Source organism: Streptococcus sp. SO4 (assembly GCF_030440055.1).
GTDB classification, from domain to species: domain Bacteria; phylum Bacillota; class Bacilli; order Lactobacillales; family Streptococcaceae; genus Streptococcus; species Streptococcus nidrosiense.
On record NZ_JAQFJI010000001.1, the window covers coordinates 173015 to 230685 of the forward strand.

Consider the following 57671-nt stretch of genomic DNA (forward strand, 5'->3'; position numbering starts at 1 on the left):
GGACAAAAGCAACGGGTAGCAGTAGCCCGCGCTATCATTACAGAACCAGAAATTCTCCTTGCTGATGAGCCAACAGGAGCTCTAGATTCTAAGTCATCTGCAGCCCTCCTTGATATTTTTGATCAGATCAATGAACAAGGACAAACCATTCTCATGGTAACCCATTCAACAGCTGCAGCAAGTCGTGCGAAACGTGTCCTCTTCATCAAGGACGGCATTCTTTACAATCAAATCTACCGTGGTGAAAAGACTGAACGTCAGATGTTCCAAGAAATCTCTGACACCTTGACTGTTATGGCAAGTGAGGTGAACTAGTATGTTTCGATTAACCAATAAGTTGGCCGTATCCAACTTAATCAAAAACCGCAAACTCTATTATCCTTTTGCACTAGCAGTTCTCCTTGCAGTTACTATCAGCTACCTATTTTATTCATTAACTTTTAATCCTAAAATGGTAGAAATGCGGGGTGGATCTTCTATTCAATTTACCCTACAACTAGGTCTCATCGTAGTAACACTTGCATCTGCCATTATCGTCCTTTATGCCAACAGTTTTGTCATGAAAAATCGTTCCAAAGAACTGGGTATATATGGCATGTTGGGACTAGAAAAGCGACATTTGATTGGTATGACCTTCAAGGAACTCCTGATTTTTGGTCTAGTAACAGTCACTGCTGGGATTGGGATTGGTGCCCTCTTTGACAATCTGATTTTCGCTTTATTGCTCAAACTTTCAAAGATGAAGGTGGAGTTAGTCGCAACCTTCCAATGGCCCGTAGTCCTTTCCATCCTTCTGGTATTTGGTCTTATCTTTTTAGTCATTGTCTTCCTAAATGCTATCCGCATTATCCGTATGGATGCTCTTCAACTATCTCGTGAGAAAGCAAAAGGTGAGAAGAAGGGCCGTTTCCTAGTGTTTCAGACAATCTTGGGACTACTCTCTTTAGGTAGTGGCTATTATCTAGCTCAAAGCGTAACAAATGCTCTATTAGCTATTTCTACCTTCTTTTTAGCTGTAATACTGGTCATTTTAGGAACCTATCTCTTGTTCAATGCTGGGATTACAGTTTTCTTGAAAATGCTCAAGAAAAACAAGAAATATTACTACAAACCTAACAATCTCATCTCTGTTTCTAACCTTATTTTCCGTATGAAGAAAAATGCGGTTGGTTTAGCGACTATCGCCATCCTTTCCACCATGGTTTTGGTCACCATGTCGGCAGCAACCAGTATCTACAATGGTTCTGAAAATATTAAAAAACTCCTGTATCCTCACGATATGTCAATTTCAGGACAAAATGTAGAAGTTGAGGATTTAGACCAACTTTTAACTCAGTATGCCAAGGAAAAGAACCTAACAATCAGCACTAAGGATGTTCTTAGCTATGCAAGTTTCGGCCTTTCTAGTCAAGATGGTATCAAATTAACCACCTTTGCAAAAGGTCAAAATAGTGTTATGCCCAAGACAGTTTTCCTAGTTTTTGATCAAAAAGACTATGAAAAAATGACTGGACAAAAGCTGAACCTTACGAATAATGAGGTGGGACTATTCGCTAAGAACGATGGCCTTAAAGGTCAAAAAGCATTCAGTCTGAACAATCAGAACTATACGATCAAGCAAGAAATCCAGCAAGATTTCCTCAGAGACCATGTTGCTAACCAGTATGTACTTTTGATCTCAGATTATAACTACCTTGTTGTCTCAAATTTGCAGGACTTTTTAGATAAATACCAGGATTCTGCTATATACACTCAGCTATATGGTGGAATGGATGTGACAGCAAGTAAAGAGGAACAGTTAAAGCTATCTGATGATTTCGATGCGTATGTGAATAATTTCAGTCACAATCTCAAGAACGAGGATGGTATGGTTTACGGTGCAAACATTGCGAGTGAGTCAACTGTCGAAATGAACGCTCTCTTTGGTGGAGTCCTCTTTATCGGTATTTTTCTCTCTATCATCTTTATGGTTGGTACTGTACTCGTTATCTACTATAAACAAATTTCAGAAGGTTATGAAGACCGTGAACGCTTTGTCATTCTGCAAAAGGTTGGTTTGGATCAAAAACAAATCAAGCAAACCATTAACAAGCAGGTCTTGACTGTTTTCTTCCTACCTCTGGCCTTTGCCTTCCTTCATCTGGCTTTTGCTTATCACATGTTGAGCCTGATTCTCAAGGTCGTTGGTGTTGTTGATTCAGCCATGATGTTAAGTGTAACCCTTTCTATCTGTGGTATCTTTGCTTTAGTCTATGTTCTAATCTTTATGATTACTTCAAGAAGCTATCGCAAGATTGTTCAAATATAAAAATAAAGGATATAATGTAAAGTCTGAAAGTTATTTTGACGGAGGAATCCTAGATTATATTGAATACTCTATCTTAGTAGTCATAATTTGCGGGTTTACCTTGGGGATCACACCACCTTGGGTGGTTTGCATGATACAAAATTGGAAAACCAAACACACTCATCATGTTTAAACATTAAAACGTTATCTTCTTTCAAAGGAGATAACGTTTTTTTCTTCTTTGGATAAGGAAACAAAAATTTCTACCTTTCTCTATCTCTTAAATTGATTGAGTTCTTCAGAGAAAGACCGTAAAATTTTTGATATAATATGTAGGATGGACTGATGGATATTTAAAGGATAATTTTCAAAAGAATGACAGGTGAGAATAAAAAATATGTAAGATTGGACAGAAGTCTCTCTGCCATCGTCTTTGCAGAAACAAGATTATATGAAATAAAAGGAGTAACCAATGACCGGAAACTATTCAACACGTGAATACCGTGAGAAATTATATGATGACCTTCATGTTCGATTAAGAGATACAGTGATTTTGATGTGTGCGATTTTTATTGCCTCTATAGGTCTAAATATGAATTCAACAGCTGTCATTATTGGAGCCATGCTGATTTCCCCTCTTATGACACCGATTGTTGGACTGGGATTCGGTTTAGCTATTTTTGATACGCGTTTAATCAAGCAATCTCTAGAGGTTTTATTTACTCAAGTATTGGTCAGTTTGCTTGTCTCGACTCTGTATTTCTGGATTTCTCCCTTATCTTATGCAAGTAGCGAGTTGATTGCACGAACCTCTCCAACTATTTGGGATGTTCTCATTGCTATTGCTGGTGGGATAGCAGGTGTAATTGGTTCAAGGAAAAAAGAAGCAAATAATATCGTGCCTGGAGTAGCCATTGCAACAGCTCTGATGCCACCTATCTGTACTGCAGGTTATGGTTTAGCTAATGGAAATGTACGATTTTTATTTGGGGCTCTCTATCTTTTCTTGATCAACTGTGTTTTTATCATGCTAGCCAACATTGTTGGAACAAGAATTTTGATGAGAAAATCTCCTTTAAGTTCATTTAAAGAGCTAAATATTAAAATGAAAATTGGGTTGATATCCTTGATTGTATTATTGGTTCTTCCAGCCAGCTATTCAGCAGTCACTCTGACGATGGATCAAGCGCGAAAAGAAGGGATTAAACAGTTTGTAGGAAAAGAGTTCGCCAATCATACGGTCATTAATCAAGTCTACAAGTCTAGGGATAATGAATTGGTCTTGACAGTTGTTGGAGATCCGATTTCAGAAGAAGAATTAGAAACCATTTGCCAAAAACAAGCCTCTTACGGTATTCAATCTGTTCAATTGAAAGTCAATCAAGTCCATAATTCGACAAAATTAGATAGTGAAATGACCAAGGAATTTTATGAAACCATTAACAAGTATATCGATCAAAAACTCTCTGAAAAAGATTCACAAAAAGATCGCGTAAAAGAAAATGAAGCAGACAATGATTGAGGATATTGAACTTATCTAAGTCGAGGAAGCAAATCTTGGGAGGATATCCTATATCCAAAAGTTAATGGATAGAAAGGATTGTTGATGAGTCTACTATTTGTGGTGGTTTGATCAATCACTACTAGCTTAGGTTAAATAAAGAAGCAACAACGTTTTCAGTTGTTGCTTTTTTAGCTAGCTGGAAATATTATCCCAGATTTTATCGTTTATTTTTCAACTCGTGATTTGTTGGCAATATCTGCAAGAATCAATTCTACAAATGCATCTACCGGCATTGTTTCTGTTTCTTTTTGACCATAACGGCGAACGTTTACAGCCTTCTCTTCCATTTCCTTGTCACCGACGATCAATTGGTAAGGAATTTTTTGTGTTTGAGAAGCGCGGATCTTGAACTGCATTTTTTCATTGCGTTCATCCACATCAGCACGGACCCCACGGTCACGTAGTTTCTTCGCTACTTCCCAAGCGTAGTCCACGTGTTTTTCGTTAGATACTGGGATGAGGGTTACTTGGTGTGGTGCCAACCATGTTGGGAAGGCACCCTTGTAGTTTTCAATCAAGATAGCTGTAAAGCGTTCCATGGTTGAGATAACCCCACGGTGGATCATAACTGGACGGTGCTCTTCACCATCAGCTCCGATGTATTTAAGGTCGAAGCGTTCTGGAAGCAAGAAGTCAAGCTGGATAGTAGAAAGAGTTTCTTCTTTACCAAGAGCTGTCTTGACTTGGATATCCAATTTTGGTCCGTAGAAGGCTGCTTCACCTTCAGCTTCAAAGTAGTCAAGTCCCATGTCATCCATAGCTGATTTCAACATACGTTGAGCGTTTTCCCACATTTCATCATTATCAAAATATTTGTGAGTATCTTGAGGGTCACGATATGATAAACGGAAACGATAGTCAGTCAAGTTGAAATCTTCGTAAACGTCGATAATCAATTGAAGTGTACGTTGGAACTCATCTTTGATTTGTTCAGGTGTTACGAAGGTATGACCGTCATTAAGGGACATTTCACGTACACGTTGAAGTCCTGTAAGAGCACCAGATTTTTCATAACGGTGCATCATACCGATTTCAGCAATACGGATTGGCAATTCACGGTATGAGTGAACGTGGTGTTTAAAGACCTCGATATGGTGAGGACAGTTCATTGGACGAAGAACGAATTCTTCACCATCACCCATATCCATGGTTGGGAACATATCTTCACGGTAGTGATCCCAGTGACCAGAAGTCTTGTAAAGTTCAACTGAGGCAATTGGTGGAGTGTAGACGTGTTGGTAGCCAGCAGCGATTTCCTTGTCGACGATGTAGCGTTCCAACTCACGACGGATAGTCGCTCCATTTGGCAACCAGAATGGAAGACCTTGACCAACTTCTTGAGAAATCATGAAGAGGTCAAGCTCTTTCCCAAGTTTACGATGGTCACGTTCTTTGGCTTCTTCACGCATTTGAAGGTAGTTCTTCAAGTCTTTCTTGTCAAACCAAGCTGTACCGTAGATCCGTTGCATCATAGCATTGTCGCTATTACCACGCCAGTAAGCACCAGCTACATTAAGAAGGTGGAAGATTTGGATGCGACCTGTTGATGGGACGTGTGGGCCACGGCAAAGGTCTACATATTCACCTTGACGGTAGATAGTCAAACCGCCCTCATCTTCTGAGTGTTCTTCAATCAATTCCAACTTGTATGGATCATTTTTGAAGATTTCACGCGCCTCGTCTTTAGTCACTTCTTCACGGATTGATGGGAAGTTTTCTTTAACGATTTTCTTCATTTCTTCTTCGATACGAGGAAGGTCTTCGTTAGAGATTTGACCCGCTTGGTTGTCTGTATCGTAGTAGAAACCATCTTCGATAGCTGGACCAACACCCAAGTGAATATCTGGGAAAAGGCGACGAGCTGCTTGGGCAAACAAGTGAGCTGCTGAGTGGCGCAAGATTGGAAGAGCATCTTCGTGATCAGGTGTCACGATTTCGATGCTTCCGTCTTCAGTGATGGCACGAGTAGTGTCGATGAGTTTGCCGTTGAATTTACCAGCAAGGGCTTTTTTAGCTAGGGAATTGCTGATAGATTGAGCAATTTCAAAAGTTGTAACGCCAGATTCGAATTCACGAACAGCGCCATCTGGGAAAGTAATTTTAATCATGATTTTCTCCTTATATTATTAGTTATCAATTATTTTTATAGCAGAAGTGTTTCCCTATTTTTACAGACTTAAATCAAGAAAAACAAAAAGCGACCTCCTCGAAAGGACGTCGCAACGTGGTTCCACCTTCATTTATGTACAACAAAACTGTTGACACCTCTGATTGGCTCTAACGTGGCCACCGTTTTATGTTTGCATAAAAGTTAGTAGAGTAGTATCAGTTTAGACTTCCTATGCGTTCTCAGCAACCACGCACTCTCTAAAAGAAAGATTCTAAGCGACTTGTCTCTATGCATTATTATAGCATGATTGCGAGATTTTTCAAGGATTTTGTGAAAGTTTTTTGTTTTTCAGTTTTTGAACCAGATACCTGATAGTGGCACCAATAACTGTACCTAGTAGAATAAGGATTTCATAGGCTAGGAAATAAACAATGATAAATTCTCTGAAAGGAATGATAGTAAATCCATAGAGTAAGCAACTACCTAAAAGCCAATGAAGTGAAAAACCAAATCGGTAGCTATAAAGAAGAGAAACTATAAAAACTATGATGGGCGAAATGATGAATATATTTAGAAGATAGAGCTCCGTTAGTTTTGGATTCTGTAATAGTAGTATAAATAATCCATAAAGTGGACAATAAAAGAAAAATACGACCAGATAGTAGGGGAGATATTTGAACAATTTACGCATGGTAATCACCTCGTTATAAAACTATCAACTTAGATATCCTTCCTATGAATATTATAGCATATTTGCAGTAAGAATAGTAAATCAGTTGACAAAGAAGTTAGTTACTGGTAGAATAGAAATTGTCGTAAAGACAAATAACTTCTTCTTGGTTACAGGCATGCCAACCTGTCACTCGGATGAAGCCAAATAAAAAGGAGAAACATCATGGCAATCTCAAAAGAGAAAAAAAATGAAATCATCGCACAATATGCACGTCACGAAGGTGATACAGGTTCAGTAGAGGTTCAAGTTGCTGTCCTTACTTGGGAAATCAACCACCTTAACGAACACATCAAACAACACAAAAAAGACCACGCTACTTACCGTGGATTGATGAAGAAAATCGGTCGCCGTCGTAACTTGCTTGCATACTTGCGTAAAAACGACGTTAACCGTTACCGTGAGTTAATCAACTCTCTTGGACTTCGTCGCTAATCTTGCGTCTAAAACGTTTCTATACTTCGTTGGCTTCGCCTCGATGTACCATCAGTACAATCTTCGGCTTTCCGCCTAGTCTATAAACGTTTTATCCAGCAAGAATCATGATGCTAAGGGCGTTAAAAATCCGTATGAAAATAGGGAAAGGACACAGTGTTCGATGAACACAAGGAGTTTCATCTTTTTCACTAGGATTTTAGCCCGAGCTCAAATGAGTTCTCTGACTTCAGAGGGCTTTTTGTTTTTGCCAAGTGCTAATGCCGTGTTCAATTGAGCATATCTTGAACATAAGGCTACTCGATTGAGTAGCCTTTTTTTAATTTTGTCACCTTACCTCGATATACTCAAGTATGTTCTTCGGTTACGGTTCCTAGCACTGTAAGGTAAAATAAACCAGATCTTCTCCCTTCGGGGAGATTTTTTTGTTTCACTAAAATTTTTGTACAATCTTCGGCTTGCCGCCTAGTCTATAAACGTTTTATCCAGCAAGAATCATGATGCTAAGGGCATTAAAAATCCGTATGAAAATAGGGAAAGGACACAGTGTTCGATGAACACAAGGAGTTTCATCTTTTTCACTAGGATTTTAGCCCGAGCTCAAATGAGTTCTCTGACTTCAGAGACCTTTTTTTATTTTTTCACCTTGCCTCGATATACTCAAGTATTATCGTCGGTTACGGTTCCTAGCACTGTAAGGTAAAATAAACCAGATATGTCTCCCTTGGGGGAGATTTTTGGTTCACTAGGATTTTAGCCTGAGCTCAATCAGCTCTCTAATTTCAACAGTCTTTTTATCTGTATCTTTCTAGCCTTGTTCCTGTCTTGGAAATATGGTATACTATTTATGAAAATTGTCTAAATTTTTAATTTTATTAAGGGAGGGTTTCATGATTTCCAAATCTTCTGGAAGCCATCAAAACCTGCGATATGTTTTTCTCCTAGCTCTGTTGCTCGGAGTTTTGGGTGTCTCTCTGTTTCTAGCTGTTTCTATGGGGTCTGTTCAGATTAGCTTGAGTGATACTTATAGAATTATTTTAAGTAAGATGGGGGCCCCTCTGGATATAGGAGACCTTTCGAAGTCTACACTTGCTATTGTTTGGAATATGAGATTACCACGGGTTTTTCTTGGTTTGATAGTTGGTGCAGGCCTTTCCATGTGTGGTAGCGTCATGCAGTCAACGGTCAATAATCCAATCGCAGAACCCTATGTTTTAGGAATTTCAGCTGGGGCAACCTTTGGTGCGACTTTGAGCATCATTCTCGGGTTTAAGGTCATGATTGGTCTTGGCTCTTTCCTTGGAGCGCTTGTGGCAACAGTTGCAGTCCTTCTGATTGCTTCCATGCAAGGCAGGATGACAACTTCCAGCCTGATTTTATCAGGAACGGTTGTAAATGCACTATTTTTGGCTTTTTCAAACTTTATTATCTCAATTGGCGCTAATGCTGATAGTGTTATGACCATCAAGTTTTGGACCATGGGTTCTTTAGCGGGGACTTCCTGGGCTCACTTAACCCTGCCAACTATAATCGTGGGAATTGCTTTTTTATTTTTCTCTACCCAATATCGTGTTTTTAATGCCATGATGATGGGTGATGAGGCGGCTTTGACCTTAGGGATTCCCCTACGTTTTTACTGGTATCTTTATGTGACGATTGTGGCTATAATGACAGCAATCTTGGTATCGACCTGTGGGATTATTGGTTTTGTTGGTCTCATCACACCTCATTTGGCACGAAGCTTGGTGGGGACAAATTACAGAAGACTTTTTCCGATAGCTACTTTGCTCGGCGCACTATTTGTTGTTTGGGCAGATGTCCTTGCTCGTGTCTTGATTCAAAATGCTGAACTGCCGATTGGGATTTTCACAGCCCTAGTAGGTGCCCCTTTCTTTATTTACATGGTTGGAAGTAGACGAGGGGAGGTGAAGGTCTGATATGGACTTAATGTGCCAGGATATTCACTTTGAAATCGGAGAGAAAAAAATTCTCAAAGGAGTGTCGCTCAAACTGGAGGGCAAGCAATTTCATACCATTTTGGGACCCAATGGAAGTGGGAAGACTAGCTTGCTGAAACTCCTCTATCGACAGGAAAAGCCTGATCAAGGCTTGATTTCTCTAAATGGAAAACCCTTGGAACAAATGAGCGTCAAGGAAACGGCAAAGCAGATGGCAGTCGTCACGCAGTTTAATCAGTTACAATTTGATTGTAAGGTCGAGGAAATCGTCATGCTGGGCAGAACACCCCATCTCTCTTTCTTACAAAAGGAAAAAGAAAAAGACTTTGCCTTGGTTGAGGATGCTCTGATCAAGGTAGATATGTTCGAAAAGAGAAATCGACTCTACTCTTCTTTGTCAGGAGGAGAGAAGCAGCGGGTTTTATTGGCACGCGCCTTGGCTCAAGAGCCGACCCTCTTGCTTTTGGATGAACCAACCAATCATTTAGATATCAAGTACCAGCTAGACTTGTTAACCATTGTCAAACATCTCCATATCAATGTACTAGCAGTCTTACACGATATTCAGCTAGCTTGTCGCTATTCAGACTATCTCTATCTGATGAAAGAAGGAGAAATTGTTTACCAAGGAACTCCAAAAGAGACCATCACACCAGAGTCTTTGCAGGCTGTCTATGGCGTCCAAAGTAGGGTTACTTGGACGGAAGACCAGCAAGCCATGATTCACTATTTATAAAAAATGAAAAGGAAAACAAAACATGAAAAAATCACTCAGTATTTTGCTCCTAACAGTAGCTACCTTAACTTTAGCAGCTTGTGGAAATAGTTCAACAGAAAAAGCTACCACACAATCAAGCGCAGAGACAAGTCAAAAATCTACTACAGAAACCAACTATCCTGTAACCATCAAAACTTATGATGCCAAAGGAAATGAAGTCGAACAAGTTTTTGAAAAGGCACCTGAAAAGGTCATCACCAACAATCTTTCAACAACTGAAATCCTGCTTGAACTTGGTTTGAAGGATAAAATTGCCGGTATGCTCAATCCTGATAATGCCGTAACTGGTAAATATAAGGATGCCATTGAAGCCATCCCTCACATTGGCGATAAAAAATCTGTCTCACAAGAAACGGTTCTTTCTTATGAACCAGATGCCTTGATGGGACGAAACATGATGTTCTCTGAAAAGTCAATGGGAACGATCAGTGCTTGGAATGAAAATAAAATCCCTGTTTATACGCAAAAAGCCTCACTTTCAACTATCCAACAGGATTTGGGAAATATCGTAGAAGACGTGAAGAATCTTGGTACCATTTTCAATGTTCAAGACAAGGCTAATCAATACGCAGAGCAATTACAAGCTAAAATCGATGCGGTTAAAAAAGCCAATCCAGAAACACAGGGTGAAAAGAAAAAAGCTCTGATTATGGTTGCTTACAATGACGAAACCTTTGGTGCCTACAAGTCAGCCCTTCAAGAAAGTTTGCTCAACCAACTTGGTTATACCAATGTCGCAACAGGAACATCTGGTTTGACCTTGGAAAACTTAGTATCAATGGATCCAGAGTTGATTATCTATGTAACCAGCGACCGCAATCAAAAATTGGATGAAAAAGCAGTGGATTTGATGAAGGCAAATGCTGTTTTGGAAAATGTCCCAGCAATCAAGAATCAAAAAATCATGACCATCTCTTACGATGAGTTGATGGACTACGGCCCTGCAGTGATTGATTCCCTTGAAAAGATCAATGACTTTATCAAGAAATAGGGAGTTTAACTGGGAAGGGATTCGTGTTAGAGTCAGTCTTCCTTCAAACTATGACTCTAAACAAACCTACCCAGTTGTGCTCTTAAACGATGGGGAACTGGATTATTTATCAGACCTGTCCCAATCTGTGATTTTGGTGGGCTTGATTCCAGAAAATCGCTTGAATGACTTTACACCCTGGCAGTCTAAGGCGTTGAAAGAAGGGGCGCCAGATTTCGGTGGGAAGGGAGACGACTACCATCAGAAGCTCTTTCAAGGAATTCTAACAACTCTGAAAAAGGACTACTTGATTGATGAAAGTAGGATTGCTTATGGTGGCTATTCACTGGGCGGTCTTGCAGCTGTTTATAGTCTCTATAGTAGTCATCTTCCTGCGACCTGTATCTTTTCTATCTGTGGTTCTTTCTGGTATCCAGACTTTATAGACTTTTGTAGGGAACATGACTTGATACAGAGTCAAAGCCTTATTTATCTGCAAAATGGTCAGACAGAAGGTGCCAATCATTCCAATCGTCTGTCTAAGGCTCCTCTTTTTGCAAGGGAACTTCATGATCTGATTTCAGAAGCAGTTCCCTCAACATATTCCACCTTTGATGCATATGGGCATCATGAAGCTCTCGACCAACGCTATCAACAGTTTTGTGATTGGCTAATGAAAGAATGGGAGCTTAAATAAAAAAGCGATACTCTCTGTTTAGGATGGATAGAGAGTATTTTTCTTGCCTTTAATCGGGTATGTTTTTACATTTCGGAGTGATTATCCAAACCGAAAGTTTAACTGAAATGCAGCAAAATGTGGTATAATGAGTAGATAGATAGAATCGAGGATATTATGTCATTTACGAAATTTAAATTTAAAAAATATATAGAAGAAGCTTTGGAGGAGTTGAAGTTTACGACTCCTACCGAGGTGCAGGAAAAGTTGATTCCTATTGTCTTGGCAGGTCGAGACTTGGTTGGTGAATCAAAAACAGGTTCAGGGAAAACCCATACTTTCTTGCTTCCAATTTTCCAACAGTTGGATGAAGAGAGCGATAGTGTGCAGGCGGTTATTACAGCTCCAAGTCGTGAGTTAGCAACACAGATTTATCAAGCGGCTCGTCAGATCGCATCACATTCAGATGTTGAGATTCGTGTTGTGAACTACGTTGGTGGAACAGACAAGGCCCGTCAGATTGACAAATTAGCAAGCAACCAGCCCCATATTGTTATCGGAACACCAGGTCGCATCTATGATTTGGTAAAATCGGGTGATTTGGCTATCCACAAGGCTAAGACCTTTGTAGTCGATGAAGCTGATATGACCTTGGATATGGGATTCTTGGAAACAGTTGATAAGATTGCAGGAAGTCTTCCAAAAGACTTGCAGTTCATGGTCTTTTCAGCAACTATCCCACAAAAATTGCAACCATTCTTGAAAAAATACTTGTCAAATCCTGTTATGGAGAAAATCAAGACCAAAACAGTTATCTCAGATACTATTGATAACTGGTTGATTTCGACTAAGGGACGTGACAAGAATGCCCAGATTTATGAATTGACTCAAGTCATGCAGCCATATCTAGCCATGATTTTTGTCAATACTAAGACTCGTGCAGATGAATTGCATACATACTTAACAGCTCAAGGCTTGAAAGTAGCTAAGATTCATGGAGATATTGCACCTCGTGAACGTAAACGTATTATGAATCAAGTGAAGAACCTTGATTTTGAGTATATTGTTGCGACTGACCTGGCTGCGCGTGGGATTGACATTGAAGGTGTCAGCCATGTTATCAATGATGCTATTCCACAAGACTTGTCCTTCTTTGTCCACCGTGTTGGACGAACTGGACGTAATGGTCTACCTGGTACAGCCATTACCCTTTACCAGCCTAGTGACGACTCAGATATTCGTGAGTTAGAGAAACTAGGGATCAAGTTTGTGCCTAAGATGGTTAAAGACGGAGAATTCCAAGATACCTATGACCGCGATCGTCGTGCCAATCGTGAGAAGAAACAGGAAAAACTGGATATCGAAATGATTGGCTTGGTTAAAAAGAAAAAGAAAAAAGTCAAACCAGGATATAAGAAAAAAATCCAGTGGGCCGTCGATGAAAAACGCCGTAAAGCCAAGCGAGCAGAAGGTCGTGCTCGTGGACGTGCAGAGCGAAAAGCTAAGCGCCAGACATTTTAAAAATAAGACAGTAGGACCAAGTCGGTTTTACTGTTTTTTTGAGCAATGAAAAGGCTATTTCTTAACATTAAGATTAGTTTTGTGAGATAATACTTCTTACTGTGGTTCAGGCTTGTTCGATAATAGCAGAGTAGTGAGAGGAACGCTATAAAGTTCAATTAAGAAAGTACCAAAATTGTTAAAAGTTCTTAAGGGCAGAAGAAGATTAAGTTTTTTAGTTGTAAAATGTTGTCAAAGTAAAATAAAAAGCCTTAGAAATATTGATTTCTAGGCTTTTTTTAACTTATTTACTCTATTCCCACTCAACAGTTGCAGGTGGTTTACTTGTAATATCGTAGACGATGCGGTTAACGTGGTCAACTTCATTTACGATACGAACTGAGATTTTTTGAAGAACTTCCCATGGAATCTTAGCGAAGTCAGCTGTCATTCCGTCGATAGAAGTGATGGCACGGATAGCGATGGTATAGTCATAAGTACGACCATCTCCCATAACCCCTACTGAACGAACGCCAGTGTTAACAGTGAAGTATTGCCAGATATCGCGGTCAAGACCAGCTTTGGCGATTTCTTCACGGAGGATTGCGTCTGATTCACGAACAGTTTCAAGTTTTTCTTCAGTGATTTCACCCATGACACGGATTGCAAGACCTGGACCTGGGAATGGTTGGCGCCATACGATGTGGTCTGGCATACCAAGTTCAGTACCAAGAGCACGAACTTCATCCTTGTAAAGAGTGTTGAGTGGTTCGATCAGTTCAAACTGCATGTCTTCTGGAAGTCCACCCACATTGTGGTGAGACTTGATGGTTTGAGCAGTATCAGTACCTGACTCGATAACGTCTGTATAAAGAGTTCCTTGCGCAAGGAATTTCACATCTTTTAGTTTGCTTGCTTCATCATCAAAGACATAGACAAATTCGTTACCGATAATCTTACGTTTTTGTTCAGGATCAGACACACCAGCAAGTTTATCCAAGAAACGTTTAGCAGCATCTGCTTTGACAATGTTCAAACCAAACTTACCACCAAGCATATCCATAACTTGGTCAGCTTCTCCTTTACGAAGAAGACCGTGGTCTACAAAGATACAGATCAATTGATCTCCGATTGCTTTTTGGAGAAGAACCCCAACAACTGAAGAGTCAACACCACCTGAAAGACCAAGGAGAACACGTTTATCTCCAACTTTTTCACGGATTTGTTTGATTTGCATCTCGATGAAGTTATCCATAGTCCAATCACCTTTGGCACCACAGATGTTCAAGGCAAAGTTACGAAGGATATCATAGCCATGAACTGAGTGACGAACTTCGGGGTGGAATTGGATACCGTAGATGTGTTTATCAGGATTTTCAATCGCTGCATATGGACAGTCAGCTGATGTACCAGTACGAACGAAATCAGCAGGAATTTCTGTAACCGCATCCCCGTGGCTCATCAAAACAAGTTGTTCTTCTGGAGTACCCGCAAAAAGAGCTGATTCTGTGTGAGTAAGAGTTGATTGTCCATATTCACGGTTACCAGCGTCCCCAGCAGGAACAACTTTTCCTCCAAGCTTGTGTGTCAATAGCTGCATACCGTAGCAGATTCCTAAAATTGGAATTCCAAGTTCAAAAATCTCTGGATCAATATCAAATGAGCCTTCTTCATAAACAGAGTTTGGACCACCTGAAAGTACAATCCCGATAGGATTGATAGCACGGACTTCGTCAGCCGAAATCTTGTGACTTTTTAGTTCTGAAAAGACACCAATCTCACGGATACGACGTGAGATAAGTTGGTTATACTGGCTACCATAGTCCAGTACGATGATCTTTTCGACATCTTGCAAATCAGTTGAAATGTTGGTCATCTTTTCCCTTTCTTAAAAGAAATATCTTCTTGAATATTCTATCATAAATGACCCAGAATTACCAACCAAACAAGTGCAGTTTGACTTTTCCCCATGAGATAGGGTACAATGGAAAAAATAAAGAAAAGAAGTGAGCAAGCATGTTACCAGCTTATATGAAAATTCACGACCAAATCAAAAAAGGTATTGATGAGGGAAATTGGAAAATTGGAGAGAGACTCCCAAGCGAGAGAGACTTAGCTGAGGAATTTGAGGTTAGCCGTATGACCCTTCGTCAAGCCATCTCCCTTTTGGTCGAGGAAGGAGTTTTGGAGCGTCGTGTGGGTAGCGGGACCTTTGTTTCTAGTACTCGTGTTCAGGAAAAAATGCGTGGAACGACCAGTTTTACGGAAATTGTGAAGGCTCAGGGGAAAACACCATCGAGTCATCTGATTTCCTATCGTCGGACTATTCCTAATGAGCAAGAAGTTGAAAAATTAGGGATCAAGGCCACTGAAAATATTATTCGGATGGAACGTGTTCGTTATGCAGATCAAGTTCCTGTAGTCTACGAGGTGGCTTCTATACCTGAGAAATTTATCAAGAATTTCAAGAAAGAAGAAGTAACCAAGCACTTCTTTCAAACCTTACAGAAACATGGTTATCGGATTGGGAAATCTCACCAGACTATTTATGCTCGCTTAGCCAAGGAAAAGATTGCTCATTATCTGGAAGTAGAAAAGGGGCATGCTATTTTAGGACTGACTCAGGTTTCTTACTTTGATGATGGTACAGCTTTCGAGTATGTAAAGAGCCAATACGTCGGAGAACGTTTTGAGTTTTATCTAGAAAATAATTAGTTTTTAAGAATTCTCTTGAAGTTGGAAATCCTATCCACTTTAAGAGTTTTTATTTGGTTAAGATTAGAAAACATTTTCCGATTAAGAAAAATAGTAATCATACGAGTATTTTTCAAAGATTCGTGTTATAATAGTTAGGTTATATGGTCCCGATAAGGTGGTAGTGAACGTCGTTTAACGATTCTCTACCAGTACTTTGTAACTCTATAACGAATATTTTTTAAGGGGGGACATTTTTATGTCAGAACGTAAATTATTCACGTCTGAATCTGTATCTGAGGGGCATCCAGATAAGATTGCAGACCAAATTTCAGATGCTATCTTGGATGCTATTTTAGAGCAAGATCCAGAAGCCCACGTTGCTGCTGAAACAGCTGTTTATACTGGTTCAGTTCATGTTTTTGGTGAAATTTCGACCAATGCCTATGTAGACATTAACCGTGTGGTACGTGATACGATTGCAGAGATTGGCTATACTAATACAGAGTATGGATTTTCTGCTGAGACCGTAGGAGTTCACCCATCATTGGTAGAACAATCTCCTGATATCGCCCAAGGTGTTAATGAAGCCTTGGAAGTTCGTGGAAATGCTGATCAAGATCCACTTGATTTGATTGGAGCTGGAGACCAAGGTCTCATGTTTGGTTTTGCGGTTAATGAAACTGAAGAACTCATGCCATTGCCAATCTCACTCAGCCACAAGTTGGTTCGTCGCTTGGCAGAACTACGTAAGTCTGGTGAAATTAGCTATCTTCGTCCAGATGCTAAATCTCAAGTTACTGTTGAATATGATGAAAATGACCAGCCAGTGCGCGTGGATACAGTCGTTATTTCAACCCAACATGATCCAGAAGTGAGCAATGAACAAATTCATGAAGATGTGATTAACAAGGTTATCAAAGAAGTGATTCCAGCTTCTTATCTTGACGATGAGACTAAATTCTTCATCAATCCAACTGGTCGTTTCGTTATCGGAGGACCTCAAGGAGACTCAGGTTTGACTGGTCGTAAGATCATCGTAGATACTTATGGTGGTTACTCACGTCACGGTGGTGGTGCCTTCTCTGGTAAGGATGCGACTAAGGTTGACCGTTCAGCTTCTTATGCAGCTCGCTACATTGCTAAAAACATTGTTGCTGCAGGTCTTGCTAAGAAGGCAGAAGTGCAATTGGCATATGCAATCGGTGTAGCTCAACCTGTATCTGTTCGTATCGATACTTTTGGTACTGGAACAGTAGCTGAAAGCAAGCTTGAAAAAGCAGCACGTCAAATCTTTGATCTTCGTCCAGCAGGAATCATCCAAATGCTTGACCTCAAACGTCCAATCTACCGTCAAACAGCGGCTTATGGACACATGGGACGTACAGATATCGATCTTCCATGGGAACGCTTGGATAAGGTTGATGCCTTGAAAGAAGCAGTTAAATAAAGTAAAAAGGAGTTGATTTCAACTCCTTTTTAGTTATGATTTATTGAGCGATATTCTTCAAAAAAGCCCAGTTCCCAATGGACTTAGTCCCATACTCTAACTCCATAAAATCTAGCAATACATAATCATTCTTTTTATAGAATGGAACATTTTTTTCTGTACTGGTAATGAGTCCTAAGCGCTTGCAACCCTTGGATTTGACATAAGGCTCAACTGCGTCTCTAAGAAAAGCACTGCCCACACCTTGTCCTTTAACGGATGGATTGACTGCAAGGAGCATCAAATACCAGTCAAAGCTATTAGATTTTTTCAAATGTTCTTCGGAACGGTCTACTAAATCAAGATACTTCAAAAAATTTCGTGGGCTAATGTAGCGAAACAGTTTTATGACACCATTTAGCAAGTATGATAGGATAGAAAAATCATTTTGTTGTAATAAGGCGACAGCTAGGATTTCTCCGTCTTGTTCAGCTACTAAGCAGGTCTCTTCTTTGATATAGAGGCGAGTCAGGAGACTTTCTAATAGTTCTAAAAAAGCAGGATAGTTTTCAGGTTTCTTGAGATCATCTATGATTAGAGTTAAAAATGGATAATCAAAGAAGCTATCGGCTATTACTTTTCCAATTTTTGGGTATTCGTCTAGCCTTGCTTTTCTGTATACTATGTTCTCCATTTATGAGCTCCTTTTTTAATGTTAGTAAATTATAATAGTAAAATTAATTGTTTTGATGATCAAGTACCGAGTTTTTACAAAAATATTGCCAAACTTAGTCAGTTGAAGGATTGTTAGAAAACTCTTTCTGTAACACTAAATCTGATTCTAGAATATCGGATTAGACAGACAAAGAACACTCTAAAAAGTTAGAATTTTTAGAGTGTTGTCCAAATATAGCTAAGTTTTATTTTGTTGGGATTGAGATTTCAATCAATTTTTCAGAGTAGAGGGTCTTGATATTAGCTTCATCGATATTTTGCTTTTCGATCTTGCGATTCAAGAAAAATTCTTGGATTTTTTCTATTTCTTGTTCGCGGATAGCACGATGTTTATTGGAAATGAGGATTTCATAATGAAGCGGTGCCTGAGTAAAGATAACATCAGTGTTGCCTGCAGAGTACACTTCTACGAGTGTAGCGTCGGTACTCTCCAGTTGGCTTTTAACAAGGTTTGAGTGAGAATTAGTAGTGTTGATGAGCTTCATAGGCTTTCCTCCTGTGTTTCTATTTCTATTATAGCACTTTTTGGAAAAATTGGAAAAGTTAATTTAAACTTGATACTGTTTTTTCCAAGCTTCAATTGCCCATTTATGACTGCCACGCTTTAAGTTAGCAATGGCTTCATCGATTGGGAACCAAGCTAGATGATTGAAGTCCTCCAAAGGTTTTTGGATTTCTTGATAAGAAGTAGCTTCGTAGAGATAGGCTGGATTGTAGTAGTAAGTATCACGATGGCTGGAATAGAAATACTCATCTGCTTGACCATAATAAGTGCCAATCTCAGCTGTAAAACCTAATTCTTCAATTAGTTCTCGTTTGAGAGCTTCAAAATGATCTTCACCTGCTTCGATCTCGCCACCAGGCAAGAACCATGCACCATTTGGAGCTTGAACGAGGATAATCTTTTCATGTGCTGAGTCAGGGATGACTGCATAAACACCATATCTAGTTTTGTAGGTTACACCCTCTTTTTTTTCTCCAAAGGTTGGATTCGTCATAAATTTCTCCTTTATGTGTGCGCTTTCTTTCTATCATATTAAAGAATGCTCTTACTGTCAAGTAAGAACATTCTTTTAGTATGTGGAATTAGTCATTTGAGTCAACTGTTTCCAATTTATTTTTTGATTTAATCATGATTTTACCATTGCTAGTCATGACGGCTTTGAGGTTTTTCTCGCTTGGATTTTCAAGGTAATAGTCCGTGATTGCATCTTCGATATGATCTTGAATGGTACGACGGAGTGGGCGAGCTGTTAAGAATAAATTTATGACGAGAAACCTACTTTATCTTGATAAATATTTTTTGGGATAAACTTTTCAGCCCTACTATTTTAACTGGTATAATAGAAGGGAGGTGATTTTATGGCAGAATCAAGATTATTTCGTATCCTATATCTACTTTTAGAAAAAGGCAGTACAACGGCTCCCGAATTATCCCGATTATTTGAAGTATCTGTACGAACGATTTATCGTGATATTGAGCGGTTGAGTATGGCGGGAATCCCCCTATATTCAGTACCTGGAAAGTCGGGCGGAATCTTTTTAATGAAGGACTTTGTTCTGGATCGTACTCTAGTATCTGAGGATGATAAATTAGAACTTCTGTCAGCTTTGCAAGGAATTCAAGCCCTGACCGATGACAGGCGAGATCTGTTACTTGAAAAATTGGAATCTATTTTTCAAGTTTCTACCAGCCCTTGGATAGAAGTAGACTTGACTGACTGGAGAAAGCGAGAAGGTCAAAAAGAATTATTTGATAACATTAAACATGCTATTCTAGAAAAGAGGAGACTGGTGATCGCTTATCTAGGTGGGTGTGGTCAGAAAACGATTCGTACAATCGAGCCTTTTAGACTCATATTTAAAAAGAGAGATTGGTATCTTCATGCCTACTGTTGTTTGAAAGAAGAGTTGCGTTTTTTCAAATTATCCAGAATTAGGAATTATCACCTAACAAATGAAACAGTGAAGCAGAAAAATGTGCTGGATTCCGTCGATAGTTCAGATCAAGTGGCAAATCAAGTCGAAGTTTCCTTGAAGTTTAGTCCCAAGCTTGCTTTCCGGGTTTATGAAGATTTTTCAGAAGATGAGATTAGCTTGGGGAAAGATGGATGTTATTATGTCAAGACAGTCCTACCAGAGCATGATAGTCTGTATATTTACCTTCTGTCTTATCTTGATGGGGTGGAAATACTCGCCCCCAATCATCTGAAGAAGGAACTGCTTTCTAGAGTAGAAAAAATCCAAAAACTTTACAAACCTTGACAAAAGATGTCAAGGTTTTGGTGCTATACTAGAGATAGAAAGGAGAAGAACCAAATGAAATATGAATGGAGAAAAGAAGCAAAAGCTCTTTATCAAGTGAAGGCTAGGCCCAGCATCTTGCAGGTGCCAGTTCAATCCTATATCGTGATTGATGGTAAAGGTGACCCAAATCAAGAAGATTTTTCAGAACGAGTAGGGGCCTTATATGCCTTAGCCTATGCGATAAAGATGAAGTATAAAAAAGAACCTTTAGATCAAGTCTACACGGATTTTACAGTCTTTCCTTTAGAAGGTGTATGGAAAAAGGAGAAGGAGGGAGAACTGATAAAAAGTGAGCTTTCTTATAGCATTATGATTGGGCAACCCGATTTTATTACGAGAAAACTATTTGAGAAAGCTATGGAAGAGGTGAAAATCAAGAAGCCAAATCCTCTCTATGAGGCTATTCGTTTTGAAAAAATAGAAGAAGGCCAAAGTCTTGCTATGCTTCATGTAGGATCTTTTGATTCAGAAAATGAAACTTTTGCAGAGATGGAGTGTTTTTGTCAACTCCATAAACTCAAAAGAACTACGGAGGTTCACCGAGAAATTTATCTAAATAATCTTCATCGAACAGATTCAAGCAAATTGAAAACAATTCTTCGCTATCAAGTTCAAGAGGAAAATTAAAAAAGAACAGGAAATCTTGTTTCCTGTTCTTTTTATGAGATTTATTCATCTTTTTCAGAAGTAATCTTTTCAGTTTTTTTGGCAGATTTAATTTGAATCGTACCATTGCTAGTCATGACAGCCTTGAGGTTTTTCTCGCTTGGATTTTCAAGGTAGTAGTCCGTAATGGCATCTTCGATGTAGTCTTGGATGGTACGACGGAGTGGACGAGCTCCCATTTTTGGATTGTAACCAAGGTCTACAAGTTTTTCTTTAACCTTATCTGTTACATCTAAATGGATGTTATTGCTTGAGAGTCGTTGATTAACATCATCTAGCATGAGGTCAACGATTTGAAGAAGATTTTCCTTGCTGAGAGCCTTAAATTCAATAATGCCATCGAAACGGTTCATGAATTCGGGGCTAAAGAAGTTGCCTAATTCCCCAAGGACTGAGTTGGTACGGCCTTCACGAGCAGCACCAAATCCAACACTAGCTTCTGCCTTACCTGTACCTGCATTTGAGGTCATGATAATGATGGCGTCTTTAAAGCTAACGGTACGACCTTGCCCATCCGTTAAACGACCATCGTCCAAGACTTGAAGGAACATATGCATAACATCTGGATGGGCTTTTTCAACTTCATCCAAGAGGATCAGTGAGTAGGGGTTACGACGAACTTTCTCAGTCAATTGACCAGCTTCATCATAGCCTACGTATCCTGGAGGGGCACCAACGAGTTTAGCCACGCTGTGTTTTTCCATGTATTCACTCATGTCAAAGCGAATCATGCTGTCAGCAGAACCAAAGAGTTCGATGGCCAGCTGTTTAGAAAGTTCTGTTTTACCGACACCGGTAGGACCAACAAAAAGGAAGCTACCGATTGGACGGTTTGGAGTACCGAGTCCAACACGGTTACGACGGATAGCCTTAGCGATCTTATCAACTGCATCATCTTGACCAATAACATGAGCCTTGAGGTCATCTGCTAGGTTGATCAGTTGAGATTGCTCTTTTTCTTTCAAATCACCAACTGGAATATTAGTCTTTTGCTCGATGATGTGTTCGATTGTTTTTTCACTGATGATTGGGGTATCCTGATCCGTTACCTTGGTCTTTTGCATTTCCTTGTATTTGGCAATCTGGTCACGGAAGTAGGCTGCTTTTTCAAAATCTTCATCGCGGGTTGCTTGTGCCTTGAGATTTTCTGCTTCGATTAAGCGTTGGTCGATGACTTTAGGATCTACAAAATTCAAGGTTAAGTTCATTTTTGAACCAGCTTCATCTAGAAGGTCAATGGCCTTGTCTGGCAAGAAACGGTCTTGGATGTAGCGGTTAGAAAGGGTAGCGGCCGCTTCGATAGCCCCGTCAGTATAGTGAACATGATGGTAATCTTCGTATTTCTTTTGGATACCTTTCAGGATAATGATGGTTTCTTCAACAGTTGGTTCATCAACCTTGACCGGTTGCATACGACGTTCAAGGGCAGCATCTTTTTCGATGATGCGGTATTCATTGAGGGTAGTAGCACCAACTAGTTGGAGTTCGCCACGAGCAAGAGCTGGTTTTAGGATATTTCCTGCATCCATATTCCCTTCTCCTGCAGAACCAGCACCGACAATCTCATGAATTTCGTCAATGAAGAGAATAACATCCTCGCGCTCACGAATTTCTTCCATGAGTTTTTGCATGCGTTCTTCAAACTGACCTCGGATACCTGTTCCTTGAACAAGGCTAACGACATCTAAACGGATGACTTCTTTGCCTTGAAGCTTATGGGGAACATCACCGTCAACAATTTTCTGAGCTAAACCTTCGACAACAGCTGTCTTACCAACACCGGGCTCACCGATGAGGACAGGGTTGTTTTTTGTTCTGCGGTTGAGGATTTCAATGACACGGATAATCTCTTCGTCACGGCCAATTACAGGGTCAATATTTCCACGACGGGCAATCTCAGTGACATTGATACCATATTCATCCAAGAGTCCTTTTTCCTGGATTGGTGGTGGTGTTTGAGCAGGACCACGATTTTGGGCACCATAGCCACCATTTCCACCGTATCCACCCCCTGACTGAGTTGGGGGGATATTGTTGTTATTAGAAGAAGGTCTAAAGTTGTTGAGATCGTTAAAGAAGTCTCCAAAGGGATCAAAATCACGGTTGTTTAAATCTGTAATGCCCTTGAACAAGCTATTGTTAGGATCTGTTTTGATAATTTTGTAGCAATTTTGACAAAGGTCGATTTGCTTTTGTTGTCCATTGAGATTGGTATAAAGATGAATCGTTGAGTCATTGATTTTACAGTTTTGACAGAGCATACCGCCACCTCATTTCTTTCTTAGTCTTGACTAAATCTAAAAGGTCAAAAATAGTCAAACAAGTATATAATTTAATTATATCATGATTATTGGGCAATTCAAGTAAAAAGATTGGATACTAGCACTATAAATAGTAGAGCGCTAATCTGGAGAAGATTTTGATAGCAAGAAAAAAATCCTATTTGTCATGCAAAAAGGATTCTCGTTGGTGAAAGGCGGTGGGACAGAAATCGATAGACAAAGTCTCGATTTCGTAGTCCCAGCCCCGCGAAGATGATTAGGAGTTTTGGGAGTCTAAAAGACGAACGAAAAGTCCAATCAGCTACCGCGTCAAAGTTTGATTGCTAATAAAAAGTGAGGTCGGGATCTTTTGTCCCAACCTCTGTATATCTATTATTAGTATAGAAGTTCGTAAATTTCCATCGCAATCAAGTCGATGCTGTCAAAAGTATATGTTTCACGAGCTTCAACATCACGAAGTGTAAAGATTGGGCCATTTTCTTCATCATGGTTAAAAGCAACTTCAGCTACAACAACTCCCTCGCGCTCAAAGTTACGTTTTAAGTTACCACCATCTTTTGTCATTGCTTCTAGGCGGTTGATGATTCTAACCAAATGTGATTCCATTTTGATTCTCCTCCATTTCTTATCGTTACTATTTTACCATAAAGAGTATCCACTTGACTAGAAAAAACTAAGATTTCTCGCTATTTCTGTTTTCTTTGAAATTTTATTGAAAATAAAAGGAAAAAGTTTGAATTTTTATTCAAAATATGTTATACTCATACAAGTTTTAAGTTAGAAATTAGAAAGTAGTGGATTTATGAATTTTTCTTTTTTACCTAAATATCTGCCATATTTTAACTATGGTGCTCTTGTAACAGTCTTGATCTCTGTTTTGGTTGTCTTTTTGGGGACAATTTTAGGGGTAGTCTTGGCTTTTGCTCAACGTTCTAAAATAAAGCCCATAGCTTGGCTTGCTAATGTTTATATTTGGATTTTCCGTGGAACACCTATGATGGTACAGATCATGATTGCTTTTGCTCTTATGCATATCAATGCTCCGACAATTCAGATTGGAGTTTTGGGAGTTGATTTTTCACGTTTGATTCCAGGGATTATCATTATCTCTATGAATAGTGGTGCCTATGTATCAGAAACAGTTCGTGCTGGTATCAATGCAGTACCTAAAGGTCAATTAGAGGCGGCTTACTCTCTAGGGATTCGTCCTAAAAATGCCATGCGCTATGTCATCTTGCCACAGGCTATCAAGAATATCTTGCCAGCCTTGGGGAATGAGTTTATTACCATTATCAAGGATAGTTCACTCTTGTCAGCAATCGGTGTTATGGAATTGTGGAATGGAGCTACTACGGTGTCAACAACCACCTACTTGCCTTTAACTCCACTCTTATTTGCAGCCTTTTACTACTTGATTATGACCTCTATCTTGACACTAGCCTTGAAAGCTTTTGAAAATCGTATGGGACAAGGAGAGAAAAAATAATGACTGAAACGCTTATAAAAATTGAAAACCTTCATAAAAACTTTGGGAAGAATGAAGTTTTAAAAGGGATTGATCTTGAAATCAAAAAAGGGGAAGTTGTGGTGATTATCGGACCGTCAGGTAGCGGGAAGTCAACTCTCCTTCGCTCTATGAATCTCCTTGAAGAAGCGACAAAAGGAAAGGTTATCTTTGAAGGAGTAGACATTACAGATAAGAAAAACGACCTCTTTGCCATGCGTGAAAAGATGGGAATGGTTTTCCAACAGTTCAATCTCTTCCCTAATATGACAGTGAAGGATAACATCACGCTTTCTCCTATCAAGACCAAAGGGGAAAGTAAGGAAGTTGCTGAGAAGAGAGCGCATGAGCTCTTGGAAAAGGTTGGTTTACCAGATAAGGCAGATGCTTATCCACAAAGTTTATCTGGTGGGCAGCAACAACGTATCGCTATTGCTCGTGGTCTTGCCATGGAACCAGATGTCCTACTCTTTGATGAACCGACTTCTGCCCTAGACCCAGAAATGGTAGGGGAAGTACTAGCGGTTATGCAAGAACTTGCTAAGTCAGGAATGACTATGGTCATCGTGACGCATGAGATGGGCTTTGCGCGTGAAGTGGCAGACCGTGTCATCTTTATGGCTGACGGTGTTGTTGTTGAAGACGGAACTCCAGAGCAAGTCTTTGAACAAACCCAAGAAAAAAGAACCAAGGATTTCTTGAGTAAGGTTTTGTAAGAATATCGTAATTTAGAGAGAGTGGGACTGTAAAAGCTGATGAAATCATCGTAGTAGAGCCCACTCGACCACTGCGTCTTGCTCGACAATCCAAAGACAATTGAGAGGCTAGGACTTTTGTCCCAGCCTCTTTCTTATAGTTTCAGACTATAAGGTCTCTTAGGTAAGAAGTGTTAGAGGGACAAGCATATTTTTGATATAATAGAGGATATTTGTTAGAAAAGAGAAAACACATGACACAGATTATTGATGGGAAGGCCTTGGCGGCCAAGTTACAGGGACAATTGGCTGAAAAGACTGCGAAATTGAAAGAAGAGACAGGCTTGGTGCCTGGTTTGGTCGTTATTTTAGTCGGAGAAAATCCAGCCAGCCAAGTTTACGTTCGTAACAAGGAACGTTCAGCTATTGCAGCAGGCTTCCAAAGTGAAGTCGTGCGCGTTCCTGAGACAATTACTCAAGAGGAATTGTTGGATTTGATTGACAAATACAATCAAGATCCAGCTTGGCATGGGATTTTGGTTCAATTGCCTTTACCAAAACACATCGATGAAGAGGCTGTTTTACTAGCCATTGATCCAGAAAAGGATGTGGATGGTTTTCATCCGCTCAACATGGGACGCCTTTGGTCTGGTCACCCAGTTATGACTCCTTCAACTCCTGCTGGTATTATGGAAATGTTTTATGAGTATGGGATTGACTTAGAAGGTAAAAATGCTGTCGTTATTGGTCGTTCTAATATTGTCGGTAAACCAATGGCCCAGTTGTTATTAGCTAAGAATGCAACTGTAACCTTGACCCACTCACGAACACATAATCTTGCCAAGGTAGCTTCTAAGGCCGATATTCTTGTCGTAGCAATCGGTCGTGCTAAGTTTGTGACTGCTGACTTTGTCAAACCTGGAGCAGTTGTCATTGATGTGGGGATGAACCGAGATGAAAATGGCAAGCTCTGTGGAGATGTTGACTATGATGCTGTTGCGCCAATCGCTAGCCATATCACACCTGTACCTGGTGGAGTTGGGCCTATGACCATTACCATGCTGATGGAGCAGACTTATCAGGCGGCATTGCGTAGTTTGGATAGATAATACAAGCATTGATTTTATATAGTGAAGAAACAAGTTCTAAAAAATGAACTTGTTTTTTTCTTGCACTTCTTTTAATAAAATTGCAGTAAAACTTCTACAAATTATTGAAAAAACTCTACTATTTTGATATATTAAAAGCATCAATATTTATATGGATAAAATAAGTAAGCGTCTAGAGGGAGGTTTATTTTTTGGAGTAAAATGTAATCGCTTACTAGAATATTGGAAAGGAACAATAATGGATAAGAGATTTTTTGAAAGACGGTGTCATTATAGTATTCGTAAATTTGCCATTGGTGCGGCTTCAGTTATGATTGGAGCTAGTATATTTGGTCTTCAGGTGGCTCAAGCAGCTGAAACCGAAACAGCAAGTCCCAGTGAGGAAATAATTCATCAAGTTCAACCTTTAGATAAGCTTCCAGATGAGGTTGCTGCAGCCATTGCAAAAGCTGAGCAAAATGGCCCACAAGATTCCGCTACTGAAAAAGAAAATGATACTGTTGAATCCGCAAAACCAATAACTGAAGAAAAGGTGACTGAGGCAACAAGTCCTAAGGTAGAAAAGGAAGCAGAAGTAGTCAGCCCTAAAGAAGACAAAGTTGAAAAAACTGAAAAACCTGCTGCTGAAGCGAATGGGAAAGAGTCTACAGTTTCAGAAGCAAGTGCTGAAAAGCCAGTAGTTCGAGAAGAACATACAGATACAACTAACCAGAATAAACCTGTAACGGACGATAAAAGCAAGGAAGAAAAAGCTTCTGCAAGTGAATCACCTCAAGCCACAAAAGAAAAGGAAAAAGAAAATCAGCTCCTTGAAGAAAGAAAACAAAATTTCAACAAAGACTGGTATTTTAAACTAAACGCTCAAGGTGACTTTTCTAAGAAAGATGTGGATGTTCATGACTGGTCTAAGTTGAACCTTCCTCATGACTGGAGTATCTATTTTGATTTTGATCACAAGTCTCCTGCTCGAAATGAGGGTGGTCAATTAAACGGTGGTACTGCCTGGTATCGTAAGACCTTCACGGTAGACGAAGCTGCTAAGGACAAGGATGTTCGGATCAACTTTGATGGTGTCTACATGGACTCTAAAGTCTATGTCAATGGTAAATTTGTCGGTCATTATCCAAGTGGTTACAATCATTTTTCATACGATATTACTGAATTTTTAAATAAAGATGGTAGTGAAAATACCATTGCTGTCCAAGTTACCAATAAACAGCCAAGTAGTCGTTGGTACTCAGGAAGTGGTATCTATCGTGATGTTACTCTGAGCTATCGTGATAAGGTACAAGTTGCTGAAAATGGAAATCATATCACAACTCCAAAACTAGCTGAACAAAAAGATGGCAACGTTGAAACACAAATCCAAAGCAAGATCAAAAATACTGCCAAGACATTAGCCAAGGTATTTGTAGAGCAACAGATTTTTACTAAGGAAGGTAAGGCTGTTTCAGATTTGTTTCGTTCTGTAACTAAGAGCCTAGCAGGAAATGAGACAGCTGACTTTAAGCAAACGATTTTGGTTAATAAGCCAACCCTCTGGACAACCAAAAGCTATCATCCTCAGCTCTATGTTCTGAAAACCAAGGTTTATAAAGAAGGTCAGCTAGTTGATGTGACAGAAGATACCTTTGGTTATCGTTATTTTAACTGGACAGCCAAAGAAGGATTCTCTTTGAACGGTGAGAGAATGAAATTCCATGGAGTTAGTATCCACCATGATAACGGTGCCTTGGGAGCAGAAGAAAATTATAAGGCAACCTATCGTAAATTAAAACTCCTGAAAGATATGGGAGTTAACTCTATCCGTACAACCCACAATCCAGCAAGTCCACAGTTGCTCGATGCTGCTGCAAATCTAGGACTTTTGGTTCAAGAAGAAGCCTTTGATACTTGGTATCGTGGCAAGAAAACGTATGACTATGGACGTTTCTTTGACCAAGATGCAACTCACCCAGAAGCCAAGAAGGGTGAGAAGTGGTCTGATTTTGACCTCAGAACCATGGTCGAACGTGATAAAAATAATCCATCTATCGTTATGTGGTCACTCGGTAACGAAGTTGATGAAGCAGATGGTGGTGAGCGTTCGCTAGAAACAGCCAAGCGTTTGAAAGCCATCATCAAAGCAATCGATACAGAACGCTATGTGACCATGGGGGAAAACAAATTCAGTCGTAGATCAAGCGGCTTGTTCTTAGAATTAGCAGCAATCATGGATGCTGTTGGTATGAACTATGGGGAACGGAATTATGATGCGGTTCGTAAGGAACATCCAGATTGGTTGATTTATGGTTCTGAAACCTCTTCAGCGACTCGAACTCGAGATTCTTATTTTGATCCTGCTCATTTACTCTGGCACGACAATCGCCCAAATCGTCACTATGAACAATCAGACTATGGTAATGACCGTGTAGCCTGGGGTAGAACAGCTACTGAATCTTGGACTTTTGACCGTGATCGTGCTGGCTATGCAGGTCAGTTCATCTGGACTGGTTTTGACTATATCGGTGAACCTACACCATGGCATAACCAAGATAATACACCAGTAAAAAGCTCTTATTTTGGTATCATTGATACGGCAGGCTTGCCTAAGAATGATTTCTATCTCTATCGTAGTGAATGGTATAGTGCCAAAGAAAAACCAACAGTTCGTATCATGCCTCACTGGAATTGGACTGAAGAAACGCTCAAGGAACGTAATATGCTGGTCAATGGCAAGGTTCCTGTACGGACCTTCTCAAATGCCGCCAGCGTAGAATTGTTCTTGAACAATGAGTCCCTCGGTAAGAAAGAATTTGTTAAGAAAACAACTGAAGATGGTCGCCCTTATCACGAGGGAGCTAAACCAAGTGAATTGTATCTTGAGTGGTTGGTGGACTATAAACCAGGTACCTTAACAGCTATTGCTCGCGATGAAAATGGTAAAGAGATTGCGCGTGATAGTGTGACAACAGCAGGGGAGCCAGCTAGAGTTCGTCTCACCAAGGAAGAACATGTCATTACTGCAGATGGTAAGGATTTGTCTTATATCCATTATGAAATCGTTGATGAAGACGGCAATGTTGTACCAACTGCCAATAATCTTGTTCATTTCAATCTTCATGGCCAAGGCCAAATCGTCGGTGTGGACAATGGGGAACAAGCTAGCCGTGAACGTTATAAGGCTCAGAAAGATGGTACATGGCAAAGAAAAGCCTTCAATGGTAAAGGTGTTGTCATTGTAAAATCGACTGAAAAAGAAGGTAAATTCACTCTTTATGCGGATTCTGCAGGCTTGGCTTCAGATCAGGCAACAGTCACAACCGTTTCAGGCAAGAAAGAAAATCGCCATTTTGTCGCTTTTGCCCCTGTGAAAGCAAGAACTGATGTCAGCGAAAATCCTAAATTGCCAGAGACTGTGACAGCTATTTATAGCGATGGTAGTGTCGAAGAAAAAGCTGTGACTTGGGACATCCCAGAAGATCTCCTTTCAAGTGCTGGTGAGAAAAAAGTCCTTGGTAGTGTGGAAGGACTCGAAGCCAAGGCTGAAGCCCTTGTCAAGGTAGTTTCGCTTGATAAGTGGTTGCCTAAGGTAGCAACAATCCCAGTGGGAACAGCAGCAGAAGATTTGGATAAGACTGTCACAGCTGTTTTATCAGACGGGAACTTAGTTGATGCGGATGTCGTTTCTTGGACCTTGAAAGATCCTGATGCCTTGAAAAAAGAAGGTGGACGTACTGAAGCAACTGGTAAATTGGAAGGCAATGACTACGAGGTGACAGCAACCTTTATCGCAAGTGATCAGGAAACAGAAAATACTGTTGCAGGTCTCACGGTTGGAGATAAGGCTCTTGAAAACTTTGAGCCTGGAAAGACCTACTACCGAGTATCCCTTCCTTATACTGCTAAGATTCCAAATGTTGGTGCACAAACCACTGGCTATCAGGTAACAGTTCAACAAGCTTCAGCAGCTAATGATTATCAGTCTTCTGTATTTTTGAGTGACCAGAAGGGCGATTTAGTTCAAACTTACTTGATTCAATTTGTGAAAGAAGCGCCTGCCTTGACACGCTTGGAAGTAAGCGTTGAAGGAAAAGAGACTGCAACAGAAGACCAAGTTCTCCCTTATCATGTCATTGGGCACTATGAAGATGGTACACAAACTGAATTTTCAGCGTCAGATATCCATTTGGAAGCTAAGTCAGCTGATGGTGGACATCTTGAAGTGAACGGCCAGAACTTGCTTCTTTACAAGAAAGGTAGTGTAACCCTCACTCCTCGTATTGACAATCAAACTGATAAGACTCAGTCTGTAGCAACTGAACTTGTGATAAAAGAAAATACAGTAGACAAGAAAATTGTCAAGCTACATCCTGTTTCTATCTCTACAGATATCAATCAGCAACCGAATTTGCCTGATCAAATCGGAGCAGAATTTGATAAGGGCTTGCCTCGTAAGGTAGCTGTAACTTGGGACAAGGTAGATGCCAAAGAACTTGGTTACTATCATAGCTTTACCCTTAAAGGTCATGTCGAAGGAACAGATATTGAAGCTGTAGCAAATGTAACTGTTGAAGGTTTGCAGGTTGCAGAAGAAATCAGTTTAACACTACCTAAGGGTGAAACTGTTCAATTGCCAGCTAACGTACGTGCCTACCATTCTAATGGAACAACTGTCTATAAAGATGTCCTTTGGGACAAGGTTCCTGAGAACTTTAGTCAGACTGAAGGTATCTATGAAATCAAGGGTCAATTGGTTGGTAGCCATTTGACTACCAAGGCCCATGTCCGTGTTTCTAGTCAAGTTGTTGCTGGAAACAATATCTCTAAACAGTGGACTGGTTCTCAATTGCCAGCTGCTATTGTATCCAATACGGGTGGTGATGATTCGGCTAATACTTTGAACGACTTGACAGTTTCAAGAGCCAATACAGATGTTAAGAATCGATGGACTACATGGCAAACAGGTACAGATAATGATTGGGCGTCTATCTTGTTTGGTAATTCAGGAGATTTGACTAAACGCTTTGTCGATAATCTTTCCGTTGATTTCTATACAGATGGTGCAATCGGACTTCCAAAAGAATATGTCATCGAATATTATGTTGGTCAAGAAGTTCCAGATCTTCCAAACGATGTCAATCATGCTCAAGGAGATACCAAGCATCCATTTAACAATGCTGCCAACTGGAAAGAAGTTGAACATCTCAAAGCTCCAGGACAATTATCCGCAAGCCAAACTAACCACTTTACATTTGATAAGGTTGAAACTTATGCTGTTCGTATGCGTATGAAGAAGGCAGATGGAAAGGCTGGTGTTGGTTTAACAGAAATCACTATCTTAGGAAGTAAGGTTCCAAGTGCTACCAGCTCAGAAATTTCTATCCAAGTAGATGGTAAGAAGCTCGAACATTTCAATCCATCTAAGACAGATTATTATATTCCTCAAGCAAGCAAGGAAATCACTGCCACAGCCAGCAACAACGGTTTGGTAACGGTTGTTCCTGCAACAAGTGAAAAAGGTGCGACACGTCTTATTTTGAAAGCTGAGGATGGAACTGTTCTTAAAGAATATCGTATCTTCCGTGATGACGAAAAAGAGTCAACACAACCAGTAGCTGCGGAAAATAGTGCCCAGACCTTGAATGTTGGCGATCAACTTCAATTGCCTGCCGAGGTAACAGTCTACTATCCATCACAAGCTGGCTGGGTTAAAGCTAACCTTGCTGTCCAATGGGATGCAGTTCCAGAACATGCGACTGCCCAAGAAGGTAACTTTGAAGTGCTTGGTCATGTTCTAGGAACAGACTTAACAACCAAGATGCAAGTAACAGTTGTTACAAAAGGTAATCAAGTTATCTCTGAGAATGCAAGCAATAATGCGACAGATTCTAAAGCCTTTGCATCTACTACAAATGATACACAAGCAGCTTCTCGGGATAAGATTTTCTATATCAATGATGGTCACTTTAACGAGGATGGACGTTGGACTAACTGGTCTCGAACTCCGAAAGACCAAGAAACTTCTGTGGGAATTCTCTTTAAGAAGAATGGTCAGATTACACCTCAGTCTGTTGGAAAAGTAGCCATTCAGTTCTTTAAAGACAGTGGAACAGATGCACCAGCGACAATGGTATTAGAAAGATATGTTGGGCCTTCCTATACAGAACCAAGTACCATTTCTCGTTATGAAGAAAATGCGGATCATCCATTTAACAAGGCAGAAAACTGGCAAGAAATTCCTTATAAGGCATCTGGAGAAATCGTGGCTGGTAAACCAATCGAATTTACCTTTGATCCAATTCAGACAACAGCTATTCGAGCACGCATGACTCGTAAATCGACAACTAATGGTCTAGCAATGGTCGAATTTAGTGCCTACTCTCCTGCTAAAGCAAACGATGTGGAAACTCCTTCAGTGACTATTTCGGTTGCTGGAAAAGCATTGGAAAACTTTGATCCTGCGGTTTCAGATTATACAGTGAACTTAAATGGCACTAAACCACAGGTGACTGCTCAAGCAAGTGGTCACGGTGTGACAACGGTTGTTGAGTCTAGTCAGGATAACCTTCCTAGCCTTGTTCGTCTTCTTGCTAAGGATGGTAGTCTTGTCAAGGAATATCGTATTCACTTCAAGCCTAGTCACCGTATTGTTCCTGAAGAAGGCGACCAAAGTCCTGTTCTCGAACGACCAAGTTTAGAAGTTGTCAAGACCGAAATTCCATTTAAGGAAATTATTCGTGAAAACAATGATTTAGCTCAAGATGAACGTCGTGTAATCTCAGAAGGTAAGAAGGGTGAAAGAGTTGATTATGTTGAGGTCTTAGGATCTAACCGTACCACTGTGCATACAGATACGACTAAGGCGCAAGATCGAGTTGTTGAAGTTAAGGTCAAACCTGTCATTACTACTAGTAAAGGCGACGAGCCAGCTCCAGTAGTGGAAATCCCAGAATTTGAGGGCGGTGTTAACGCTACTGAAGCAGCCAAGTATGAGTTGCCAGAATACACAGATGCAATTGGGACAGCAGGTGACGATCCAGCTCCGGTAGTAGAAGTGCCAGAATTTGAAGGTGGTGTCAATGCAGTAGAAGCCGCTAAGAATGAGTTACCAGAATACACAGATGCAATCGGCACAGTAGGCAACGAACCAGCTCCGGTGGTAGAAGTTCCAGAATTCAAGGGTGGTGTCAATGCAGTAGAAGCCGCTAAAAACGAGTTGCCAGAATACACAGATGCAATTGGGACAGCAGGCGACGATCCAGCTCCAGTAGTAGAAGTCCCAGAATTTAAGGGTGGTGTCAATGCAGTAGAAGCGGCTAAGCATGAGTTACCAGAGTACACAAATGCAATCGGCACAGTAGGCGACGAACCAGCTCCGGTAGTAGAAATCCCAGAATTTGAGGGTGGTGTCAATGCAGTAGAAGCGGTTAAAAATGCATTGCCAGAATACACAGATGCAGTTGGCACAGTAGGTGACGAACCAGCTCCAGTAGTAGAAATCCCAGAATTTGAGGGTGGTGTCAATGCACTAGAAGCTGCTAAAAATGAGTTACCAGAATACACAGGAACAGTAGCTACAACAGGAAATGAGACTGCATCAAGTCTTGTTAAACCAGCCGAAGAGGTTCAAATCTTGTCTGATAAGGAAACTGGAGTTCTGGTAGCAGGGCTAACTACAGAGTTACCTAAAGACCTCAAGCTTCAAGTGCAAAAGGTTCTACGCCAAGAATTAGCTGGTAAGCACTACGATGCTTATCAAGTGAAATTGCTAGATAAGAACAACCAAGAAGTTGAACTTGAAGGTGCTGTCTTAGTGAGATTGCCAGTCAAGGGTCAGGTTCAAGGAGTTTATCACATGAGCTTAGAACAAGGTTTGCAGCTTCAAAAGGTGACGCTTGTAGGTGACGTGGTTGAATTTGTCACTAAAGATCTAGGACTTTATGCGATTGTCTATAAAGAACAAAACCAAGAACCAGTAAAACCAGTAGAACAAGCTCATGGGCCAGCAGTTAATGTAGAAAACTTTGAAAATGCTTCAGAGAAAGTAGATTCAGCAAGACTTCCAGAAACAGGTGAAAGTCGATCTGATACAGCTGCCTTCCTAGCAAGTCTCAGTCTTGTTTTATCAGTGGCACTACTAACAGTTAAACGTAAAGAAAAGTAAGGTTGAAAACTCGCAACTCTGAAAAAGCAAATCATTATAAAAGAAGAGGCTGGGACAAAAGTCCTAGCCTCTCAATTGTCTTTGGATTGTCGAGCAAGACGCAGTGGTTGAGTGGGCTCTACTACGCTGATTTCATAAGCTTTTACAGCCCTACTCAACTGTGCGGAGGTGGGACGACGAAATCGAATTCTAACGAATTACCGATTTCTGTCCCACTCTCTTTATTAATTGGGTAGTGAGGTGTATAATGAAAGTAAGAGAAAGCATGAAGGAGTAGTGTATGAAAGAGATTGATCGAGCTCTACTGAAAAAAGTTATCATCGAGCGTTCTCGCTCTAGTCATAAGGGAGACTATGGGCGTCTTCTCTTGATTGGAGGGACTTATCCCTATGGGGGAGCGATTGTTATGGCTGCCTTAGGGGCTGTTAAAAGTGGCGCAGGCTTAGTGACAGTAGCAACGGATAAGGAGAATATTTCAGCTCTGCATAGCCATCTGCCTGAGGCCATGGCTTTTGACCTTGATGATAAGCGATTACTGGAGCAACAGTTACAGAAGGCTAATATTGTCTTGCTTGGACCTGGACTAGTGGATGATGAGCGTGGAGAAGAGCTTCTCCAAACAGTCTTTTATCATTCAAAACAAGATCAGACCCTCATACTGGATGGTGGTGCCCTGTCCATTTTAGCGAAGATGAGAATGAAATTTCCCAAAGCCCAGCTTGTTTTAACTCCTCACCAAAGGGAATGGCAAGTCTTGTCAGGCTTAGATTTGGATTCCCAAGGAAGCAAGGAAACAGGAGAGGCTTTGAAGAGCTTTCCTTCAGGAACGATTTTAGTCCAAAAAGGTCCAGCTACTCGAATCTGGCAAGCCGGGCATGCTGATTTTTATCAGCTGGGTGTTGGCGGTCCCTATCAAGCGACTGGCGGCATGGGGGATACTCTGGCTGGGATGATCGCAGGCTTTGCAGGCCAATTTCCACAAGCAAGTCTCTATGAAAGAGTGACAGTAGCGACCTATTTACATTCAGCAATTGCCCAAGAACTAGCTGAGGACAATTTTGTAGTTCTGCCAACCACGATTAGTCAACATATCCCAGCCTTCATGAAGAAAATACAAAAAGACACCTGAGGTTTTCAGGTGCCTTTTAAGGATTAGAAGAGTCCTTTGACCTTATCAACAAGATTACCGATTCCTTCTGAGCCTGAAATCAAAGTTTGTGCTTGGTTAAGATACTCACCGAGTTGGTCCTTGTTTTCTTCGACAAAGGTTTTTGCGGCAGCCAAATCTTTTTTATCGATTAGCTCTTTTACTTGATTAAACAAATCTAATGGGTTCATGATGTCTCTCCTTTTCTAAACTTCTATTCAATCATTTTTTAGAAAAACTTGCAAGAAATTTGACCCTTCCAATAAAGTTCATGGATGTCAAATTGTGTAAATTTTGATATAATTTTTAATGATGAATTTTAGAAATGATCGTTACGTGGTCGTAGATTTAGAGGCGACCAGTACCGGAAGCAAGGCAAAAATTATCCAAGTGGGAATCGTGGTCATTGAAAATGGTGAGATTGTTGACCAATTTGCAACGGATGTCAATCCCCACGAACCCTTGGATTCTCATATCAAAGAATTAACGGGCTTGACCGATCAGCGACTAGCAGAGGCACCGGAGTTTTCTCAGGTGGCTGGAAAAATTTTTGACTTGGTCAAGGACGGTGTTTTTGTTGCGCACAATGTCCAGTTCGATGCCAATTTGTTGGCGGAATTTCTCTTTTTTGAGGGCTATGAATTGCGCACTCCCCGTATCGATACAGTCGAGTTGGCACAGGTATTTTATCCTCAACTTGAAAAATACAATCTGGGGATTCTCTGTCAAGAGTTGGGAATTTCACTAGAAAAAGCCCATACTGCCTTATCAGATGCCCAAGCAACAGCAGAGCTCTTTCTTTGTATGAGACAAAAGATGTTTGGACTGCCAAAAGGATTGTTGGAGCGCTTATTGAGTTTATCAGACAGCTTACTCTATGAATCTTACCTAGTCATCGAGGAAGTTTATCAGAAGCAGTCTATCCTCGTTGAACATGATTTGGTAGAGGTGCAAGGTTTATTTTTAAGAAAAGAAAAGCCAGCCCTTTCTCCACGTAAACTATCTAAAGATTTCCAAACCAATATTGCCTTGTTGGATTTGGAAGATAGAGCTCCACAAACTAGCTTTTCTCAAAAGGTTCAAGATTTTCTACAGAATGAGAAAATTGCTTTTGTGCAAGCTCAGACTGGAATTGGGAAAACCTACGGCTATTTGTTACCCGCTTTATCACTAGAAAACGAAAAAGGAATCCTTCTCAGTGTTCCTACTAAAGTTCTACAAAATCAAGTCATGCAAGAAGAGGCTCGTAGATTGGAAGAGGTCTTTCACCTTTCGATTCATAATCTTAAAGGACCACAGAATTATCTAAAACTAGATGCCTTTCATCATGTACTAGAGGAAGAAGAGTCCAATCGCTTGTACACACGTTTTAAGATGCAACTTCTAGTTTGGTTGACCGAAACAGAAACTGGAGATTTAGATGAGATTGGACAACTTTATCGCTACCAGCAGTTTTTACCAAACTTGGTACATGATGGGAATCTTCCCAAAGCTTCTCTCTTTTGGTTAGAGGATTTTTGGAGACGGGGGCAGAAAAAAGCACGCTCTTGCCAGCTACTTGTGACAAATCATGCTTATCTCGTTACCCGACTTGAGGATGATCCCAGTCTACTAGAGGGCCGTCTCTTGATTTTGGATGAGGCCCAGAAGATCTTACTAACTTTGGAAAGTCTTTTACAAAAGAGTTTCGTTTTAAACGACATAGTAGACCAGCTAGATCAAGCTCTAGTTCGAGAAGAAGGGACGCTTCAGAGACGCTTGATGGAGAGTATTCGCTTTGAGCTTTGTCATTTGATGGACCAGTTCCTATCTGGCAAACGAAGAATGTGTCCTGCGACAACAATGGCACAACTCCAACAGGATTTCTCAGAGTTAGAAGTTCAAGGTTTCAAGGACTGTCAGCGATTTTTCTGCACTGATGGAGAATTTTGGCTATCAGCCTCAGACTTGTCTAGCAAGAAGGTTGTCATTTCTTCCAGTCGCAATCAACGTCTGCTCTTTTCGGAAATCTTTCCAGAGAGTTGTCAACTCTTAGCTGTCTCTGCAACTTTGGAAATTAGTAGCAGAGTATCTTTACCAGAACTAATGGGATTCCCGCATGCGGCCTTTGACAGAATGGATGAGAATTTTCAAGAAAATCAAGAAATTTTGGTTGTTAAGGATTTTCCATTGGTGACTGAAACCTCTCAAGAAGACTATGCTCATGCTCTTGTAGAAGTGCTGGAAGATTTGTCTTATCTTGAAGAGTCCATGCTCGTTTTATTCACTTCAAAAGACCTTTTGTTGCAGGTATCAGATTCTTTATCTCTTTCTCATTTAGCCCAATATAAAAATGGAGATCCGGCTCAACTCAAGAAACGATTTGAAAGAGGAGACTCTCAACTCTTACTAGGGACAGGAAGTTTTTGGGAGGGAGTTGATTTTGCGACTCATCCTCGAGTGATTGAAGTGGTGACACGCCTGCCCTTCCAAAATCCAGAAGATCCTTTTACGAAAAAAATGAATCAGGAACTGCGTCTTGAAGGGAAAAATCCTTTCTACGACTATCAACTGCCAATGGCTATTATTCGCCTCAAACAAGCAATTGGTAGAACCATGCGTCGTCTTGGACAACGCTCCTCTGTCCTTATCTTGGATAGTCGAATGACAAGCAAGCGATATGGAAAGCAGATTGGCAAGGCTTTGTCACAGACTAGTCGAGTGAGAGAAATTGGCAAAGAGCAAGTATTCTCAAAAGTTCAAGAATTTTTACACAAAAAATAAAATAAACATCTGAAAGAATGAAGGAGACCTTTATGAAACGTTCTCTCGACTCTCGAGTCGATTATAGTTTGATTCTACCAGTATTTTGTTTGCTGGTGATTGGAGTTGTAGCTATTTACATTGCTGTCAGCCATGACTATCCACATAATATCTGGCCTATTCTCGGTCAGCAACTAGCATGGATCGTCTTGGGAATTATCATCAGCTTTGTAGTCATGTTTTTTAATACAAAATTTTTATGGCAGGCGACTCCCTATCTCTACGCCCTAGGTCTAGTCCTCATGGTTTTACCCTTGGTCTTTTACAATCCCAATTTAGTGGCAGCAACAGGGGCCAAAAACTGGGTATCAATTGGAGGAGTGACACTTTTCCAACCTTCCGAATTCATGAAAATTTCCTATATTTTGATCTTGGCTCGGGTCATTGTTCAGTTCACACAAAAACATAAAGAAAAAGAACGAACGATTCCTTTAGACTTTCTCTTGATACTGTGGATGATTGTCTTCACGCTGCCAGTCTTAGTTTTACTGGCCTTGCAGAGTGACCTAGGAACGGCCTTGGTTTTTGTCGCCATCTTTGCTGGACTTGTCTTGCTCTCTGGCGTTTCTTGGAAAATTATCATTCCAATTTTTGCGACAGTTGTATCAGGGATTGCAGGATTTTTGGCAATTTTCATCACAAAAGATGGGCGTGCTTTCATGCATCAGATCGGGATGCCAACCTATCAGATTAACCGTATCCTTGCTTGGCTCAATCCCTTTGATTATGCACAAACGACCACCTATCAACAGGCGCAAGGGCAAATCGCCATTGGAAGTGGAGGCTTATTTGGTCAAGGATTTAATGTATCCAACCTCCTCATTCCCGTTCGTGAGAGTGATATGATTTTTACAGTCATTGCAGAAGATTTTGGTTTTATCGGCTCTGTCCTCGTAATTACGCTTTATCTCCTACTTATCTATCGAATGTTAAAAATCACTCTGAAGTCCAATAATCAATTTTATACCTACATTTCAACTGGCTTCATTATGATGCTCTTGTTCCATATCTTTGAAAATATTGGGGCGGTGACAGGTCTGCTGCCACTGACAGGGATTCCTCTGCCTTTCATTTCCCAAGGGGGATCAGCCATTATCAGTAATCTGATTGGTGTTGGTCTGCTTCTATCGATGAGTTATCAAACGCATCTAGCCGAAGAAAAGAGCGGTAAGACAAGATTTAAACGGAAGAAAGTTGTTTTGAAAAAAGTTAAATAAGGAGTAAATCATGGCTAAAGTAGCAGTTATCTTAGCAGATGGCTTTGAAGAAATCGAAGCCCTAACAGTTGTGGATGTATTACGTCGTGCCAATATTGCTTGTCATATGGTTGGTTTTGAAGCCCAAGTGACGGGGTCACATGCCATCCAAGTACAAGCAGATCGTGTGTTTGATGGTGATTTGTCTGAGTACTACATGATTGTCTTACCAGGAGGTATGCCAGGTTCAGCTCACTTGCGTGATAATGAGCAATTGATTGCTGAACTTCAAAAATGTGAGCAAGTTGGTAAAAAAGTAGCAGCCATTTGTGCAGCACCAATTGTACTGAATCGAGCTGGTCTCCTCAAGGATAAAGTGTTCACCTGCTATGATGGTGTCCAAGAGCAAATTGCTGATGGTCACTATCGCAAGGAAACAGTAGTTGTCGATGGTCAGTTGACTACCAGTCGCGGTCCAGCAACTGCACTTGCCTTTGCTTATAACCTAGTGGAACAACTTGGTGGCGATGCAAATGCTTTGAGAGCAGCCATGCTCTATCGTGATGTGTTTGGATTAGATTAACTAAAACGAGAGGAATCTATCAATGAGGGGATTCTTCTCGTTTTTTACTGTTAAAATAGAAGGAAATCGTCGCTTTTTTGATAAAAAAATGCTATAATGAAGGGTATGAAATATCACGATTACATCTGGGATTTAGGTGGAACTTTACTTGATAATTATGAGACTTCGACCGCTGCTTTTGTGGAAACATTAGCTCAATTTGGAATCGAAGAAGAACATGATAAAGTTTACAATGCTTTGAAAGTGTCAACTGCTTTTGCGATTGACCAATTTGCCCCAACAATAGAGAATTTTTTAGAAAAATACAAGGAAAACGAAGCGCGAGAGCTTGAACATCCTGCCTTGTTTGAGGGAGTACCTGCTTTATTGGAGGAAATCTCAGACCAGGGAGGACGGAACTTTTTAGTTTCGCATCGCAATGACCAAGTTTTGGAAATCCTTGAAAAGACTGGAATTTCCAGCTATTTTACAGAGGTGGTAACAGCTAGTTCTGGCTTCAAGAGAAAACCAAACCCAGAGTCAATGATTTATTTGCGAGATAAGTATAAGATTAGTTCTGGTATCGTGATTGGTGACCGTCCTATCGATATTGAAGCTGGACAAGCAGCTGGCTTAGCGACGCATCTCTTTGAAAATATCGTGACATTGAGACAAGTATTAGACATGTAAGAAAAAGGAAAAAAAGAAAAAGGGAAAAAATGACAGAAGAAATCAAAAACCAACAGGCACAGGATTATGATGCCAGTCAGATTCAAGTTTTGGAAGGTCTGGAAGCCGTTCGTATGCGTCCTGGAATGTATATCGGATCGACTTCAAAAGAAGGTCTTCACCACCTAGTCTGGGAAATCGTTGATAACTCTATCGATGAGGCCTTGGCGGGATTTGCTAGTCATATTCAGGTCTTTATTGAGCCAGATGACTCTATTACGGTTGTTGATGATGGACGTGGTATCCCTGTTGATATTCAAGAAAAGACAGGCCGTCCTGCCGTTGAAACTGTCTTTACCGTTCTTCACGCTGGAGGTAAATTTGGCGGTGGCGGATACAAGGTTTCAGGTGGACTCCACGGTGTAGGTTCATCCGTTGTAAATGCTCTTTCTACTCAGTTGGATGTTCGTGTTCACAAAAATGGAAAAATCCATTACCAAGAATACCGTCGTGGACATGTTGTTGCTGACCTTGAGGTGATTGGAGATACTGATAAAACAGGTACAACCGTACACTTTACTCCAGACCCAGAGATTTTTACAGAAACAACAACCTTTGATTTCGATAAATTAAACAAACGTATCCAAGAACTCGCCTTTCTGAATCGTGGCCTTCAAATCTCCATCACTGACAAACGTGAGGGGCTTGAACAAACAAAACACTACCACTACGAAGGTGGGATTGCAAGTTACGTTGAGTATATCAATGAAAACAAGGATGTCATTTTTGATACGCCAATCTACACTGATGGAGAAATGGATGATATCACAGTTGAAGTAGCCATGCAGTACACAACTGGTTACCATGAAAATGTCATGAGTTTCGCCAATAATATTCATACTCATGAAGGTGGGACCCATGAGCAAGGGTTCCGTACAGCCCTAACTCGTGTCATCAATGACTACGCTCGTAAAAACAAACTCCTCAAAGACAATGAAGATAATCTAACAGGTGAGGATGTCCGTGAAGGCTTGACTGCTGTTATCTCGGTTAAACATCCAAATCCTCAGTTTGAAGGACAAACGAAAACTAAACTTGGAAATAGTGAAGTTGTCAAGATTACCAACCGTCTCTTTAGTGAAGCATTTTCAGACTTCCTAATGGAAAATCCTCAGATTGCTAAGCGTATTGTTGAAAAAGGGATTCTGGCAGCTAAGGCGCGTGTCGCAGCCAAGCGTGCGCGTGAGGTTACTCGTAAGAAATCTGGTTTAGAGATTTCAAACCTTCCAGGGAAATTAGCAGACTGTTCCTCAAACAATCCAGCTGAAACTGAACTTTTCATCGTCGAAGGAGATTCAGCAGGAGGTTCTGCAAAGTCTGGTCGTGACCGTGAATTCCAAGCGATTTTACCAATTCGCGGTAAAATCCTCAACGTTGAAAAGGCCAGCATGGATAAAATCCTTGCCAATGAAGAAATCCGTAGCCTTTTCACAGCTATGGGAACAGGCTTTGGTGCTGAATTTGATGTCAGCAAGGCCCGTTACCAAAAACTCGTTATCATGACGGATGCCGATGTTGATGGAGCCCACATCCGTACCCTCTTATTAACCTTGATTTATCGTTATATGAAACCCGTTTTAGAAGCAGGTTATGTTTATATCGCTCAACCACCAATTTACGGTGTTAAGGTCGGCAGTGAAATTAAAGAATACATCCAACCTGGAGCAGATCAAGAAACCCGTCTACAGGAAGCCTTGGCTCGCTATAGTGAAGGACGTTCAAAACCAACTATTCAGCGTTATAAAGGTCTTGGAGAAATGGATGATCATCAACTTTGGGAAACAACCATGAACCCAGAACATCGTCTCATGGCGCGTGTATCAGTTGATGATGCTGCAGAAGCAGATAAAATCTTTGATATGCTCATGGGTGACCGCGTAGAACCACGTCGAGAATTTATCGAAGAAAATGCTGTCTACAGTACGCTTGACGTTTAAAAAAATTGGGAAATAGTTCCCATGGTTTGAAAAATATGATATAATCATTACAATTGTTTCATGTATAAAAAGGAGTTTGATATGTCTGATAATCTGTTGATTATTACTATGATTGCAATCGCGGCTCTTCTGATTATTGCATATGTTGTGGCAGTTTTGTTACGCAAACGCAATGAAAAGAGGCTCGCAGTATTAGAAGAAAGAAAGGAAGAGTTGTATAACCTTCCAGTTAACGATGAAGTAGAAGCTGTTAAGAATATGCATCTGATTGGTCAAAGTCAGATTGCATTTAGAGAGTGGAACCAAAAATGGGTAGACCTATCCCTCAACTCATTTGCGGATATTGAGAATAATCTGTTTGAAGCAGAAGGGTACAATAATTCATTTCGCTTCTTAAAGGCTCAACACAAAATTGATCAAATTGAAAGCCAGATTACCCTTATCGAAGAAGATATTGCTTCCATTCGAAATGCTTTGGCAGATCTAGAAAAACAAGAATCCAAAAATAGTGGTCGTGTCTTGCATGCTTTAGATTTATTTGAAAGCCTGCAGAAAACAGTCGCAGAAGATTCTGAGAAATATGGTCAAGCACTTCCTGAAATTGAAAAACAATTGGAGAACATCCAATCTGAATTTTCTCAATTTGTGACGCTAAACTCTTCAGGAGATCCAGTTGAAGCAGCAGGAATTTTAGATAATGCTGAAAACCATATTCTCGCTTTGACACATATCGTAGAGAGAATTCCAGCAATTGTTACTAAACTAACGACTGAACTCCCTGATCAACTTGAAGATCTAGAGGCTGGCTATCGTAAGTTGCTTGATGCCAACTATCACTTTGTAGAAACTGACATTGAATCACGTTTACAGTTGTTGTATGAAGCTTTGAAAAATAACCAAGAAAATATTAAAAAATTGGAATTGGACAATGCTGAATATGAAAACACTCAGATTCAAGAAGAAATCAATGCTCTCTATAATATTTTCACACGAGAGATTGCTTCTCAAAAAGTTGTTGAAAACTTGTTGTCAACACTTCCAACTTATCTTGACCACTTAAAAGACAATAATCAAGTCTTGGTGAAAGATATCGAGCGTTTGAGCAAGACTTACTTGATGGCTGAGAGTGATGTAAATCATGTTCGTCGTCTTCAAGTGGATTTGGATTCCCTAGAACTTACAGTTAGCGATTTGACTTCAGAACAAGAGGAATATTCAGAAGCTTACTCTGTATTGGAAGAACGTTTAGAAAATGTTCAAGCTACATTAAAAGAAATTGAAGATGATCAAGTTTCAGTGAGCGAACGTTTAGTACAGATTGAAAAAGATGATGTTAATGCTCGTCAAAAGGCAAATGTTTACGTAAATCGTCTCCACACGATTAAGCGCTATATGGAAAAGAGAAATCTTCCAGGAATTCCACAGAACTTCTTGAAGTTGTTCTTTGCTGCTAGTCATAGTACTGAAGATTTGATGGCAGAGTTGGAACAGTCACAAGTCAACATTGAGTCTGTCAATCGTATCCTAGAAATCGCGTCACATGATATGGAAGTTTTGGAAACAGAAACATACAGTATCGTGCAATATGCTACCTTGACAGAACAGTTGCTTCAATATTCTAATCGCTACAGATCATTTGATGAAGGGATTCAACAAGCCTTCCATGAATCTTTAGAGATCTTTGAAAATGCCTTTGATTATCAATCATCTTTTGAAAAGATTTCCCAAGCTTTGGAAGTTGCTGAACCAGGAGTAACAAATCGCTTTGTTTACTCATATGAAAAAACAAGAGAAATCATTCGATTTTAATCAAGAAAAGTCCTAGAAAAATCTAGGCCTTTTCTTTTCTTAAAAAATGGACATTTTCCTATTTATCATTGAAATTATAGGCATGATTTGATATGATAAGACTATGACAAAAAAAAGAACAAGCCGTAAAGTAAACGACAGGAAGAGAAGAAATTTGTGGATTATTGTGGGGCTTCTATTCTTCACAATTTTAACATTAGGAGCAGGTATTGCTTATAAAGTCTTGACCAAGCAAGCTTTTGAGCAAAAAATTGAAGCACTGAAAAAGGAAAAAGATGATTCTTATTCACAGGGAAGTCAGAAAGATCATTTTCGTAAAGGGCAGGCAGAAATCATCACCTACTATCCTATGACGGGGGACAAGGTCATTACCCCTGTTCAGGATATCATTGTAAAAGATATCACGGATAAGGTAGAAGATAAGGAAGATTTGATCTTTTACTACTCTGAGAAAGATTCTTCTTCTATCAAGGGTGTGGAGAGTTATCTTGTGAAAAAACAGGTCTATGATTTGAGTGATTCTACTGTTGTAGAATTAGAAAATACATCATTGGATCAGCTTTATCTTAAGGAAGATGGGGCCCTGTTTACTTTAGATCAGCTCTTTACAGATGCTAGCAAAGCCAAAGAAACATTTCTTGAGAATATCAAGTCAACGCTCCAAGATAAAAAGATTGAACAAACTCTTGTTGATCAAGTAATAGCCGATTTTTCAGCTAGCGATTTATCATCTTGGAAGTTCGTTTACAAAGATAGTCAATTGGTGTTATATCCAGTCAAAGCAACTAATAATGTAGAAGAAATAGCTTTACCTATTTCAGACTTCTTTGATGTTATCCAATCGTCGTATCTAACTGAAAAGGATGCAGAACTTTATAAGAAGGCTCAGGCTGAGAAAAATAAAAAAGTAGTAGCTCTTACCTTTGATGATGGACCGGACGGAAATACAACACCACAGGCATTGGATATCTTGGCTAAATACAAGATTAAAGCAACTTTCTTTGTCCAAGGCAAAAACATCGCTGGAAATGAAGCAATTCTCAAACGTATGCAGTCTGAGGGTCATGAAGTTGGAAACCATAGTTGGAATCACCCAATTTTAACGAAACTGTCACTGGAAGATGCCAAGAAACAGCTCACAGATACCGAAGACGCTATTACAAAAGTTCTTGGAAAAAGTTCTAAATTGATGCGTCCGCCATACGGTGCAATCTCAGATGATATTCGCAATAGCCTTGATTTAAGCTTTATTATGTGGGATGTGGATAGTTTGGATTGGAAGAGTAAAAATGAAGCTGCTATTTTAACAGAAATTCAACGTCAGGTAAGCAATGGATCTATCATTTTGATGCATGATATCCATCAAACATCTGTTAATTCATTACCAAAGGTAATTGAGTATCTGCAGGGACAAGGTTATAGTTTTGTTACTGTATCAGATCTACTCAACACTCGTTTGAAGCCACATGAGATTTACTATTCTCGTAACCAGTAAGGTCATTGTCGGCAAATATTTAGAAAAAATTAAAAAAAGATAGTTTTAATCTTGACAAGTAGGGGAAAACTTGATATCATATAAAAGTTGAGAAAAGCAGAAGTGAGAACTTCTCGCCTTGCGACTAACGTTGTCTGGCCCCTACGGATCAAATTTCAGAAATGAAATACAATCATGTAGTGCGGGTTTGCGTTAGCAAGTCCGCTCTTGTTTTTCTCTAAATTAAAAAAAGAGGTGAAAACCATAGCAAAGCAAGACTTATTCATCAATGATGAAATTCGTGTACGCGAAGTTCGCTTAATCGGTCTTGAAGGTGAGCAATTGGGTATCAAACCACTAAGCGAAGCGCAAGCACTTGCGGACGAAGCTAATGTGGACTTGGTTCTCATTCAACCTCAAGCTAAACCTCCTGTTGCAAAAATTATGGACTACGGCAAGTTCAAATTTGAGTACCAGAAGAAACAAAAAGAACAACGCAAAAAACAAAGCGTTGTGACCGTGAAAGAAGTTCGTTTGAGCCCAGTTATTGACAAGGGTGATTTCGAAACTAAACTTCGCAATGCTCGTAAGTTCCTTGAAAAAGGAAACAAAGTGAAGGTATCCATTCGCTTTAAGGGGCGTATGATCACCCATAAAGAGATTGGTGCAAAAGTTTTAGCCGAGTTCGCTGAAGCAACTCAAGATATTGCTATCATTGAACAACGTGCTAAAATGGATGGACGCCAAATGTTCATGCAATTGGCGCCAGCAACTGACAAAAAATAATTGTCAGAAAGTTAAATAAAGGAGAAAAAATCATGCCAAAACAAAAAACACACCGCGCATCAGCTAAACGTTTCAAACGTACAGGTTCTGGTGGACTTAAACGTTTCCGTGCTTACACATCTCACCGTTTCCACGGAAAAACTAAAAAACAACGTCGTCATCTTCGTAAAGCATCTATGGTGCATTCAGGAGATTTCAAACGTATCAAAGCAATGCTTACTCGCTTGAAATAATCGCGTATTTGTAAGTAAACAATTCTAGGAAATATTTGGAGGAAATATAAATGGCACGTGTTAAAGGTGGCGTTGTATCACGCAAACGTCGTAAACGTATTCTTAAATTAGCAAAAGGTTACTATGGAGCTAAACACATCTTGTTCCGTACTGCAAAAGAACAAGTAATGAACTCTTACTACTATGCATACCGTGACCGTCGTCAAAAGAAACGTGACTTCCGTAAATTGTGGATCACACGTATCAATGCGGCAGCTCGTATCAACGGACTTTCATACTCACAATTGATGCATGGTTTGAAATTGGCTGAGATCGAAGTTAACCGTAAAATGCTTGCTGACTTGGCTGTTAACGATGCAGCAGCTTTCGCAGCTCTTGCAGATGCAGCTAAAGCAAAACTTGGTAAATAATTATTCATAAGACTGGTGCAAGTTTGTCCCAGTCTTTTTTAAACAAGGGAGAAAAAAATGGCTTCTAAAATGCTACACACTTGCTTGCGAGTTGAAAATCTTGAAAAATCAATCGCTTTTTATCAAGATGCTTTTGGTTTTAAGGAATTGCGTCGTAGAGACTTTCCAGACTATGCTTTCACTATTGTTTATCTTGGACTTGAAGGTGATGATTATGAATTGGAGTTGACTTACAACTATGATCACGGACCTTATGTTGTCGGTGACGGTTTTGCTCACATCGCCCTAAGTACACCTGACCTTGAGGCTCTTCATAAAGAACATAGCGACAAAGGCTATGAAGTAACAGCGCCTAATGGACTTCCAGGGACTCAACCAAACTATTACTTTATCAAAGATCCAGATGGATACAAGGTAGAAGTAATTCGTGAAAATTCATTATAGTCCCTATCGAGTAGCTTGTGTGCTACTCTTTTTTTGAATTTGTGGTAGAATGAAAGAAAAAGAATGGAGACAAGCTCATGAAAGTTTATGTAAAAGATGATTTTTGGCAACTATTTCCAGATGCTCAAATCTCTGTATTGGTGGTAAAAGGTCTCAACAATACTATTAATGAGAGTGAGGATCACTATTTTAAAGCTTTACTAGATGAAGGAACAAAAAAAGCTCAGACTTTTATAGCAGATGAAAATTTCACTCAGAATGAAGTGATTCAAGAATGGCGTCAGGCATTCACAAAATTCAAAACCAAAAAAGGTGCTCGTTCTTCTATCGAAGCCTTATTAAAGCGTGTGAGTCAAGGAAGAGAATTTAATCCAATAAATCCTTTGGTAGATATCTATAATAGTGTTTCACTTTCTTATGCTGTTCCTTGTGGGGGAGAGGATTTAGCTAAGATTGTTGGTGACTTATGTCTTGGGAGAGCTCAAGGGAATGAATCCTTCTTTCCACTAGGGGCTGAAAGTGATGCTCCTGCCTTAGCTGATGAAATGATTTATTTTGATGAACAAGGTGCGGTTTGTCGGTGTTTAAACTGGCGTGAAGCCCAAAGAACCATGTTAACAGAAGAAACCAAAGATGCTGTTTTAGTCATTGAAGCTATCAATGAAGAACAGGCATCACGAGCTAGGGAAGCAATGCTAGAATTACATACTAAAATTGAGGAATATTTCGGTGTTAGTGGCAAGATCAGTCACTTGACAGCTACAAATCCTATCTTGGAAATAGAATGATAAGTGAGAATCACAGTTAATTCAGCTGTGGTTCTTTTTTCTACAAGGGAAGAAAGAAATTGTTTTTCTATTTTCTAAAATGGTATAATATAAGGAGAAAAAGGGAGGTGATAGCGATTGATTGCACAACTTGATACAAAAACGGTTTATAGTTTCATGGAGAGTATGATTTCCATTCAGAAGTATGTTGACCAAGGGAAAGCATACGGCTACTCAGCACTTGGAATCATGGATATTGATAATCTCTATGGGGCTTATTATTTTATCAAAGAGTGCCAAAAGCAAGGGATTCAGCCCTTATTAGGTCTTGAGGTGACCGTTCATCATAAGGAAGAACTGATTAATCTGCGCTTTCTAGCCCTATCAAATCGTGGTTATCGAAATCTTATGAAGCTTTCGAGTCAAAAAATGACAGGTAAAAAGGAATGGACTGATTTTTCTCCTTACCTTGAAGATATTTGCATTATTGTTCCCTACTTTCAGGAAATAGTTAATTTGGATTTGGGACATGACTACTATATCGGAGTTTATCCAGATACAGCTCAGTCGAATTTTTCTCACCCCATTCTCCCACTTTATCGTGTTAATTCTTTCGAAGCTGAGGATTTAGAAACGCTCCAAATGCTCAAGGCGATTAAGGAAAATGTGACCTTGCGAGAGGTGGATGTTCAATCGCAACAGGGCCTGTTTTTACCTGCTGACCGTCTTGAACAATTTTTTGTAGAAAAGTTTCCAAAAGCTTTAGACAATCTATCTGAACTGATTGGAGCAACTACTTATGAGATTGATAGTAGTCTCAAGCTTCCACGTTTCAATCCAGAGAGACCAGCTGTTGAGGAATTGCGTGAAAGAGCAAGAAATGGTTTGCAAGCGAAGGGGCTCCTTAGTCAGCCTTATTTGACTCGTTTAGAAGAAGAGCTATCTGTGATTCATGACATGGGATTCGATGACTATTTCTTGGTTGTCTGGGACCTCTTACGTTTCGGTCGTTCTCAAGGATATTATATGGGTATGGGACGTGGATCTGCAGTTGGAAGTCTAGTGGCCTATGCCTTAGATATTACTGGTATTGACCCTGTAGCTAAAAATCTCATCTTTGAACGCTTTTTAAATCGTGAACGTTATACCATGCCCGATATCGATATTGATATTCCCGATATCTATCGTCCTGAATTTATCCGCTATGTTCGTGACCGTTATGGTAGTATTCACGCTGCTCAGATAGTCACCTACTCGACTTTTGGTGCCAAACAGGCTATCCGAGATGTTTTTAAACGGTATGGTGTTCCCGAGTATGAGTTGACATCCATAACCAAAAAAATTGGATTTAAAGATACCTTAACAAGTGCCTATGAAGGGAATCTAGGATTTAGACAACTGATTCAAGGTAAGATTGAGTACCAAAAGGCTTTTGAAATTGCTAAAAAGATAGAAGGCTATCCTCGGCAAACTTCCATCCACGCTGCTGGTGTTGTGATTAGTGATAAAAATCTAACGGACTATATTCCTCTTAAGTATGGAGAGGATATGCTCATTACCCAGTATGATGCGCATGGAGTTGAAGGAAATGGATTGCTCAAAATGGATTTCTTGGGCTTACGAAACCTAACTTTTGCTCAAAAAATGCAGGAGCTCTTATTTGAAACTCAAGGAATTCAGTTAAGGATTGAGGAAATTGACCTTGAGGATAGGGAAACTTTAGCCCTCTTTGCAGCTGGGAAGACCAAGGGAATTTTTCAGTTTGAACAACCTGGTGCTATTCGCTTATTAAAGCGCGTGAAACCAGAAAGCTTTGAAGAAGTAGTGGCAACGACTTCCCTCAACAGACCGGGGGCGAGTGACTATATCGACAACTTTGTGGCTCGAAAACATGGTAAAGAAAAGGTAACAGTTCTGGACCCAGTTTTGGAAGATATTCTGGCTCCAACGTATGGCATTATGCTTTACCAAGAACAGGTAATGCAAGTAGCACAGCGTTATGCTGGTTTTAGCCTTGGGAAAGCTGATATTTTACGTCGGGCTATGGGGAAAAAGAATGCTGCGGAAATGCATCAAATGCAAGAGAGTTTTATCCAAGGTGCCCTCGAAAAAGGTCATGGAAAGGAACAGGCTCAGCAGGTTTTTGCTGTCATGGAAAAATTTGCTGGTTATGGTTTCAACCGATCGCATGCTTATGCTTATGCAGCTTTAGCCTTTCAGCTTGCCTACTTTAAGACACATTATCCAGCAATCTTCTATCAAGTCATGCTCAATTATGCTAGTGGAGATTATATTCTTGATGCCCTTGAAATGGGTTTTGAACTAACACCACTCTCTATCAATACAATCCCATACCAGGATAAATTGACAGACCAGACTATTTACTTGGGACTTAAGAGTATCAAGGGGATGCCTCGAGATTTTGCCTATTGGATTTTAGAGAATCGTCCTTTTATAAGTGTTGAAGATTTTGTCACTCACTTGCCTAAAAATTATCAGAAGTTGAGTCTCTTAACTCCCCTAGTGGAGATTGGTTTATTCGATAGTTTCGAGAAAAATCGCCAAAAAATCTTATCCAACTTACCTACTTTATTTATTTTTGTGGAAGAATTGGGTAGTTTATTTGCAGATAATAGCTACAATTGGCTTGAGAGTGAGGATTTTACGCAAGTCGAAAAGTTCCGTAAGGAACAGGAGTGGCTTGGAGTAGGTATCAGTCCGCATCCTTTATTGATCTTAGCAAAGAATCCTTTGTACCCAATTGTGAGTTTGTCTGAACTATTTGAAGGACAGACAGCTACAGTACTCGTTGAGATTCAGTCTATCCGAGTAATCAGAACTAAAAAAGGTGAAAACATGGCCTTTCTGAAAGTTAGTGATAGTAAAACGAAGCTTGAAGTCACAGTTTTTTCTGACCAGTATCGCCAATTTAAAAATCTCTTACATGAAGGAAGATTCTACTACCTTAATGGAAAAGTACAGGCAAGAGATGGTCGGCTTCAATTAGTGTTAAATAATCTAAAAGAAGCAGTGAGTGAACGATTTTGGATACAGGCTGCTGATCATGAACATGATACTGAAATTTATCATATTTTAGAGCAATATAAGGGAGAAATTCCAGTCATCATTCGCTACGAAAATGAACAAAAAAATGTCCTTTTACCGAGTTATTTTGTTGCAAAAGATGTTAGTTTACAGGAATCTTTAAGTCAGATAGTTATGAAAACGATTTATCGTTAAAAATCAATGAAAATAAAAGAATTTTAACTTTAATTATGGTATAATCAGTTAGAATGTTAAAGAAAAAGGAGCAAAACCAAATGAAACGTATTGCTGTTTTGACTAGTGGTGGAGACGCCCCTGGTATGAATGCTGCTATCCGTGCAGTTGTTCGTCAAGCAATCTCAGAAGGAATGGAAGTTTTTGGTATCTATGATGGATACGCTGGTATGGTTGCCGGTGAAATTTATCCACTTGATGCTGCTTCTGTAGGAGACATCATTTCACGTGGTGGTACTTTCCTTCACTCTGCTCGTTACCCTGAGTTTGCAAAACTCGAAGGTCAACTTAAAGGGATTGAGCAGTTGAAAAAACACGGTATCGAAGGTGTTGTAGTTATCGGTGGTGACGGTTCTTATCACGGAGCTATGCGCTTGACTGAGCATGGATTCCCTGCTATCGGACTTCCAGGAACAATCGATAACGATATCGTAGGTACTGATTTCACAATCGGATTTGATACTGCAGTTACGACTGCAATGGATGCCATTGATAAGATTCGTGATACATCATCAAGTCACCGTCGTACTTTCGTAGTTGAAGTAATGGGACGTAACGCTGGTGATATCGCTCTTTGGGCTGGTATTGCAACAGGTGCTGATGAAATTATCATCCCTGAAGAAGGATTCAAGATGGAAGACATCGTAGCAAGTATCAAGGCTGGATATGAACACGGTAAGAAACACAACATTATCGTTTTGGCAGAAGGTGTTATGTCAGCGGCAGAATTTGGTCAAAAACTAAAAGAAGCTGGAGATACAAGCGACCTTCGTGTAACTGAACTTGGTCACATCCAACGTGGTGGATCACCAACTGCTCGTGACCGTGTATTGGCGTCACGTATGGGTGCACATGCTGTTAAACTCCTTAAACAAGGAATCGGTGGTGTCGCTGTTGGTATTCGCAATGAGAAAATGGTTGAAAATCCAATTCTTGGAACTGCAGAAGAAGGAGCTTTATTTAGCCTAACAGCTGATGGTAAGATTGTTGTTAACAACCCTCACAAAGCTGACCTTGAACTTTCTGACTTGAACAAGAGCTTGTCATAATCAACTTTAACTAATCTGGTAAAATGACCATAAAAGGTCGAATTATATAAAGGAGTCACAAAATCATGAACAAACGTGTAAAAATCGTTGCAACTTTGGGTCCTGCGGTAGAAATCCGCGGTGGTAAAAAATTTGGTGATGACGGATACTGGGGTGAAAAACTTGACGTTGAAGCTTCAGCTAAAAACATTGCTCAATTGATTGAAGCAGGAGCTAACACTTTCCGTTTCAACTTCTCACACGGTGACCACCAAGAACAAGGTGATCGTATGGCAACTGTTAAACTTGCAGAAAAACTTGCAGGTAAAAAAGTTGGTTTCCTTCTTGATACTAAAGGACCAGAAATCCGTACTGAATTGTTCGAAGGAGAAGCTAAAGAGTACTCATACAAAACTGGTGAAAAAATCCGTGTTGCAACTAAACAAGGAATCAAATCAACTCGTGAAGTGATTGCTTTGAACGTTGCTGGAGCACTTGACATCTATGATGATGTTGAAGTTGGTCGTCAAGTATTGGTTGACGATGGTAAACTTGGTCTTCGTGTTGTAGAAAAAGACGATGCAACTCGTGAATTTGTCGTTGAAGTTGAAAATGACGGTGTTATCGCTAAACAAAAAGGTGTAAACATCCCTAACACTAAAATTCCTTTCCCAGCTCTTGCTGAACGTGATAACGCTGATATCCGCTTTGGTTTGGAACAAGGTATCAACTTCATCGCGATCTCATTCGTACGTACTGCAAAAGACGTGAATGAAGTTCGTGCAATCTGTGAAGAAACTGGTAATGGTCACGTTCAATTGTTCGCTAAAATCGAAAACCAACAAGGTATCGATAACTTGGATGAAATCATTGAAGCTGCTGACGGTATCATGATCGCTCGTGGTGACATGGGTATCGAAGTACCATTTGAAATGGTTCCAGTTTACCAAAAAATGATCATTACTAAAGTGAACGCTGCTGGTAAAGTTGTTATCACTGCAACAAACATGCTTGAAACAATGACTGAAAAACCACGTGCAACTCGTTCAGAAGTATCAGACGTATTTAACGCTGTTATCGACGGAACTGATGCTACAATGCTTTCAGGTGAGTCAGCAAATGGTAAATACCCACTTGAGTCTGTTCGTACAATGGCAACTATCGATAAGAACGCTCAAACTCTTCTTAACGAATACGGACGTTTGAACTCAGATTCATTTGAACGTAACTCTAAGACAGAAGTTATGGCTTCAGCAGTTAAAGACGCTACAAACTCAATGGACATCAAATTGGTTGTAACTCTTACTAAGACTGGTCACACAGCACGTTTGATCTCTAAATATCGTCCAAATGCTGATATCTTGGCATTGACATTTGACGAATTGACAGAACGTGGATTGATGTTGAATTGGGGTGTTATCCCAATGTTGACAGAAGCTCCATCATCAACTGATGACATGTTCGAAATTGCTGAACGTAAAGCAGTTGAAGCAGGTCTTGTACAATCTGGTGACGATATCGTTATCGTTGCAGGTGTGCCACTTGGTGAAGCAGTTCGTACTAACACAATGCGTATCCGCACTGTACGTTAATCTAACATTAAAAAGCCTATCATATCAAGCTTTCTAGCTTGTGTGATAGGTCTTTTTTTGTGACGAGGGGCAAAAATATCATTCTCCTTTCAATGCTAAGGTATACAATACAGTTTGCCCTGTAACTTTTGCTGTAATTATAGATTGCAATGGTCATCTTTCTATCTTTATGACTAAACCTAGCTAGGATTTTTTGGATAATAAGTCTATAAGTGTATGATTGAGACTTGAGCTTATTACTGTTTATGCAGAAAGGATTGCTAAAAGATAGGGTTTAGTAGTTGTTTAGGAAAATAAAAAAAGCTCTCTGGAAAAACCAGAAAGCTTGAGAGGCATCTCCATGTGAGAAGTCGGTTCACACAATTTCTCAAGGTCCGCTCCTGCGTTATGACCTCCTTTGCTCAATAGTAGCTCTCGCTACATATCGACTCATCGCAAATTTCATTTTACTACAAAGTCGAAAAAAAGTCAATAAAAAAATTCCTATGAAAAGGAACTGTTAAACAATGCTAATTGCCGGGATCGAACCGGCGACCTCATCCTTACCATGGATGCGCTCTGCCTACTGAGCTAAATCAGCTTACTTAAAAAGTATACTATAGAATCAAATCTTTGTCAATAAAATGTTTTATTTAAAAGTAATCAGCTGTCAGTCAAACTAAAATGGCTTAAGAGAATATCCCTCAGCCATTTTATTCTAACCTAATTGATTTTGTTTTTTTCTGGATTCCAGATAAAACTTGCGAAAAAGCTAAAGATGATGGTAACAATTGCAACTAAGACAGCAACAATCAGTGCTGGTATGCGAATAAACCACCACAAAGGATTTGGTTTTTTATTTGTATGCCATTGTTTTGTTTCCTCATCCAGACGTTGGAATTCTGATTGGATACGTTCAGCAACCATCTCAATTCCTTCATCATTCATTTTCTTAATGTCTGAGATATCGATAGGATTTCCGAAGTTCATATCGACACGTTCACGACTGATGAGTCCTTTTAAGGTCATTGGACCAGTATAAGTAACTGGCATGATGCGAACCTTGGCCATTTTAGCAATCAGAGCTACGCCCCCTTTGACATCGTTAGAATGACGACTACCGCTTGGAAACATGATGAGAGATCGGTCGCTCTTTTTAAGGACATTGATAGGATACTTAATAGCAGAAGCGCTAGGATTTTCCCGATCAATAGGAAAGGCACCACACATACGAATCCACCAACCAAAGATTCGGTTGGAGAAAAGTTCCTTTTTAGCCATAAAGACAAATTGCTTTGGTTTGGTCGCAAATGCCATGTAGACAGGATCCCACCAAGTACGATGGGGAGCAACTAGGATATAGTTTTCATCTTGACTCGGAATTTTATCCGTATTATGATAATGAGCATTACCGTTGATAGACCAGAGAATCAACATAACCAGCCCACGAAGATAAGTATAAAACATGGTGTCTCCTTCAATTTTCTTTCTTTTATTATACCTTATCATACTAGGACAAGCAAATGTTTTTTTGTTTAGGCGGAATTGCTCTTCATATGAAATTAGAATTATTTTTAAAAAAATGATATGATAGAATTTATGGATAAAAATAAAATTATAGGCTTAAGCCAATCAGAAGTTAAAGAACGTCAGAAACAGGGACAGGTCAATGATTTCAAAGCATCAGCTAGTACCAGTACTTGGCAGATTGTAAAACGAAATGTTTTTACTCTCTTCAATGCTTTAAACTTTGCTATTGCATTAGCGCTCGCTTTTGTTCAAGCCTGGAGCAACTTGGTTTTCTTTGCAGTTATCTGTTTCAATGCTTTTTCAGGAATTGTAACCGAGCTACGTGCCAAGCATATGGTTGATAAACTCAATCTCTTAAATAAAGAAAAGATTACGACTATTCGTGATGGACAAGAGATTGCTTTAGACCCTGAAGAGCTTGTTTTGGATGATGTGATTCGCTTGTCTGCAGGGGATCAAATTCCAAGTGATGCGATTGTATTAGAAGGCTTTGCAGAAGTCAATGAAGCCATGTTAACGGGCGAGAGCGACTTGGTGCAAAAAGAAGTAGAAGACTTAATGCTGTCCGGTAGTTTTCTTGCCAGTGGTTCTGTCCTCGCTCAGGTTCATCATGTAGGAGCAGATAACTATGCAGCCAAACTCATGCTTGAAGCTAAGACAGTTAAACCCATCAACTCACGTATCATGAAATCGCTAGACCAGCTAGCAGGTTTTACGGGTAAAATCATCATTCCATTTGGAATTGCCCTCTTGCTTGAAGCTTTGGTCTTGAAAGGTTTACCACTGAAGTCTTCTGTAGTGAATTCATCTACAGCTCTTTTGGGAATGTTGCCTAAGGGGATTGCCCTCTTGACCATTACCTCTCTTTTAACCGCTGTTATCAAGCTTGGTTTGAAAAAGGTCTTGGTACAGGAGATGTATTCAGTTGAGACCTTGGCGCGCGTGGATATGCTCTGCTTGGATAAGACAGGTACCATCACCCAAGGGAAGATGCAGGTTGAGACTGTCCTTCCTCTTACTCAAGTTTATGATCAAAATGCTATTGCTGACATACTAACCAGCTATATGGCAAACAGTGAAGATAAGAACCCAACAGCACAAGCTATTCGTCAACGTTTTCAAGGTCAAGTAACTTATCCGATGATTTCTAATCTTCCATTTTCAAGCGATCGTAAATGGGGAGCAATGGAGTTGGAAGGTCTCGGAACTGTTTTCCTGGGTGCACCTGAGATGTTGTTGAATGCTGAAGTTCCTGAGGCTAGAGAAGCTCTTGAACGAGGATCTCGTGTCTTAGTTCTGGCTCTTAGTCAAGAAAAACTTGACCACCACAAGCCACAGAAACCATCGGATATGCAAGCCTTGGCTTTGCTTGAAATTCTAGATCCAATCCGA

The 57671-nt window shown here is 40.0% G+C and carries 44 protein-coding genes, 1 tRNA gene, 1 pseudogene and 1 other annotated feature (2 of these 47 running past the window's edge); of the genes and pseudogenes, 34 read left to right on the forward strand and 12 right to left on the reverse strand.

What is annotated here, in order from left to right; all coding sequences use genetic code 11:
* From PCY08_RS00825 to PCY08_RS00835, 3 genes are all read left to right on the forward strand, one after another.
* Window positions 1-315, forward strand: the final stretch of a protein-coding gene (locus PCY08_RS00825; protein ID WP_000173364.1) for an ABC transporter ATP-binding protein. 444 nt of this gene lie to the left of the window's left edge; 315 of the gene's 759 nt are visible here — the last part of the coding sequence; the start codon falls outside the window, past its left edge; the stop codon is at window positions 313-315.
* 1 nt (window position 316) lies between these two features.
* The gene (locus tag PCY08_RS00830) at window positions 317-2308 is read left to right on the forward strand and encodes an ABC transporter permease (RefSeq protein ID WP_301559124.1); all 1992 of its coding nucleotides are present in this window, start codon (window positions 317-319) and stop codon (window positions 2306-2308) included.
* Between the two features lie 451 nt (window positions 2309-2759).
* Window positions 2760-3809: a DUF389 domain-containing protein gene (locus tag PCY08_RS00835; RefSeq protein WP_301559125.1), complete on the forward strand. Its 1050-nt coding sequence runs from the start codon at window positions 2760-2762 to the stop codon at window positions 3807-3809.
* Between the two features lie 206 nt (window positions 3810-4015).
* Here the strand turns inward: PCY08_RS00835 and thrS are convergent, their stop codons facing one another.
* Together thrS and PCY08_RS00845 are read right to left on the reverse strand one after the other, a co-directional pair.
* Window positions 4016-5959 carry a threonine--tRNA ligase gene (gene thrS, locus PCY08_RS00840; RefSeq protein ID WP_060955492.1) on the reverse strand — a complete coding sequence of 648 codons (1944 nt, stop codon included), beginning with the start codon at window positions 5957-5959 and terminating at the stop codon, window positions 4016-4018.
* A 321-nt stretch (window positions 5960-6280) separates the two neighbouring features.
* Complete coding sequence (locus PCY08_RS00845; RefSeq protein ID WP_301559126.1) at window positions 6281-6652, reverse strand: hypothetical protein; 372 nt, start codon at window positions 6650-6652, stop codon at window positions 6281-6283.
* Window positions 6653-6856: 204 nt separating this feature from the next.
* Between PCY08_RS00845 and rpsO the strand changes: the two genes are divergently transcribed.
* The 6 genes from rpsO (at window position 6857) to PCY08_RS00875 (ending at window position 13029) form a co-directional block, all read left to right on the forward strand.
* Entirely contained in the window at window positions 6857-7126 is a 270-nt protein-coding gene (rpsO, locus tag PCY08_RS00850) for a 30S ribosomal protein S15 (protein ID WP_001018251.1), read from the forward strand.
* A gap of 890 nt (window positions 7127-8016) precedes the next feature.
* Window positions 8017-9063: an iron ABC transporter permease gene (locus PCY08_RS00855; RefSeq protein ID WP_301559127.1), complete on the forward strand. Its 1047-nt coding sequence runs from the start codon at window positions 8017-8019 to the stop codon at window positions 9061-9063.
* A 1-nt stretch (window position 9064) separates the two neighbouring features.
* Window positions 9065-9820, forward strand: coding sequence for an ABC transporter ATP-binding protein (locus PCY08_RS00860; RefSeq protein ID WP_301559128.1), 756 nt, complete (start codon window positions 9065-9067; stop codon window positions 9818-9820).
* A 22-nt stretch (window positions 9821-9842) separates the two neighbouring features.
* Window positions 9843-10853 (forward strand): ABC transporter substrate-binding protein, encoded by a 1011-nt coding sequence (locus PCY08_RS00865; protein WP_301559129.1) that lies wholly within the window; start codon window positions 9843-9845, stop codon window positions 10851-10853.
* The gene (locus PCY08_RS00870; RefSeq protein ID WP_301559130.1) at window positions 10834-11529 is read left to right on the forward strand and encodes an alpha/beta hydrolase-fold protein; all 696 of its coding nucleotides are present in this window, start codon (window positions 10834-10836) and stop codon (window positions 11527-11529) included. The genes PCY08_RS00865 and PCY08_RS00870 overlap by 20 nt, the downstream gene beginning before the upstream one ends.
* Window positions 11530-11685: 156 nt before the next feature.
* Complete coding sequence (locus tag PCY08_RS00875; RefSeq protein ID WP_301559131.1) at window positions 11686-13029, forward strand: DEAD/DEAH box helicase; 1344 nt, start codon at window positions 11686-11688, stop codon at window positions 13027-13029.
* 292 nt (window positions 13030-13321) lie between these two features.
* Here the strand turns inward: PCY08_RS00875 and guaA are convergent, their stop codons facing one another.
* Window positions 13322-14884, reverse strand: coding sequence for a glutamine-hydrolyzing GMP synthase (gene guaA, locus PCY08_RS00880; RefSeq protein WP_301559132.1), 1563 nt, complete (start codon window positions 14882-14884; stop codon window positions 13322-13324).
* A 140-nt stretch (window positions 14885-15024) separates the two neighbouring features.
* Here guaA and PCY08_RS00885 point away from each other — a divergent pair, with 140 nt between their 5' ends.
* Window positions 15025-15723 (forward strand): GntR family transcriptional regulator, encoded by a 699-nt coding sequence (locus tag PCY08_RS00885; RefSeq protein ID WP_045762883.1) that lies wholly within the window; start codon window positions 15025-15027, stop codon window positions 15721-15723.
* Window positions 15724-15961: 238 nt separating this feature from the next.
* Entirely contained in the window at window positions 15962-17152 is a 1191-nt protein-coding gene (metK, locus tag PCY08_RS00890; protein WP_000003967.1) for a methionine adenosyltransferase, read from the forward strand.
* A 40-nt stretch (window positions 17153-17192) separates the two neighbouring features.
* On the opposite strand, the gene PCY08_RS00895 is transcribed toward metK, so the two are convergent.
* The 4 genes and pseudogenes from PCY08_RS00895 to PCY08_RS00910 all read right to left on the reverse strand — a co-directional run.
* A complete protein-coding gene (locus tag PCY08_RS00895) occupies window positions 17193-17825 on the reverse strand; it encodes a GNAT family N-acetyltransferase (protein WP_301559133.1) in 633 nt (210 codons plus the stop codon).
* A 226-nt stretch (window positions 17826-18051) separates the two neighbouring features.
* Window positions 18052-18351 carry a DUF1827 family protein gene (locus PCY08_RS00900; protein ID WP_000767183.1) on the reverse strand — a complete coding sequence of 100 codons (300 nt, stop codon included), beginning with the start codon at window positions 18349-18351 and terminating at the stop codon, window positions 18052-18054.
* Window positions 18352-18414: 63 nt separating this feature from the next.
* Window positions 18415-18864: an NUDIX hydrolase gene (locus PCY08_RS00905; RefSeq protein WP_301559134.1), complete on the reverse strand. Its 450-nt coding sequence runs from the start codon at window positions 18862-18864 to the stop codon at window positions 18415-18417.
* Window positions 18865-18952: 88 nt separating this feature from the next.
* Window positions 18953-19117, reverse strand: a pseudogene (locus PCY08_RS00910) (hypothetical protein); the annotation flags it as partial.
* Window positions 19118-19228: 111 nt separating this feature from the next.
* Between PCY08_RS00910 and PCY08_RS00915 the strand changes: the two are divergent.
* Together PCY08_RS00915 and PCY08_RS00920 are read left to right on the forward strand one after the other, a co-directional pair.
* Window positions 19229-20131, forward strand: a complete 903-nt coding sequence (locus PCY08_RS00915) for a YafY family protein (protein ID WP_301559135.1) — start codon at window positions 19229-19231, stop codon at window positions 20129-20131.
* Between the two features lie 54 nt (window positions 20132-20185).
* The gene (locus tag PCY08_RS00920; protein WP_301559136.1) at window positions 20186-20800 is read left to right on the forward strand and encodes a GyrI-like domain-containing protein; all 615 of its coding nucleotides are present in this window, start codon (window positions 20186-20188) and stop codon (window positions 20798-20800) included.
* Window positions 20801-20841: 41 nt separating this feature from the next.
* Here PCY08_RS00920 and PCY08_RS00925 read toward each other — a convergent pair whose 3' ends face one another.
* Both PCY08_RS00925 and PCY08_RS00930 read right to left on the reverse strand, forming a co-directional pair.
* Window positions 20842-23100 carry an ATP-dependent Clp protease ATP-binding subunit gene (locus PCY08_RS00925; protein ID WP_301559137.1) on the reverse strand — a complete coding sequence of 753 codons (2259 nt, stop codon included), beginning with the start codon at window positions 23098-23100 and terminating at the stop codon, window positions 20842-20844.
* 396 nt (window positions 23101-23496) lie between these two features.
* Entirely contained in the window at window positions 23497-23727 is a 231-nt protein-coding gene (locus tag PCY08_RS00930) for a DUF1797 family protein (protein WP_000443576.1), read from the reverse strand.
* Between the two features lie 196 nt (window positions 23728-23923).
* Here PCY08_RS00930 and PCY08_RS00935 point away from each other — a divergent pair, with 196 nt between their 5' ends.
* The 5 genes from PCY08_RS00935 (at window position 23924) to PCY08_RS00955 (ending at window position 35704) form a co-directional block, all read left to right on the forward strand.
* Window positions 23924-24607, forward strand: coding sequence for an amino acid ABC transporter permease (locus PCY08_RS00935; RefSeq protein WP_001011628.1), 684 nt, complete (start codon window positions 23924-23926; stop codon window positions 24605-24607).
* Window positions 24607-25341, forward strand: a complete 735-nt coding sequence (locus tag PCY08_RS00940) for an amino acid ABC transporter ATP-binding protein (RefSeq protein WP_301559138.1) — start codon at window positions 24607-24609, stop codon at window positions 25339-25341. Before PCY08_RS00935 ends, PCY08_RS00940 begins: the two co-directional genes overlap by 1 nt.
* A 233-nt stretch (window positions 25342-25574) precedes the next feature.
* Window positions 25575-26429, forward strand: a complete 855-nt coding sequence (locus PCY08_RS00945; protein WP_301559139.1) for a bifunctional methylenetetrahydrofolate dehydrogenase/methenyltetrahydrofolate cyclohydrolase — start codon at window positions 25575-25577, stop codon at window positions 26427-26429.
* A gap of 238 nt (window positions 26430-26667) precedes the next feature.
* Window positions 26668-34575, forward strand: a complete 7908-nt coding sequence (locus PCY08_RS00950; RefSeq protein WP_301559140.1) for an SIALI-17 repeat-containing surface protein — start codon at window positions 26668-26670, stop codon at window positions 34573-34575.
* 280 nt (window positions 34576-34855) lie between these two features.
* Complete coding sequence (locus tag PCY08_RS00955) at window positions 34856-35704, forward strand: NAD(P)H-hydrate dehydratase (RefSeq protein ID WP_301559141.1); 849 nt, start codon at window positions 34856-34858, stop codon at window positions 35702-35704.
* 23 nt (window positions 35705-35727) lie between these two features.
* Here the strand turns inward: PCY08_RS00955 and PCY08_RS00960 are convergent, their stop codons facing one another.
* A complete protein-coding gene (locus tag PCY08_RS00960) occupies window positions 35728-35913 on the reverse strand; it encodes a hypothetical protein (RefSeq protein ID WP_301559142.1) in 186 nt (61 codons plus the stop codon).
* Window positions 35914-36031: 118 nt separating this feature from the next.
* Between PCY08_RS00960 and PCY08_RS00965 the strand changes: the two genes are divergently transcribed.
* From PCY08_RS00965 to pyk, 15 genes are all read left to right on the forward strand, one after another.
* Window positions 36032-38485: a bifunctional DnaQ family exonuclease/ATP-dependent helicase gene (locus tag PCY08_RS00965; protein ID WP_301559143.1), complete on the forward strand. Its 2454-nt coding sequence runs from the start codon at window positions 36032-36034 to the stop codon at window positions 38483-38485.
* 32 nt (window positions 38486-38517) lie between these two features.
* The gene (locus tag PCY08_RS00970) at window positions 38518-39741 is read left to right on the forward strand and encodes an FtsW/RodA/SpoVE family cell cycle protein (protein WP_301559144.1); all 1224 of its coding nucleotides are present in this window, start codon (window positions 38518-38520) and stop codon (window positions 39739-39741) included.
* Window positions 39742-39751: 10 nt separating this feature from the next.
* A complete protein-coding gene (locus tag PCY08_RS00975) occupies window positions 39752-40303 on the forward strand; it encodes a DJ-1 family glyoxalase III (protein WP_301559145.1) in 552 nt (183 codons plus the stop codon).
* 105 nt (window positions 40304-40408) lie between these two features.
* The gene (locus tag PCY08_RS00980; RefSeq protein ID WP_301559146.1) at window positions 40409-40972 is read left to right on the forward strand and encodes an HAD family hydrolase; all 564 of its coding nucleotides are present in this window, start codon (window positions 40409-40411) and stop codon (window positions 40970-40972) included.
* Between the two features lie 29 nt (window positions 40973-41001).
* Window positions 41002-42948, forward strand: a complete 1947-nt coding sequence (gene gyrB / locus PCY08_RS00985) for a DNA topoisomerase (ATP-hydrolyzing) subunit B (RefSeq protein WP_301559147.1) — start codon at window positions 41002-41004, stop codon at window positions 42946-42948.
* 81 nt (window positions 42949-43029) lie between these two features.
* Entirely contained in the window at window positions 43030-44757 is a 1728-nt protein-coding gene (gene ezrA / locus PCY08_RS00990; protein ID WP_301559148.1) for a septation ring formation regulator EzrA, read from the forward strand.
* Window positions 44758-44860: 103 nt separating this feature from the next.
* Window positions 44861-46252: a peptidoglycan-N-acetylglucosamine deacetylase PgdA gene (gene pgdA / locus PCY08_RS00995; RefSeq protein ID WP_301559149.1), complete on the forward strand. Its 1392-nt coding sequence runs from the start codon at window positions 44861-44863 to the stop codon at window positions 46250-46252.
* Window positions 46253-46340: 88 nt separating this feature from the next.
* Window positions 46341-46471: a sequence feature (ribosomal protein L20 leader region), on the forward strand.
* A 15-nt stretch (window positions 46472-46486) separates the two neighbouring features.
* Window positions 46487-47017 (forward strand): translation initiation factor IF-3, encoded by a 531-nt coding sequence (gene infC / locus PCY08_RS01000; RefSeq protein WP_000848177.1) that lies wholly within the window; start codon window positions 46487-46489, stop codon window positions 47015-47017.
* A 32-nt stretch (window positions 47018-47049) separates the two neighbouring features.
* The gene (gene rpmI / locus PCY08_RS01005) at window positions 47050-47250 is read left to right on the forward strand and encodes a 50S ribosomal protein L35 (RefSeq protein ID WP_001125942.1); all 201 of its coding nucleotides are present in this window, start codon (window positions 47050-47052) and stop codon (window positions 47248-47250) included.
* A 50-nt stretch (window positions 47251-47300) separates the two neighbouring features.
* The gene (gene rplT / locus PCY08_RS01010; RefSeq protein ID WP_000124829.1) at window positions 47301-47660 is read left to right on the forward strand and encodes a 50S ribosomal protein L20; all 360 of its coding nucleotides are present in this window, start codon (window positions 47301-47303) and stop codon (window positions 47658-47660) included.
* 57 nt (window positions 47661-47717) lie between these two features.
* The gene (locus tag PCY08_RS01015; protein ID WP_000157160.1) at window positions 47718-48104 is read left to right on the forward strand and encodes a VOC family protein; all 387 of its coding nucleotides are present in this window, start codon (window positions 47718-47720) and stop codon (window positions 48102-48104) included.
* A 77-nt stretch (window positions 48105-48181) separates the two neighbouring features.
* A complete protein-coding gene (locus PCY08_RS01020) occupies window positions 48182-48892 on the forward strand; it encodes a B3/4 domain-containing protein (protein ID WP_301559150.1) in 711 nt (236 codons plus the stop codon).
* Window positions 48893-49009: 117 nt separating this feature from the next.
* On the forward strand, window positions 49010-52111 hold the full coding sequence (locus PCY08_RS01025) for a DNA polymerase III subunit alpha (protein ID WP_301559151.1): 3102 nt from the start codon (window positions 49010-49012) through the stop codon (window positions 52109-52111).
* An 80-nt stretch (window positions 52112-52191) separates the two neighbouring features.
* Complete coding sequence (pfkA, locus tag PCY08_RS01030) at window positions 52192-53199, forward strand: 6-phosphofructokinase (RefSeq protein ID WP_060955526.1); 1008 nt, start codon at window positions 52192-52194, stop codon at window positions 53197-53199.
* Window positions 53200-53264: 65 nt separating this feature from the next.
* Window positions 53265-54770: a pyruvate kinase gene (gene pyk, locus PCY08_RS01035; protein ID WP_014713116.1), complete on the forward strand. Its 1506-nt coding sequence runs from the start codon at window positions 53265-53267 to the stop codon at window positions 54768-54770.
* Between the two features lie 507 nt (window positions 54771-55277).
* On the opposite strand, the gene PCY08_RS01040 is transcribed toward pyk, so the two are convergent.
* Together PCY08_RS01040 and PCY08_RS01045 are read right to left on the reverse strand one after the other, a co-directional pair.
* Window positions 55278-55350 (reverse strand) — tRNA-Thr (locus tag PCY08_RS01040).
* A gap of 122 nt (window positions 55351-55472) precedes the next feature.
* Window positions 55473-56216 carry a 1-acyl-sn-glycerol-3-phosphate acyltransferase gene (locus tag PCY08_RS01045; RefSeq protein WP_301559152.1) on the reverse strand — a complete coding sequence of 248 codons (744 nt, stop codon included), beginning with the start codon at window positions 56214-56216 and terminating at the stop codon, window positions 55473-55475.
* 132 nt (window positions 56217-56348) lie between these two features.
* Here PCY08_RS01045 and PCY08_RS01050 point away from each other — a divergent pair, with 132 nt between their 5' ends.
* Window positions 56349-57671, forward strand: the 5' portion of a protein-coding gene (locus PCY08_RS01050; protein WP_301559153.1) for a cation-translocating P-type ATPase. The gene runs 1014 nt beyond the window's last position; 1323 of the gene's 2337 nt are visible here — the first part of the coding sequence; it begins with the start codon at window positions 56349-56351; its stop codon lies beyond the right edge, outside the window.

What these genes read in the sequence shown, in the direction of transcription:
- PCY08_RS00970 (WP_301559144.1), top strand. Translation starts at nt 38,518, where the DNA reads ATGAAACGTTCTCTCGACTCTCGAGTCGATTATAGTTTGATTCTACCA.
- PCY08_RS00870 (WP_301559130.1), top strand. Translation starts at nt 10,834, where the DNA reads ATGACTTTATCAAGAAATAGGGAGTTTAACTGGGAAGGGATTCGTGTT.
- rpsO (WP_001018251.1), top strand. Translation starts at nt 6,857, where the DNA reads ATGGCAATCTCAAAAGAGAAAAAAAATGAAATCATCGCACAATATGCA.
- thrS (WP_060955492.1), bottom strand. Translation starts at nt 5,959, where the DNA reads ATGATTAAAATTACTTTCCCAGATGGCGCTGTTCGTGAATTCGAATCT.
- rplT (WP_000124829.1), top strand. Translation starts at nt 47,301, where the DNA reads ATGGCACGTGTTAAAGGTGGCGTTGTATCACGCAAACGTCGTAAACGT.
- PCY08_RS00935 (WP_001011628.1), top strand. Translation starts at nt 23,924, where the DNA reads ATGAATTTTTCTTTTTTACCTAAATATCTGCCATATTTTAACTATGGT.
- PCY08_RS01015 (WP_000157160.1), top strand. Translation starts at nt 47,718, where the DNA reads ATGGCTTCTAAAATGCTACACACTTGCTTGCGAGTTGAAAATCTTGAA.
- pyk (WP_014713116.1), top strand. Translation starts at nt 53,265, where the DNA reads ATGAACAAACGTGTAAAAATCGTTGCAACTTTGGGTCCTGCGGTAGAA.
- PCY08_RS00830 (WP_301559124.1), top strand. Translation starts at nt 317, where the DNA reads ATGTTTCGATTAACCAATAAGTTGGCCGTATCCAACTTAATCAAAAAC.
- PCY08_RS00940 (WP_301559138.1), top strand. Translation starts at nt 24,607, where the DNA reads ATGACTGAAACGCTTATAAAAATTGAAAACCTTCATAAAAACTTTGGG.
- PCY08_RS00860 (WP_301559128.1), top strand. Translation starts at nt 9,065, where the DNA reads ATGGACTTAATGTGCCAGGATATTCACTTTGAAATCGGAGAGAAAAAA.
- PCY08_RS00965 (WP_301559143.1), top strand. Translation starts at nt 36,032, where the DNA reads ATGATGAATTTTAGAAATGATCGTTACGTGGTCGTAGATTTAGAGGCG.
- guaA (WP_301559132.1), bottom strand. Translation starts at nt 14,884, where the DNA reads ATGACCAACATTTCAACTGATTTGCAAGATGTCGAAAAGATCATCGTA.
- PCY08_RS00930 (WP_000443576.1), bottom strand. Translation starts at nt 23,727, where the DNA reads ATGGAATCACATTTGGTTAGAATCATCAACCGCCTAGAAGCAATGACA.
- PCY08_RS00975 (WP_301559145.1), top strand. Translation starts at nt 39,752, where the DNA reads ATGGCTAAAGTAGCAGTTATCTTAGCAGATGGCTTTGAAGAAATCGAA.
- PCY08_RS00895 (WP_301559133.1), bottom strand. Translation starts at nt 17,825, where the DNA reads ATGGAGAACATAGTATACAGAAAAGCAAGGCTAGACGAATACCCAAAA.
- PCY08_RS01045 (WP_301559152.1), bottom strand. Translation starts at nt 56,216, where the DNA reads ATGTTTTATACTTATCTTCGTGGGCTGGTTATGTTGATTCTCTGGTCT.
- PCY08_RS00925 (WP_301559137.1), bottom strand. Translation starts at nt 23,100, where the DNA reads ATGCTCTGTCAAAACTGTAAAATCAATGACTCAACGATTCATCTTTAT.
- pgdA (WP_301559149.1), top strand. Translation starts at nt 44,861, where the DNA reads ATGACAAAAAAAAGAACAAGCCGTAAAGTAAACGACAGGAAGAGAAGA.
- PCY08_RS00865 (WP_301559129.1), top strand. Translation starts at nt 9,843, where the DNA reads ATGAAAAAATCACTCAGTATTTTGCTCCTAACAGTAGCTACCTTAACT.
- ezrA (WP_301559148.1), top strand. Translation starts at nt 43,030, where the DNA reads ATGTCTGATAATCTGTTGATTATTACTATGATTGCAATCGCGGCTCTT.
- PCY08_RS00900 (WP_000767183.1), bottom strand. Translation starts at nt 18,351, where the DNA reads ATGAAGCTCATCAACACTACTAATTCTCACTCAAACCTTGTTAAAAGC.
- PCY08_RS01020 (WP_301559150.1), top strand. Translation starts at nt 48,182, where the DNA reads ATGAAAGTTTATGTAAAAGATGATTTTTGGCAACTATTTCCAGATGCT.
- PCY08_RS00960 (WP_301559142.1), bottom strand. Translation starts at nt 35,913, where the DNA reads ATGAACCCATTAGATTTGTTTAATCAAGTAAAAGAGCTAATCGATAAA.
- PCY08_RS00845 (WP_301559126.1), bottom strand. Translation starts at nt 6,652, where the DNA reads ATGCGTAAATTGTTCAAATATCTCCCCTACTATCTGGTCGTATTTTTC.
- rpmI (WP_001125942.1), top strand. Translation starts at nt 47,050, where the DNA reads ATGCCAAAACAAAAAACACACCGCGCATCAGCTAAACGTTTCAAACGT.
- PCY08_RS00855 (WP_301559127.1), top strand. Translation starts at nt 8,017, where the DNA reads ATGATTTCCAAATCTTCTGGAAGCCATCAAAACCTGCGATATGTTTTT.
- PCY08_RS00905 (WP_301559134.1), bottom strand. Translation starts at nt 18,864, where the DNA reads ATGACGAATCCAACCTTTGGAGAAAAAAAAGAGGGTGTAACCTACAAA.
- metK (WP_000003967.1), top strand. Translation starts at nt 15,962, where the DNA reads ATGTCAGAACGTAAATTATTCACGTCTGAATCTGTATCTGAGGGGCAT.
- PCY08_RS00835 (WP_301559125.1), top strand. Translation starts at nt 2,760, where the DNA reads ATGACCGGAAACTATTCAACACGTGAATACCGTGAGAAATTATATGAT.
- PCY08_RS00955 (WP_301559141.1), top strand. Translation starts at nt 34,856, where the DNA reads ATGAAAGAGATTGATCGAGCTCTACTGAAAAAAGTTATCATCGAGCGT.
- PCY08_RS00980 (WP_301559146.1), top strand. Translation starts at nt 40,409, where the DNA reads ATGAAATATCACGATTACATCTGGGATTTAGGTGGAACTTTACTTGAT.
- PCY08_RS00945 (WP_301559139.1), top strand. Translation starts at nt 25,575, where the DNA reads ATGACACAGATTATTGATGGGAAGGCCTTGGCGGCCAAGTTACAGGGA.
- pfkA (WP_060955526.1), top strand. Translation starts at nt 52,192, where the DNA reads ATGAAACGTATTGCTGTTTTGACTAGTGGTGGAGACGCCCCTGGTATG.
- PCY08_RS00950 (WP_301559140.1), top strand. Translation starts at nt 26,668, where the DNA reads ATGGATAAGAGATTTTTTGAAAGACGGTGTCATTATAGTATTCGTAAA.
- PCY08_RS00875 (WP_301559131.1), top strand. Translation starts at nt 11,686, where the DNA reads ATGTCATTTACGAAATTTAAATTTAAAAAATATATAGAAGAAGCTTTG.
- gyrB (WP_301559147.1), top strand. Translation starts at nt 41,002, where the DNA reads ATGACAGAAGAAATCAAAAACCAACAGGCACAGGATTATGATGCCAGT.
- PCY08_RS00915 (WP_301559135.1), top strand. Translation starts at nt 19,229, where the DNA reads ATGGCAGAATCAAGATTATTTCGTATCCTATATCTACTTTTAGAAAAA.
- PCY08_RS00885 (WP_045762883.1), top strand. Translation starts at nt 15,025, where the DNA reads ATGTTACCAGCTTATATGAAAATTCACGACCAAATCAAAAAAGGTATT.
- PCY08_RS00920 (WP_301559136.1), top strand. Translation starts at nt 20,186, where the DNA reads ATGAAATATGAATGGAGAAAAGAAGCAAAAGCTCTTTATCAAGTGAAG.